We start from the raw sequence: 56667 nt of genomic DNA on the forward strand, positions 1-56667 counted from the left end.
CTTGCCCGAAACCGATCTGCTGCTCGCCGCCGACTATGCCGCGCATGAGGCAGGCATCGCCGCAGCAGCCGCGCACCTCGGGGCAGGCGCGCCGTCGCTCTATCATCTCGATGCGACACGGCCGGGCGAACCGCATGCGCGCACGCTGACGGAAGAGATATCGCGCGTCGTTCGCGCACGCGCGGCCAATCCGGACTGGATCGCCGGCATGATGCGCCACGGTTTCCGCGGCGCCGCCGAGATCACCGCGACGCTGGAGCACATGGCCGCCTTCGCACATCTCGCCGGCGCCGTGCCGCCGCATCTGTTCGACCTCTATTACGACGCGACACTCGGCAACGACGACGTCCGCGCCTTCATGGCGCGCGAAAATCCGTCCGCACTCGCCGCAATGGAAACCTGCTTCACGCGCCTGCACGAAGCCTCGCTCTGGCGAACCCGCCGCAATTCGATTGCAGCGGCGCTGCGGGAGGCGTCATGAGCACGGCCACGGTTAAGGGATGGTGTCCCGGCGCACTGCGCCCGATGCGATCGGGCGACGGGCTCGTGGTGCGCGTGCGTCCGTTCGGCGGGCGCCTTGAAGCGCCGCAAATCTCCGGGCTTGCGGAACTCGCCGAGCGCTTCGGCAATGGTCTGATCGACGTCACGAGCCGGGCTAACTTGCAGATCAGGGGCGTTCAGGAGGACGGCCATCGTCCGTTGCTCGATGGTCTTGCGCAGCTGGCGCTGCTCGATCCCGACGCCGACATCGAAGCCAGGCGCAACATCCTGGTGACGCCGTTCTGGAGCAATGGCGATGAAACGCAGTCGCTCGCCGCGGAGCTCGAGGAGGCGCTCGCCGATTCCGGCCTTGCCCTTCCCACCAAGTTCGGCTTCGCCATCGATGACGGGCGGTCGCGCGTTCTCGCCGGCGATTCCGCCGACATCCGCATCGAGCGCGACCGCTCGGGTGGTCTCCTGGTGCGGGCCGACGGCGCCAAGCTCGGTCGTTCAGTCGATCGCGGACAGGCCGTGAGCGCGGCGCTGGCGCTCGCAAGCTGGTTCGTCATCTCCGGCGGTGCAAAGGGCGGGCGAGGGCGCATGGCAGCCCACATCGGATCCGGCGCCGTGTTGCCTCAATCGTTGCGCGGCGAGACCGAGCCTGCGCCTGTGATGGCCGCGGTGCGTCCCGGGCACTATCCGCAAGGTGCGGTGGTCGGCATCGCGTTCGGGCAGATGCTGCACGCGACGCTGCATCAATTCTCTGCTTGCGGCCATGCGCTGCGCATGACGCCCTGGCGGATGGTGCTGAGCGAGGGCAAGCGCGAGATGCCGAGCGGGGCGGGGCTCATCACCAGGCCCCATGATCCGGCGCTGCGCGTCATCGCCTGCAGCGGCGCGCCGCGCTGCCGCGAGGCCCATGCCGATACGCGCGCGCTAGCCGCGGCGCTGGCGCCGCGCATCGCCGCCGACGCGCGGCTGCACGTCTCCGGCTGCGGCAAGGGCTGCGCCCATTCCGGCGCGGCTGCGGTCACGCTGATTGCGACGCGTGCCGGGTTCGATCTCGTCCGCGACGGCTCGACCCGCGACGCGCCGGTCCTGCGCGGGCTGAACGGCGCCGACATCGTCAGCGATCCCTCCATCCTGGTCGGAGGGAACTGATGCCGCACACCTACGAGACCGACGGCGCTGTGATCTACCGGCAATCCTTTGCCACCATCCGGGCCGAGGCCGATCTCGCCCGCTTCACGCCGGACGAGGAGCCGGTGGTGGTGCGGATGATCCATGCCGCCGGCATGGTCGGCCTCGAGGCGCATATCCGCTTCACCCCTGATATGGCGATTGCCGCGCGCGCGGCCTTGCAGAAGGGCGCGCCGATCCTGTGCGACGCGCGCATGGTCTCCGAAGGCATTACGCGGGCAAGACTTCCCGCGGCCAATGCCGTGATCTGCACGCTCGGCGATCCCGCCGTGCCCACGCTGGCGCAGTCTATGCGCAACACGCGCTCGGCCGCGGCCCTGGAGCTGTGGCGCCCGCATCTTAATGGCGCGATCGTCGCGATCGGCAATGCACCGACCGCGCTGTTTCATCTGCTCAACATGCTGGAGGATCGAGACTGCCCGCGGCCGGCTGCGATCATCGGCTGTCCCGTCGGCTTCGTCGGCGCGGCCGAATCCAAGGCCGCGCTGATGGCCGATCCGCCGGCACCTGCGCTCACCGTCGAAGGCCGCCTCGGCGGCTCCGCCATCACGGTTGCTGCCGTGAACGCGCTGGCAAGCCGGAGCGAATAGCCATGGGACGCATCATCTGCTGCGGTCTCGGCCCCGGTGATCCTGACCTGATGAGCGTACGTGCCGATCGTACGGTGCGGGGCGCTAGCCACGTCGCCTATTTTCGCAAGAAGGGCAGGCCAGGTCAGGCGCGCCGCATCGTCGAGGGCATGCTGGCTGCGGGCGTTACCGAATATCCAATGGAATATCCGGTTACGACCGAGATTGCTTTCGACAGCCCCGAATACGTGCAACTGCTCGCAGATTTCTATGACGAATGGGCCGAGCGCCTGGCGCGGCTTTCGCGCGTCGTCGACGTCGTCGTGCTCTGCGAGGGCGATCCCTATTTCTACGGCTCCTTCATGCATCTGCACACGCGCCTGCAAGGCCGCGTCGAGATCGAGGTGATCGCCGGCATTCCCGGCATGGTCGGCTGCTGGAACGGCGTCGGGCAACCGATCGCGCTCGGCGACGACGTGACAACGGTGCTGATGGGGACGCTCCCCGAGGCCGAGCTCGAACGTCGCATGCGCGATTCCGATGCGCTGGTCGTCATGAAGACCGGCCGCAATCTCGCAAAGGTGCGCCGCGCGCTTCGCTCCGCTGGGCGGCTGGACGATGCCTGGCTGGTCGAGCGCGGCACCATGCCGGGCGAGCGCGTGGTGCGGCTCGCCGAGATCGATGCGGCAGACTGTCCTTATTTCGCGATCGTGCTCGTGCACGGCAAGGGCCGGCATCTGGACGCCGCCGAATGACGGGCACCCTGACCATCGCGGGCCTCGGGCCAGGCAGCGACGCGCTGGTAACGCCCGAAGTCACCGCTGCGTTGGCCGCGGCGACCGACATTCTGGGCTATGCGCCCTATGTCGCGCGCGTGCCGCCGCGAGCAGGCCTCACCCTGCATCCCTCCGACAATCGCGAAGAGCTGCAACGCGCAAGCGAGGCGTTGCGTCTGGCGGCTGAAGGCGGGCAGGTCGTCGTCGTCTCCTCCGGCGATCCCGGCGTGTTCGCGATGGCGTCTGCCGTGTTCGAGGCGCTTGGACAGGCGCCGCAATGGCGGGAGCTGTCGATCCGCGTGCTGCCCGGCGTCACCGCGATGCTGGCGGCCGCGGCGCGTGCCGGCGCGCCGCTCGGACATGATTTCTGCGCGATCAACCTCTCCGACAATCTCAAGCCGTGGACCGTGATCGAGAAACGCCTGCGCCTCGCGGCGGAAGCCGATTTTGCCATCGCGATGTACAACCCGCGCTCGGCCAGCCGCCCGGAAGGATTCGGCCGTGCGCTGGCGCTGCTTCGCGAGGCCGGCTGCGGCGAGCGTCTCATGATCTTCGCGCGCGCGATCAGCGCGGCCGATGAAAAGATCGAGATCGTGACGCTGAACCAGGCGACGCCCGAGATGGCCGACATGCGCACGCTGGTCATCCTCGGCAATTCGCAGACACGCCGAGTCGGCCGCTGGGTCTATGCGCCGAGGCGGGCAGAATGACCGAGCCATTGCATCACGTCGGTGACGCGCTCGACCCGTCGGCGCTCGGGCAGCTCTGGTCGCGAGATCATCACCACGGGAAGGCGGAGCCTGCGGGCCGCCTCGATCTTGGCGCTTGCGCCGTCGCCGCCAGAATTGCGGGCGACGATCCAGGCGATGCCGCGCGTGCGCAGCATCTCGAGTTCGCCCTCGAGGGTGAACGGTCCGCGCGACACGATCACATCGGCCGCGAAGGGCAGGGTCGCGTCGGGCGGGTCGACAAAGCGCAGCGTGTAGGCGTGCTGCGGCTTTGTCGCGAATGGCGCGATGTGCTGGCGGCCGATGGCGAGGAACACGTCTGCCGGGGCGTGCGGCAGCGCGGCGACGGCAGCATTGACGTCCGCCACCTCGATCCAGGTGTCGTCGGACGCCTTGATCCAGGGCGCGCGCTCGAGCGCGAGCAACGGCGTGCCCGTCTGCGCGCACGCCTCGACCGCGTTGCGGCTCATTTCCGCGGCGAAGGGATGCGTGGCATCGATCACGTGGGTGATGCCTTCGCGGCGGATGTAGTCGGCCAGCCCGCTCACGCCGCCGAACCCGCCGATGCGGGTCGGCAGCGGCTGATCGGCCGGCGTGCGGGTGCGGCCGCCATAGGAATAGACGGCGTCGATGCCGGCGCGCGCGATCTCCGCGGCGAGCAGGTTCGCATCGGCCGTTCCGCCCAGAATGAGGGCGCGAATCATGTCTGATCCCTGGCTGACCATCATCGGTATCGGCGAAGATGGCCTTGCTGGGCTGTCGGAGGCAAGCCGAAAGGCGCTTGCCAGGGCCGAAACCGTGTTCGGCGGCGAGCGCCATCTTGCGCTTGCCGAAATTGGCAGCCGCGGCCGTCCGTGGCCGGTGCCGTTCGATGCGAATGTCGTGCTGAGCTGCCGCGGTCGGCCGACAGTGGTGCTCGCCTCCGGCGATCCGTTCTGGCATGGCGCAGGCGCGAGCCTTGCCGAGAAGCTCGGCAGCGGTGAGTGGATCGCGCACCCCGCGCCATCGACCTTCTCGCTTGCAGCCGCGCGCTTGGGGTGGCGCCTGGAGTCGACCATTTGCCTCGGCCTGCACGCTGCGCCGTTCGAACGTCTGGTTCCGTATCTTGCGCGCAGTGCGCGCATCATTTGCCTCGTGCGCGATGGCAAGACCGCCAGCGATCTTGCGAAATGGTTGACGGAACGCGGCTGGGGCTCCTCGACATTCTGGACTCTCGCCGCGCTCGGCGGGCCGCGCGAAAGTGTCCAGGAGTATCGCGCCAAGGATTTTTCTGGTGGTCTCACTGGAAACCCAGTGGCAGTAGCCGTGGAGGCGAGGGGCGCACATGGCATTGCTCGCAGCTCGGGCTTGCCGGACGACGTCTTCGTTCACGACGGCCAGATCACCAAGCGGCCGGTGCGCGCGCTTGCGCTCTCGGCGCTGGCGCCGCGTGCCGGCGAGCGGCTGTGGGATATCGGCGCTGGTTCAGGCTCGATCTCCGTGGAGTGGGCACTGGATGGTGGGACGGCGATTGCGGTCGATGCGCGCGAGGATCGCGTCGCGAACATTCGCAAGAATGCGGCCGCCTTCGGTCTGGCACATCGGATCACAGTCGTCACGGGCAGGGCACCGGAAGCTCTTGCCGGGTTGGAAGCGCCGGATGCCGTCTTCATTGGCGGTGGTCTCGATGAAGTGTTATTTGATGCGATCTGGACGCGGCTCTCGCCGGGTACGCGGCTCGTGGCGCATGCTGTGACGCTGGAGACGGAGGCTCTGCTCGGCGAGCTGCATCAGCGTCACGGCGGCGAACTGATGCGGGCCGAAATTTCGCATGCCGCCCCGCTCGGCCGCTATCGGTCGTGGGAGGCAGCACGCCCGGTGGTGCAGTGGAGTGTGGTGCGATGAAGGTCGCCGGTTTAGGCTTCAAGCGCGACGTTACGCTGACTTCGCTGCGCGAAGCGCTGCTGGCTGCCGGCGGTGCGGAAGGGCTTGCGGCGATGGCAACTGTCAGCGACAAGGCCGACACCGAGGCGCTGAAGCAACTCGCTCGTGAATGCGGCGTGCCGATCAGGGCTGTTCCGGTCGCGACACTGGCCGGCATCGACACGCCCACGCAATCGAAGCTCGTCGCGGAGAAATTCGGCACCGGATCTGTGGCCGAGGCTGCAGCGCTCGTGGTCGCCGGTCCGCACGCGCGGTTGATTGCAACACGGGTCGTCTCGCAGGATCGCACCGCGACCGCCGCGATCGCCGAAGGAGACGGCGCATGACGGTGCATTTCATCGGCGCCGGGCCGGGCGCGCCCGATCTGCTGACGTTGCGCGGCCGCGACCTGATCGCGGCCAGTCCGGTTTGTCTCTATGCCGGCTCGCTGGTGCCGGAGAGCGTGCTGGCGCATTGCCCGCCCGGCGCGCGCATCGTCAATACCGCGCCCATGTCGCTCGACGAGATCATCGCCGAGATCGCAGCCGCGCATGCGGCAGGCCTGGATGTCGCGCGGCTGCATTCCGGCGATCTCTCAATCTGGTCGGCGATGGGCGAGCAGCTCCGCCGTTTGCGTGCGCTCGGGATTCCCTACTCGGTGACACCCGGCGTTCCCTCGTTCTCGGCTGCCGCGGCCGCGCTCGAGGCTGAGCTGACGCTGCCCGGTCTTGCTCAGACGGTCGTGCTGACGCGCACGCCGGGCCGGGCCAGCGCGATGCCCGGGGGCGAGAAGCTCGCTGCGTTCGCTGCGACCGGCGCGGTGCTCGCGATCCACCTGTCGATCCATCTGCTCGACCAGGTCGTCGCCGAGCTGACGCCGTATTACGGCGCGAATTGCCCGGTCGCGATCGTCTGGCGCGCGAGCTGGCCGGAGCAGCGCATCGTGCGCGCGACGCTGGCAACGCTCGATGCGGCCGTGGGTGGCGAGATGGAGCGCACCGCGTTGATCCTGGTCGGCAAGACGCTTGGCGCTGCCGATTTCGACGAGAGCCGCCTCTACGCCGCCGATTACGACCGCCGCTACCGGCCCGTCGGTGCCGAGCCGCGCTTTCCGGAGGCGTCGTGATGGCGGCGAGCCTCGTCATCTCCGCGCCGGCCTCCGGTGTCGGCAAGACCACGCTGACGCTGGCGCTGGCCCGCGCCTGGCGCAATCGCGGCCTGAACGTGCAGTGCTTCAAGAGCGGGCCCGACTATATCGATCCCGCCTTCCACGCCGCCGCCACGGGACGCGCCTCGGTCAACGTTGACAGCTGGGCGATGGATCGCAGCGCCATCGCGCATCTCGTCAGCCGTGGCGGCAATGCAGATGTCGTGCTCGCCGAGGGATCGATGGGCCTGTTCGACGGTGTCGCTGCGCGCGGCGTCTCCGGCACCGGAGCGACAGCTGATATCGCGGAGATGCTGGGCTGGCCGGTGGTTTTGGTGATCGATCCCTCCGGCCAGGCGCAGACTGCGGCAGCGATCGCCGCCGGCCTTCGCGATTACCGCGCCGGCGTGCGCCTTGGCGGCGTCGTGCTCAATCGCGTCGCCAGCCCGCGCCATGAGGATCTGGTGCGGCGCGCGCTGAACGAGGCCGGCATCAAAGTGTTCGGCGCGCTGCCGCGCCATGCCGAGATCAGCCTGCCGAAGCGGCATCTCGGTCTCGTGCAGGCCGAGGAGCAGGCCGAGATCGGCAAGCTGATCGACGAAGCCGCGCGCTTTGTCGCCGAGCACGTCGATCTCGATGCGGTGCTCCACTCGGCAGGCAAATGGTCGCCGCAAGCTGTGGCGAACGGCTTGAACGTGAGGCCGCCCGGCCAGCGCATCGCGCTGGCGCGCGATGCGGCGTTCTCGTTCGTCTATCCGCATATGCTGGAAGCCTGGCGCGCGGCGGGCGCCGAGATCGTGCCGTTCTCGCCGCTGGCCGATGAAGTGCCCGACGCGAGCGCCGACGTGTGCTGGCTGCCCGGCGGCTATCCCGAGCTTCATGCAGGAAAGATCGCGGGCAATGCGCGCTTTCGCAGCGGACTGCGCGCTTTCGCCGAGACGCGGCCGGTGCATGGCGAATGCGGAGGCTATATGGTGCTGGGCGCAGGCCTGACCGACGCCGACGGTATCCGCCATGAGATGACAGGGCTGCTCGGCCTGGAGACCAGCTTTGCCAAGCGCCGCATGCATCTCGGCTATCGTCTTGCCGAACTGGCCGCGCCGATGCCGGGGCATAAGCCTGGCGCGCGCCTGCGCGGCCACGAGTTCCACTATTCGACCATCCTCGCCCAGCCCGATACGCCGCTCGCGGTCGTGCACGACGCCACCGGCGCGGTCATTGCCGAAACCGGCTCGCGCCGTGGCCATGCCACCGGCACGTTCTTCCATCTGATTGCGGAGGACCGGTGAGCGGGTTTGTCTCTTTCGTTTCCGCCGGTCCGGGCGATCCCGAGCTCCTCACGGTGAAAGGCGCCACGCGGCTGCGCGAGGCCGACGTCGTGCTTTATGACGATCTTGCCTCCGGCGCGATCCTCGATCTCGCCCGGCCCGGCGCCAATCTCGTCGCGGTGGGAAAGCGGGCCGGGCGTCCTTCGACCAAGCAGCACCACGTCAACCGTCTCCTGGTCGACTATGCCGCAACAGGCGCGCGCGTGGTGCGGCTTAAATCCGGCGATGCCGGCATTTTCGGCCGGCTCGAGGAGGAGATCGAGACGCTGCGCGAAGCCGGCATCGGCTACGAGATCATTCCCGGCGTCACCTCCGCCTGTGTCGCCGCCGCCCAGGCCGGCATTCCCCTGACCCGCCGGCATACCTCCCGCCGGGTGCAGTTCATCACCGGCGCTGACGTCACGGGCGAGCTGCCGCCCAATCTGAATTGGGCGGCGATGGCCGATCCAGAGGCCACGACCGTGGTCTATATGGGCCGGCGCACCTTTCCGGCGCTTGCCGCAAAATTGATCGCGCACGGCCTCGCTCCCAGCACCCCGGCGCTATTCGCCGAATCCCTCGGGCGATCTGACGAACGATTGGTCCGCACCACGATTGCCGAGCTCGCCGAGCAGCTTGGGCGCGGCGGCGCCGCTTCCACCGCCGCCGTCATCCTGTTCGGTGCGCTGGCGGGAGAATATCCGGCATGAGCGCTCCGGCAGCGGTTCGCCCCTTGACGCCCGCGATGCGAAAGGGGCACACAAGAGAGGCATGGTGCTCGACGCGGCGCAAAGCGCCGGAGCATAATCGGGAATGGGGATGGGCGGACCCAGTTGCGGCGCCCCAAACCCCAGCCGCCCCCGCGACTGTAAGCGGTGAGGGGCTCCGAACCGCCACTGGACCGCAAGGTCCGGGAAGGCCGGAGAACCCAGTGAACCGCGAGCCAGGAGACCGGCCGTGCACGTATTGAGGCCAAGGCCGTCGGGTGTGACGGCAGGAAGGAATTGAGCCATGCATATCGAACCCGGGATCGTGACGGGCGCCAAGCTCGTGTTGAGTTACGCGACCGGCATCGCCGCAGGCGGCGTTGCCTTGAAGCTCGCGGTCGAGACCGTGCGCGAGCAGGGCGCCGGCTCTTTCGCCGCGCGGACACTGGCCACCACCGCTCTCGTCTTCGTCTTCTTCGAGATCCTGCCGCACTTTCCGGTTGGGGTATCAGAGGTGCACTTCATCCTTGGCTCGACCTTGTTCCTGCTCTTTGGTGCTGCGCCCGCCGCCTTCGGCCTCGCAATTGGCCTGCTGCTTCAGGGCATGCTGCTGGAGCCAGTCGATCTGCCGCAATACGGCATGAACGTCACCACGCTGCTGGTGCCGCTGTTCGCGATCCAGGCGATCGCCACGCGGATCATTGCCCGCAACACCGCCTATGTCGATTTGAAATACGGTCAGGCGCTGGCGCTTTCGACGACCTACCAGGCCGGCGTGATCGCATGGGTGGCGTTCTGGGCGCTCTATGGCTCCGGCTTTGCGATCAGCAACCTCGCCAGCATTGCGACGTTCGCTGCCGCTTATGCGCTGGTCATCGTGATCGAGCCGCTGGCCGATCTCGCCGTGCTGGCGCTGGCGAAGTCGCTGCGTGGCGTCACCGCGCCCGGCCTCGTCACGCCGCGCCTTCACAACGCGGCCTGAGAGACAAGCGAAAGGGCGGCCGCCGTGGCCGCCCGTCGCGCTCGCGATGCTCACGCTCTCCCTGATAGGCATCGGTTGCGGCGATCCCGAGCAGCTCACGCGCGCCGCGACCCGCGCCATCAACGCGGCCGATCTCATCCTGATCCCGCGCAAGGGGACTGCGAAATCCGATCTCGCCGATCTCAGGCGAACGATCTGCGCCGGTGTGCTCACCAACAAAACGACACGCATCGCCGAATTCGACCTTCCCGTGCGCGATGCGACCGAGTCGGACTACCGCAAGGGCGTAGACGATTGGCACGATGCGGTGGCCGCGACCTGGTCGCAGACGATCGCTGGGCATCTCGAAGATGAGGGCAAGGTCGCGCTGCTGATCTGGGGCGATCCTTCGCTCTATGATTCTTCGCTGCGCATTGCGCGGCGGTTGAATCCGTTGCCGACAATCGAAGTCGTGCCTGGGATCACCTCGATCCAGGCGCTGTGCGCGGCGCATGCGCTGCCGCTCAACGACATCGGCGAGCCGTTCCTGGTCACGACGGGGCGGCGCTTGCGCGAAGGCGGCTGGCCGCAGGGCGTCGATACCGTCGTCGTGATGCTCGATGGCGGCACGGCGTTCCAGTCGCTCGATCCGGCCGGACTTCACATCTGGTGGGGAGCCTATCTTGGCATGCCCGATCAGATCGTCATGTCCGGCGCGCTGGCTGAACTGGGCGCGCGCATTGCCGCCGTGCGGCAGGAGGCACGCGAGCGGCACGGCTGGATCATGGACAGCTACATCATCAAACGCAGGCGTTGAGCAGCATGCTTCCCGAATGGGTTACCCAGAACTGCCCCGAGGTCTCCGCTGTTCATCGCGAGGCGGCCATTGCGCGGCAGGCGCAGCTGACGAAGCCGACCGGCGCGCTCGGGCGGCTCGAGCAGCTCGCAATCGAGCTTGCGGGCCTGCAGGCGACCGGGCAGCCGCGCGCCGCGCGGGTGCCGATCATCATCTTCGCCGGCGACCACGGTATCGTCGCGCAGGGCGTGTCGGCCTATCCGCAAGCCGTCACCATCGCGATGATGGCGAATTTTGCCGCCGGTGGCGCCGCGATCTCGGTGCTGGCGCGCGAGCTGGGTTCGAGCCTCGAGGTCGTCGACGCCGGCACGCTGTCCCAGGAGCAGATGGCGGGAATCGTCACCGACAAGCCGCGCAGCGGCACCCGCGATTTCAGTGTCGAGGCCGCGCTCACGCCGGCGGAATTGGCCTTCGCCTTCGAGGCCGGCCAGCGCGCGGTGGTGCGCGCCGAGGCCGGCCGGCCTGATCTCTTGATCTTCGGCGAGATGGGGATCGGCAACACCACGACATCGGCGGCGATCGCGGCGAGCCTACTTGGTGTGAGCGCCGGGGAGATCGCGGGCAGCGGCACGGGCATCGATGCGGCCGGCCGCGCGCACAAGGCGCGGGTGATCGATGCGGCGATCGCGCGCCACGGCGTCGCCGGAGCCGCGGTCGAGAAGATCCTGTGCGCGGTCGGCGGCCTCGAGATCGCGGCGATCTCGGGCGCGATCATCGCGGCCGCGCAACGCCGCATTCCCGTGTTGATCGACGGCTTCATCGTCTCGGTGGCGGCGCTGGCGGCGGCGCGCCTCAACCCGTCCTGCCAGCCGTTCCTGTTGCCCTCGCATCAATCGGCGGAGCAGGGACATCGGCTGGTGTTGCGCACGCTGAACGTGCAGCCGCTGATCAGCCTCGATCTCAGGCTCGGCGAGGGATCGGGTGCGGCGATCGCGCTGCCGCTGGTGCGCTCGGCCTGCGCACTTCACAACGGCATGGCGACCTTCGCGCAGGCCAATGTGCCGGATCGGCCTAGCTAATGCGTTGATTGACCGAGACGACACGCCAGCCGCCCGCGAGCCGGTCGATCCGGGTCAGCGACAGTGGATCGATCACGAAGCGCAGTGCGGCTTCCGGTGTGAGATCGAGCGCGATGCAGAGCGTGGCACGAATGGTGCCGGAATGAACGACCAGCGCCGCGGAGCCTGCGCCAATCTGCGCCAGGCCGAGGCGGACGCGGGCGACCTGATCCGCAAAGCTTTCGCCGTTCGGCGGCCGTCCGTGCGCGGGATCGCGCCAGACCTGCGCGTAGGCCTCGCCGCCGGTCGCGGCGAGCTCGTCATGCCGATGGCCGGTCCAATCGCCGAAATCCTGCTCGCGAAATTCGCTGACCAGTTCCGGTTCGAGCCCCAGCGCGCGCGCCGTCTCGACCGTGCGCCGCGACGGGCTGGCATAGCCGGCGACATCCGCGGGCAAGAGGCGCCTGAGAGCCGTCAATGCGGCGTGATCGCCGAGGTCGGCCCGCGCATCGGCCGCATGGATCGTCCCGGGCACGCCCACGACGGCCGCATGCCTGATCAACCAGAGGAAGGTCTCGCCTTCCATGCTCATCTCCAGGGAAGTTGGCTGCTGTGGCCATAACGCCGCAACTGGCACATTGACTCTGTCTTGGCGGTAATCCTAGATGCTCATGACGGTTTTCCCGAGAGGGAATGAAAAGGGAATGCGGTGCGGGGAAAATGTCCCCAATGCCGCGGCTGCCCCCGCAACTGTAAGCGGTGAATCCTTCGTCACGAGCCACTGGGTCCTCGGTCCCGGGAAGGCGACGAAGCGGTCACGACCCGCGAGCCAGGAGACCTGCCGTCAGCCGTGGTCACACGCGAAGATGTCGGTCGGGGAGTACAGACATTCGGCTTCATCGGACGGCTAAAGCCGAAGGTGAAACCTCGTTCGCTGTGACGTGCCACTGACGTCATACCGAGGTTTTGACCTGTGTCTTCCATCCGTATCGCACGATCGCGCCGCGTCCTGCTTGCCTCCGCCGCGTTCACGTCCTTTGCCGCTCTCGGTCCGCCTGCCGCTGTGGCGCAGCAGGCCCGGGAGTCCCTGCCGCCCATCGAGGTGTCGCCCGCCCAGGCGCGCAAGCCGGCCAAACAGGCAGCAGGAGCGGCGCAGAGCGCGCGTCGCGCGGCAGCGCGCAGGCCGGCGGCTGTATCCGCCGCGCCAAAACCCGTCATGCCGGATTCGACGGCACAGACGCCTCTCAACACCAATGCCGTTGCCGAAAGCGCCTCGCGCGCTCGGCCTGACGGTGCGGCAGACGCCCGCGACCGTCGAGGTGATCTCGGCCGAAACGATGCGCGAGCAGGGCTATCGCACCGTGTCCGAGGTGGCGCAGGGCGCCGTCGGCGTCACCTCGGGCGACAACCCGGCCGAACCTTCCGCCTTCTCCATGCGCGGCTTCACCAACAGCCAGATCAACACGCTCTACAACGGCATCAAGATCGGTCCGCAGAACATGACCTCGCGGATCGTGGATACCGCCAATCTGGAAGCGGTGGAATTCCTCAAGGGCCCGGCTTCGCTGATTTCGGGCGAGGGCGCCGCGGGCGGTGCTATCAACTTCGTCACCAAGCAGCCCCACACCGGACCTGCCCGTAACGATGCCAATTTCTCCTGGGACTCGCTGAATTCGTTCCGTGCCCATTACGGCTCCGGCGGCAGCACCAATGTGCAGGGACTGGACTATCGCTTCGACATCAGCCGCTCCACGCTCAACGGCTTTGCCGATGACACCAATGTCAGGACGTTCGGCACGTCCGGCCAGCTCAACTACCGTGTTTCCGACAGCCTCAGGATCTGGGGTGCGGTCGAATATCGTGAAGACCGCTCGAAGGCCTATTGGGGCGCGCCGCTGGTGCCGGTCGCCTTCAGCGGTTCGCACGCGACGACGGGGATCGTCTCCGGCAATTACGTCTCGAATTACAACGGAACGAATCTCGGTGCCGTCACCATCGACGATCGCACCTTCAACACCAATTACAACGTTCTCGATAACCGCAACGTGGCGCAGGAAGTGTGGCTGCGTGGCGGATTCGAGCTGAAGCTCGCGCCTGACCTCACGCTGAAAAGTCAGGCCTATGGCTATGGCGCGGAACGAATCTGGTTCAATAACGAGATCGAGGCGTTCAATTCCACCACGAACCTGGTCGATCGCGAGCGTTTCTATGTCGCCCACAGCCAGCGGCTGGTCGGCAACATCACCGACCTGATCTGGGATACAAATATTGCGGGCTTCGATAACCGGCTGGTCACGACGCTGTCGTCGAGCTATCTCGATTTCGTCAGGCCCGGCGCGGCAAACTTTCCCGGCGATTCCGTTTCGCTGGTCGACCCCAACCGCGGTTTCTACGGCCTGCTCACGACGCAGCAGCAGACCGCACGCATCGACAACGAGGCGCTGTCATTCGAGGACAGGCTCAAGCTGACGCGCAGCTTCGCGCTGATCGGCGGCCTCCGCGTCGAGCATATCGGGCTCGACCGTAATTCGACCGACAAGAACGGGATCGTGAAGGCGGGCTTCCCGTTCACGAAAGACTGGGCGCCGGTGACGGGCCGCATCGGCTACACCTGGGAGGCCGTTCCCGGCCTGACCTTCTTCAGCCAGTACGCCACCGGCGCCGACGTCGCAGCCAACAACATCTTCCTGCTCTCGCCCACCCAGCCGCTCGATCTGACCACCGCGCGCACCTATGAGACCGGTGTCAAGCACCTGTTCTGGGACAACCGGGCGGAATGGTCGTTCTCGGCCTACGACATCGTGCGCAAGAACGTCTATGCGGCCGCCGGCGGCATGCAGCTGAATATCGCCGGGCGGCAGGAGTCGAAGGGCATCGAGCTTGCCGCCTCGATACGCCCGATCGAGCCGCTGCGGCTGTGGGGCAACATCGCCTATGTCGATGCGCGCTATGCCGACTACAATTTTGCCGGCGGCTCGTTCTCGGGCAACACGCCGCCAAACGTGCCGCGTATCGTCGCAAACGCCGGCGCGTCGTATCGCTTCTTCACACCGTGGCCGGTGGAGCTTGGCATCACCGGTCGTCATGTCGGCGACCGCTACAACACCGACGCCAACGTCGTGACGATGAAGGCCTACACCGTGGCCGACGTCTACGCCTTCGTCGACATCCCCAAGACGGCGTTCAATGCGGTCGACCAGGCCCGCCTGACCTTCCGTGTCCGCAACATCACTGATAAGCGCTATGCGATCTGGGGCGATCCGTTCTATCCGGACCAGATCCTCCTGGGCGCGCCGCGCACCTATGAAATATCGGCCGCGTTCAAATGGTGAGGCCCTGAGCGCATGATGGGCGCGATCGTCCTCACGCATCGCTGGCTCGGCATCGCGTTCTGTCTGTTGTTCGCGATGTGGTTCGCGAGCGGGATCGTCATGCACTTCGTCCCGTTTCCGTCGCTGACGGAAGCGGAGCGATTTGCCGGACTTGTGCCGGTCGATCGCGACGGGACGAGGATCTCGGTCGCGGACGCCGTTGCGGCGAGCGGGATTGCCGATGCGACACGTGTTCGGCTGATCCAGCGGAGCGATGGACCGGTCTACGTCGTCTCGGGCTCCGCAGGTTCGCGAGCGGTTCGCGCCTCCGATGGAGGAGACGCGTCGGTGACATCAGCCGATGTCGCGCTCACCATCGTGCAAGCTTATTCACGTCAGCGCGGGCTTGAGGCGGTGCGCGCTGCAATCGTCGCGCGGTCGGACTACGATCAGTGGAGCGTGCCGAACGGTTTTGATCGGCATCGCCCCTTGTTTCGCGCCGCTCTCGGCGATGCCCCTGGAACGGAGGTCTACGTTTCGTCGCTGACCGGCGAAATCGTCCTGGATACGACGCGCAGCGAGCGCGCGTGGAACTGGGCCGGCAGCGTGCTGCACTGGATCTATCCGACAATTCTGCGCAGCAGCTGGGCGCTGTGGGATCGCGTGGTCTGGACGCTGTCGCTGCTGGCCCTGATCGCAGCACTGCTTGGCGCGGTGCTCGGAATCGTGCGTGTGAAGATACGGGGACGCCAGCTCTCGTCGCCCTATCGGGACTGGCACGCCCTGCATCACATCATCGGTCTTGTCGTGACCGTGTTCGTGCTGACCTGGATCTTCAGCGGCTGGCTGTCGATGGATCACGGCCGGCTGTTCTCGCGCGGGCAATTGACGCCGGCGGAGGCCGCCGTGGTCGATGCCGCCCCGGATTGGCGAGACGCTTCATCGCTGCAGCCAATATCGCCGTCGGCGCTCGAGGTCGAATGGTTCGCGTTCGGCGCCAAGGTCTATCGGCGCGACCGGGTTGGTCTCGGCCGTCAGGCTTTGATCAAGGCAGGGGACGTGCCACGCGGACAGTCGGCATACCTGGATAGGCCGGAGATCGGCGACCTGACAGCGCGCCTTGGCGCCGGCTGTGCCGCACCGTTCCTGCTCGCCGGCAACGACGGCTATCCAGCGCAATCCGCACTTCCGGGGGTCCCCGTCTACCGCACAACGTGCGGCGATCTCTGGTTCGATGTCGATGCTGCCGATGGCAAGGTGCTGCAAAGGCTGGACCCGTCGCGCCGCGCCTATCGCTGGCTTTACAGTGCGTTGCACACGCTTGACTTCCCGATTCTGCTGGCTCATGCGCGGCTGCGTGACGCTCTCATCGTCGGGCTCTGTACGCTCGGGCTGATGTTCTCCATCACCGGCATCGTCATCGGTTGGCGGCGCTTGCGGGCATGGCTGGCAGCCTGAGCAGCTTGAAACGGCACGCCGGGTGCTACGCCCGGTTATCCACCAGCGGCCGGTGATGTTCTCGCTTACTGACCGTACAATAAAGAGAGGCTGAGCCGACCTCCGTGCATAGCTCCTGGTCAGTCCTCTCTCCCGCACCGCCGTTCGATCGCCTGCAAATTAGACAAGCGACCTCGCGCGATCCGATTGCAGTGCAACGGGCGCTTCTATTTGCCTCGAAGAATCCAGGGGTGGGCTGCACATTTCTGCTTCGTGTGCTTCTGCTCTCTGCGCGAGCAGCGCTGCACTAAAACGTGCAGTCGATGGTGCGCCGCGCAATGCCGGTGGCTGTGCTGGCCCAGTGGTTTGCGACAACTCTGGCCCTATCCCGCGGCCATCGCTCTGTCGCACGCTCGCACGTGATGGCATGACAGGGAATGATGATGAACGTCATGCGTAGCTGACTGTGCAGATGAGCGATTCCGGCAATCACTGGGAGGTCGGCACCGATATCGGTGGCACCTTCACCGACATCATCGCGATCCGGCGCGATTCCGCGGAAGCGCGGATTGCCAAGGTGCCGTCGCGCCCCGACGCACCGGTGCAGGCGATGCTGGAGGCGATCGAGGCGGTCGGCCTGCGCAAGAGCGAGGTCAAGCGCTTCGTCCACGGCACCACGCGCGTGACCAACGCGATCGTCGAGAACCGGCTGCCGAAGGTGGCGTTGGTCGCGACCGAAGGCTTTGCCGACGTGCTCGAGATCGCCCGCTATCGCCGGCGCGATCTCTATCGGCTCGACATTCCGCCGAAATCGCCGCCTCTGGTGCCGCCCGAACGATGCTTTGGGCTCGCCGAGCGCCTCGATCATGAGGGCCGGGTGCTGAAGGCGCTCGAGGAAGCCGAGATCGAACGCCTGGTGGCGTGGCTGAAAGGCACCGGCGTTCAGAGCGTTGCGGTCGCGCTCCTTCACGCTTATGCCAATCCAGTCCACGAGAAGATGCTGGGCGAGCGGCTCAGGGGCGTCGTCGCCCATGTCTCGCTCTCGCACGAGGTCAATCCCGAGGCGCGCGAATATGAGCGAACCTCGGCAACCGTGTTCAACGCGGCCGCGATGCCGATCGCGGTTCAATATCTCAGCGAGCTGGAGCAGCGGCTGCCGATCGGGCCCGGTCTGCAGGTGTTTCACTCCGCCGGCGCCATGGTCCCGATTTCGGCGGTGAAGCGGCGTCCGCTGGTGATGGCGATGTCGGGCCCGGCGGCCGGCGTCTCGGCGTCGGTCAGCATCGCGCGCCAGCTCGGCTGCGCGCGGATGCTGACCTTCGACATGGGCGGCACCACGACGGACGTGTGCCTGATCATCGACGGCCAGGCCGAAATGACCGACGGCCGCATGCTCGGCGACAAGCCGCTGCGCCAGCCGATGCTCGCGGTGCATTCGATCGGCGCCGGCGGCGGATCGATCGTGCGCAACGGTCCCGGCGGCCTGACGGTCGGGCCGGAAAGCGCCGGCTCCGAGCCGGGCCCGGCCTGCTATGGCCGCGGCGGCACGGAGCCGACCATCACCGATGCCAATGCGGTGCTCGGCTATCTCAATCCCGAGACCAAGCTTGGTGATCGCATCGGGATCGACATCGCGGCCGCAAAGCGCGTCATCGCGCCGATTGCCCGCGCGCTCGGGCTGAGCCTGACGGAGACGGCGCTCGGCATCATCAAGGTCGCGAACGCGACCATGGCCCGCGCGCTCCGCCGTGTCACGGTCGAGCGCGGCATCGATGGCCGCGACTGTACGTTGCTCGCCTTCGGCGGCGGCGGTCCTATGCATGCCGCGGGCCTCGCCGATCTCTACGGCATTGCAGAGGTGGTCGTGCCCAGTGCCTCGAGCGCGTTCTCGGCGCTGGGTTGCCTCACTGCCGATTTCAGCTTCCTGCAGCAGCAGACCCTTCGCGCTGCCCTCGACGGCATCGATCTCGCGCGCGTCTCGGAACGGATCGAGGCCCTGATTGCCGATGCCTCGGCGCCGCTTCTCGCCAACAATGTTGCGAAGGCCGAGATCCAGGTCGAGCTGGTGGCCTTGATGCGCTACGCCGCGCAGAACGACGCCATTCCGGTATCCTTCACGCTGCCGCTCGACGTTGCCAGGCTGAAGCAGGACTTCCTGACGCGGCATCATGAGCTGTTCGGCTATGCGACCGGCGAACCCTGCGTTATCGAGTCGGTGCGGGTGCAGGCCCGTCGCCCGTCGACGACAATTGTCAGCCGGCCGGCGACCGCGGCGAGGGCAGTGTCTATGACCACGCGCACCTGCTCGTTCGACGGCTTCCACGACATCGCAACCGCGATCGTCGACCGCGCGTCGCTCACCGAGACCATCAATGGTCCCGCCATCATCGAAGACGCCTGGTCGACCGTGGTGGTGCCGCCGGGCTGGCAGGCGAGGCCCGATCCATCGGGCAATCTGTTCCTGACGCGGAGGGCGGCATGAAGCTCGATCCGTTCGTCGTCGAGGTCATCAGGCATGGGCTCTCCGCCGCGGCCGAGGAGATGAGCCTCGTGATGACGCGTTCGGCGCGCTCGCCGCTCCTGCGCGAGGCCGGCGACCTGTCATCGGCGATTACCGACGGCCATGGCGGCCTGGTCGGGCAGGGCCGCGACATTCCGATCCATCTCGGCGCGATGGCCTACACCATCCCCGAACTCCTGAAGGTGATGCCGCGCGATGGCCTGAACGACGGCGACGTCGTGATCTACAATGTCGGCGCGCTCGGCGGCAATCATCTCAACGACGTCAAGGTCGTGCGCCCCGTCTTCTTCGAGGGCGAGATCGTGGCTTTCGCAGTCAGCCTTGCGCATTGGCCTGACATCGGCGGCACCTGGCCCGGCAGTTATTTCGCCAAGGCCGTCGATACGTTCCAGGAGGCGATGCGGATTCCGCCGGTGCTGATCGCGACTGCCGCCGGCCTCAGTACGCCGATCGTGCAGCTGCTCAAGGCCAACGTTCGCGATGCCGAATCCTGCGAGGGCGATCTCCTTGCCCAGATCGCGGCGACCAAGGCCGGCGAGAAGCGCATCGTCGAGCTCTGCCGCGAGCATGGCAAGGCAGTCTTCATGGCGGCGCAGTCGCGCCTGCACGACCTCTCCGAAATCGAGATGCGGGCGGCACTGCGCGATCTTCCGGATGGCGTCTACGAGGGCGAGGATTATCTCGACGACGGCAGCGCAAACAATGCGCCGGCGCGCATCCATGTGAAGATCACCATTCGCGGGGATGAAGCGACCTTCGACCTCTCCGGAAGCTGCGACCGCGTCTCCAATTTCTGCAACACGACGCCGTTCATGGCGCGCTCGGCGGTCGCCTATGCCGCGCGCATCATGAGCGGACGCGACATGCAGCAGAACGCCGGCGCACTGCGGCCGCTGACCATCATCACGCGCCCGGGTTCGATCCTCGAGCCCGGCTGGACCGCCTCCGTTGCCGCCGGCAATCACGAGACCTCCATGCGCATCGTCGATGCGATCTTTCGCGCCATGCAGGACACCATTCCCGAGCGTCTGTCGGCGGGCGGGGCGACCACCGCGGGCGTGCTGTTCTTTGCCGAGCCGCGGCCGAACGGGTCGTGGAAGATGCTCTACGAGGTCCATGGCGGCGGTGAAGGCGCGCGGCACGATCGCGCCGGCACGTCCGCAACCCGCGTGCATCTGTCCAACACTTCGAACACACCGGTCGAGGTGATCGAGGCGAACTACGCGATCCGGCTCGAGCAGCAGGCGATTCGCCGGAATTCCGGCGGCGCGGGCGCACATCGCGGCGGTGACGGCTCCGTCCGCACCTACCGCATCCTGGCGCCCTCGATGCACCTGACCACTTGCATCGAGCGCATGGTGATGGCGCCGTGGGGCATGCAGGGCGGCTCTCCCGGCGAGGCCTGCCGCATCTCGCTGGTCCGGCAGGGCGCCAACGTCGCCATCGACGGCAAGTCGAACCTGGTGTTGCAGCAAGGCGATCTCGTCACGATCGAGATGTGCGGTGGCGGTGGCTACGGCGCCGTTCCGGCGGAGTGAGGCAGTGGCGATGAGCAGATTGTTGCGAACCGGGCTGAATGCGGGCGAGGCTGCGCCGATGGCCGTGGTCGGCGGCGAGGGCGTCTACTTTCACCTTGCGGATGGCCGCAAGCTGATCGACGGCAGCAACACCGGCGGCGGACTCGGCCACCGCCATCCCGCAATGGTGGAGGCGATCCGCCGCGCGGCGGATACGCCCGTCGTCAACGAGGGCTGGACCTGGGTCGGCCGCGAGCAGGCCGCCGACGATCTGATGGCTATCGCCTTCAAGGGCGAAGAGGACTGGGTCGGCGCGGTGCGCTTCTGCATCAGCGGCAGCGAGGCCAATGACATGGCGCTGTCGCTGTGCCAGGCGTTGACGCAGCGCTCGGCGCTGGCAACGCGCGAGCGCGCCTATCACGGCATCACCGGCCTGTCGCGCAGCATGACCGTGCAGCCGCAATGGCACGGCGGTCTCGCCGTGCACGCCGGCGGCTCCAAGATGCCGGCACCGATGGCGCCGGTGCGGATCCTGCCGGCGCCGCATGGCGCGATCTACGGCGCGCCGGCCAACAAAGCGCCGCCCAGTGAATATCTGGCGGATGCTCCGCGCCTGCTCTCGGATACGGCAGCGACGATCATCGACTACACCCAGGGCGGCATCTATTACGACGGCGCCTATCAGGATGAAATGGCAAAGCGCGCGCGAGAGGCCGGCTCGTACTGGATCGCGGACGAGGTCGTCACCGGCGCGGGCCGTGCTGGGCGCTGGTTCGCGTTCCAGGGCGCGCAGAGCCGCCCCGATATCGTCACGCTCGGCAAGTCGCTCGGCGGCGGTGCGGCTGCTGTGGCTGCCGTCGTGGTGTCGAAAGACATCGTCGAGCGGCTGAAGGGAACGAGCTGGCAGAATTACGGCACGCTGCGCGGTCATCCGATCAGCATGGCTGCGGTGAGCGCTTATCTGAAGGTCGTCAGCGACGATAAGATTCTGGAGCACGTCGCGAGCCTCGAGAAGCTGTTCGCCCGCCGCCTGCTCGCGATCGCACAAAAGCATCCGAGCGTGCAGCGCGTAGCGGGGCAGGGGCTGCATTGGACGGTTGAGCTGCACGGCCCGGACTGGCGCACCTGGCACGCCGACACCACCGAGGTGCCGATTGCTTCGCGCGTCGCGGAACGCGCGCTGGAAGCAGGCGCGGTGATCGGTACCAGCGGCGAGCAGACCTCGCTGTTCCTGGCGCCGGCGCTGGTGATCTCCGAGCGCGAGGCGACGCTGCTGCTCGATGCGCTCGACCACGGCCTCGATATTGCCGACAAGGAGCACGGGTGAACGCGGACCACGCAGCACCTCGTCGCTCGCCGGCCTGGCCGGCGGACGAGCCCTGGCATCTCGCGATGCCTGATGGGACGCTCTACGACGCCCTGGTGCGTGCGGCACGTGAACGACCATCGCATCCGGCGACAATGTTCTACGGGGCGAGCCTGAGCTACGCCGAGCTGCGTGACCGGGTCGATGCCATGGCCGGCTTTCTGCAAGGCGTTTGCGGAGTGAAGCGCGGCGACCGCGTCATGATCGCGCTGCAGAATTCGCCGCAGTACGTCATCGCTTACTATGCGACGATGCGGGCGAACGGCGTGATCGTGCCGGTCAATCCCATGAACAAGACCGCCGAGATCGCGTATCTCGCCGCGGACAGCGGCGCCAGGGTTGCAATCATCGGCAGCGAGCTAAGCGATGTGTTTGCACCGCTGGTAGGCGAGGCGATTACGCATGGGATTGTCGCGCGGTACCGCGACGAAGTTCCAGCCGCGACGCCCTACACGCTGCCATCATGCGTGACCGAAGCGCCGTTGGAGCCGCCGTCATCGCCGGGCTGGTATTCGTGGTCGCCCGCGATAATGCAGGACCTGCAGCCGGGTGCGATGGAGGCGGGGCCGGCGGATCTGATGATCCTGCCCTATACCTCAGGGACAACAGGCAAGCCCAAGGCGTGCATGCACACCCATCGCAGCGCGCTGTTCACCGCCGTCTTGCAGGCGCGCTGGTATGGGCTCGATGGCAGCGACGTGATGACCGGCTTCATGCCGCTGTTCCATGTCGCGGGCATGCAGGGCTCGATGAATGCCGCCATCGTCTCCGGCGCCACGCTGCTGCTGATGGCGCGCTGGGACAAGGATCTGCTGCCGGATTTGTTCGAGACCTATGGCGTCACATTCTGGAACGCCGCGCCGACCATGATCGTGGATGTGCTCGCCAGCGCCAGCTTCCGCGACAAATGTTTTGCGAAGCTCAAGGTGCTGACTGGTGGCGGCGCGGCGATGCCGACAGCCGTCGCGGAACGGCTGAAGGGGCGGTTTGGGCTCGATTTCGTCGAGGGCTACGGCATGACCGAGACGATGTCTCCAACGCACCTCAATCCAATGGCGGCGCCGAAGCGGCAGTGCCTCGGCATCGCCGTGCACGAGACCGATGCCAGGGTGATCGACCCCGACAGCCTGGTCGAGCTCGACGACAACGTGGTCGGCGAGATCGTCGTGCACGGGCCGCAGGTGCTGCAGGGTTACTGGAACAGGCCGGAGGCGGATGCCGAAGCCTTCATCGAGCGGGACGGCAAGCGGTTCCTGCGCACGGGCGAGCTCGGCTACCGCGATGCCGGCGGCTATTTCTTCGCCGTCGACCGCCTGAAGCGGATGATCAATGTCAGCGGCTTCAAGGTGTGGCCGGCCGAGGTCGAGGCGGCGATGTACCAGAACCGGGCTATCCGGGAATGCTGCATCATTTCAGCGCCGGACGGCTATCGCGGTGAGACCGTCAAGGCGCTGGTGGTGCTCGATGACGCCGCGCGCGCGACGACGTCGGAGGGCGACATCGTCGGCTGGGCGCGGAGCGCGATGGCGAGCTACAAGGCGCCGCGCGCCGTCGTCTTCGTCGAGTCCCTGCCGCGGACCGCTAGCAACAAGGTCAACTGGCGGCTGTTGCAGGATGCCGAATGGGGGCGGACGGCATGAAAGCTGCTCGGCTGGAAAAACAGCGCGAGGCTGCGATATGCTGCGCGCGCCAACACGCCCCTGAAGGTGCGATCCCAAGCCTCGCCAAGAAACTCAAGAAATCAGGAATTCGCTGATGCGCATCGTCAATGTCGCCGCCGCCCAGATGGGCCCGATCCAGAAAGCCGACAGCCGCGAGGCCGTGGTCAAACGCATGATAGCGCTGATGGACGAAGCCAAGAGCAAGGGTGCCGACCTGATCGTCTATCCCGAGCTGGCGCTGACGACGTTCTTCCCGCGCTGGTACGTCGAGGACCGCGCCGAGTTCGACATCTGGTTCGAACGCGAGATGCCGAACGCGGCGACCAGGCCGCTGTTCGAGCGCGCGGCGCAGCACGGAATCGCGATGAACTTCGGCTATGCGGAGCTGACGCCGGACGGTCATCATTTCAACACCGCGATCCTGACCGACAAAACCGGCAAGATCGTCGGCAAATACCGCAAGGTGCATTTGCCGGGCCATGTGGAATACGACAGCAAGCGCTCGCACCAGCACCTGGAGAAGCGCTATTTCGAGCCGGGCGATCTCGGCTTCAAGGTCTGGCGCGAGCTCGGCGGCATCATCGGCATGGCGATCTGCAACGACCGCCGCTGGCCCGAGACCTATCGCGTCATGGGCCTGCAGGGCGTCGAAATGGTGCTGATCGGCTACAACACGCCGTCGGTGAATGCCGAGAAGAGCGAGGAGGGCGTCGAGAAGCGCCTGTTCCACAACCGCCTCTCGGTGCAGGCCGGCGCCTATCAGAACGCGACCTGGGTGGTCGCAGTCGCCAAGGCCGGCGTCGAGGACGGTCATCCGCTGTTCGGCGGCAGCCTGATCGTCGATCCCAATGGCGAGATCGTCGCCGAGGCCAAGACGGATGACGACGAGGTGCTGGTCCATGCCTGCGACCTCGATGCGACGGCGTTCGGCAAGACCACCATCTTCGATTTCGCTCGGCATCGCCGCATCGAGCATTACGGTCTGATCACCAGCCAGACCGGCGCGGTGCCGCCGCCGGAGAAGTGACGCCGATGGCTGACAAAGGCATCTCCTTGCGTGAGCTCGATCCGCGCGATCGCTACAAGCTGCTCTGCGGCGTGGTGGTGCCGCGGCCGATCGCGCTGGTGACGACGCTGGATGAGAACGGGGCGGTGAATGCCGCGCCGTTCAGCTTCTTCAACGTGTTCTCCGAAAGTCCCGCGTTGATCGTGCTCGGGCTCCAGCACAAGCCGGATTACTCGCCCAAGGACACCACCCGCAACATCCATCGCGACGGCGAGTTCGTGGTGCACATGGTCGACGAGGCGCTGTCGGGCGCGATGAACGACTGCGCGGTCGATTTCCCCTCCGGCGACAGCGAGGTAGCCGCAACGGGTCTTGCGACGCTTCCCTCGGTCGACGTGAAGGTGCCGCGTCTCGCTGCAGCGCCCTTCGCGCTGGAATGCCGGCGCCATGTCGTGATGACCTTCTCGCCCGATCGCGAGCTCCTGGTCGGCGAGGTCTTGCGGGTTCACGCCCGCGAGGGGCTGGTCGACACCGCCAACATGTATGTCGATCTCGACGCCTATCGGCCGATCGGCCGCATGTTCGGCAATCTCTACACCACTCAGCGGGATACGTTTGCCCTTGTCCGCGAGAGCCATGCGCAATGGCTCTCGCGCCAGGGTGCCAAAGAGCTGAAGGACGCCTAGTGAGCCGAGAACTGCACCGTACCCAGCGCCATGGTAACGGCCGCCTGCGTCGGGTCGATCACGGGAATGCGCAGCGCGTCTTCCAACGCGCGGCGGTGGCGCGCCATGCCGGCGCAGCCCATCACGACGGCGCGGGCACCGTCCTCGTCGCGCAGCGCGCGGCCGACCTCGATCATCTTGGCGAGCGTGCCTTCGCCCGAAGCGGTTTCGGCGACGCTCATGTTCAGCGGCCGCTCGCCGGAGAAGCGGTCGGTCAGGCCCATCTGCCTGAGATAGCGCGTGTGACGCGGGATCGAGCGCTGGGCGATCGCGATGACGCCGAAGGTCTCCGCGCGGGAAAGCGCCGTCAGCACGCCGCACTCGGCGATGCCGAACACGGGGCGGTCGGTGCCTTCCCGGCAAACCTGCAGCCCGGGATCGCTGTAGCAGGCGATGACGAAGGCGGCCGAGCTGTTGTCGCATTCGACCAGCTTCCGCAGCGGGATCGCAACGCTATCGGCGTCCGCCTGACTTTCGATGCCGAACGGACCCTCGGCCAGCGTCTGGCAGACCACTTCCGGCCCGCCCTCGAAATCGAGCGGCTTCAACGCATCCTCCAGCCCCTGCGTGACCTTGTGGTTGGAATTCGGGTTGATGACGAGAATGCGCGGCCGGGACATGATGGACTTCCTGCGAGATTTAGCGAACGTGCCTCTAGCCTATCACGGAGTGCCTCATGACTGAACCCGCTTACGACCTGATCATCCGCGGCGGCCGCGTCGCCACCACGACCGACGTCTTCGAGGCTGACGTCGCCATCTCCGGCGAGACCATTGCGGCCATCGGCCGCGGGCTTCCGCCCGGAAAGCGCGAGATCGACGCGCGCGGCAAGCTGGTGCTGCCCGGCGGGGTCGACAGCCACGCCCATATCGAGCAGCTGTCGGCCGCCGGCATCATGAATGCCGACACGTTCGAGAGCGCCACCGTCTCTGCCGCTTTCGGTGGCACCACCACGGTGATTCCGTTCGCGGCTCAACATGTCGGCATGAAGCTGCCACAGGTGGTCGAGGATTATCACGCCCTGGCGAAGAAAGGTGCTGTGATCGACTACGCCTTTCACATGATCATTGCGGACGCGACCAAGGAGACGGTCGAGGAGCACATCCCCGCGCTGGTGAAGCAGGGCCATGCCTCGATCAAGATCTTCATGACCTACGACCGCCTCAAGGTCGACGACGAGCCGCTGCTCGACATTCTGCTCGCGTCTCGCCAGTCCGGTGCGATGCTGTGCGCCCATGCCGAGAACCACGGCATCATCGCCTGGATGGTGAAGCGGCTGCTTTCGCGCGGCTACACGATGCCGAAATACCACGCCGTCAGCCACGCCCGCATCTCGGAGGCGGAAGCCTTCACCCGGCTGATCGGCATGGCGGCGCTGATCGACCAGCCGATCATGATCTTCCATGTCTCGACGGCCGAAGGCGCCAAGGTGATCCGCGACTCGCGCGGGCAGGGGCTCAAGGTCTTCGCCGAGACCTGCCCGCAATACCTGTTCCTCACGGCAAACGATCTCGACAAGCCCGGCGCCGAGGGGGCGAAGTGGATGTGCAGCCCGCCGCCGCGCACGCATGCCGACCAGGAGGCGCTGTGGCAGGCGCTCTCGCTCGGCGATCTCCAGACCATCTCGTCGGACCACGCGCCGTATCGCTACGACGAGACCGGCAAGCTGCGCGCTGGCCCCAATCCCAACTTCAAGCAGGTCGCCAACGGCCTGCCGGGCCTTGAGCTGCGGCTGCCGCTGCTGTTCGATGCGATGGTGTCGAAGGGACGGCTGGGCCTCGAAAAGTTCGTCGAACTGACCGCGACCGCCCCGGCAAAGATCTACAACCTGCATCCGCGCAAGGGCTCGATCGCGGTCGGCGCCGACGCCGATATCGCGATCTGGGATCCCAACCGCGAGGTCACCATCGCGGACCAGATGATGCACGACCTCGCCGGCTACACGCCGTTTGCGGGTCGCAGGCTCAAGGGTTGGCCGGTGTCGGTGCTCTCGCGCGGCCGCGTGATCATCGAGGGCGACAAGTGCCTCGCGAGCGCCGGCAGCGGAAAATTCCTCGCACGCAGCGGCGGCGAGGCGGCCAGGCCGACCGGCCGGCTCGTCGCCGACATGGATCCCGAACGGAATTTTGGAGCCAGGCTGCTGTGATGGCGGATTGCGCGCGATGAGGATCGTCATCTTCGGCGGCACCGGCTTTGTCGGCCTGAATCTCGCCGAGGTGCTGCTCGCGCGTGGGCACGAGGTGACGCTGTATGATCGTAAGCAACTTCCGGCTGAAGCGGAGCGATCCTTTGCCGACCACCGGGAGCGGCTCACGACTATTCAGGGCGAGATCTCGGACGTCGAGCGGATCGACGCACTTGTGAAGCAGGGCTTTGATGCGATGGTCCTTGGCGCTGCCATAACCGCCGGGGAGCAGCTCGAGCGGTCCATGACCTCGACCATCCTCGAGATCAATGTGATGGCTCAGTTCCCGATTCTGAGCGCTGCGATCCGCCGCGGTGTTCGGCGCGTGATCAATCTGTCCTCGGCATCCGCCTATGGCGCGGCGGGGCAACGCTATCCGATATTGGACGAGGAGACGCCGTGCGATCCCGTCTCCTTCTACGCGATCAGCAAATTCACGTCAGAGAGATGCGTTGCGCGGCTTGCCGAGTTGTGGGGAGGCGATTTTCTGAGTGTGCGCTTAAGCGCAGTGTTCGGCCCGTGGGAACGGATCGGGAAGGTGCGCGACACGCCAAGCCTCCAGTTTCAGATTCTGGCGGAGTTTGCGCGCGGCGAACCGGCGCTGCTGCCGGCGCGGGGCATTAAGGACTGGACCTACGCGCCGGACGCTGCCGAGGCTGTGGCTGTGCTGATCGAAGCCGAGCGGCCGCGCCACCGGCTCTACAACATCTCCAGCGGCACGGCCTGGTCGGCGCTGCAATGGGGCGAGGCGTTTGCGGCCCTGCATCCCGGGCTGGAGTGTCGGCTGGCGGAGCCGGGCGAGAAGACCTTCATCAAGCTTCATGGGGGCGATCGCGCGCCGCTCTCAGTGACGCGAATGGCCGACGAATTCGGCTGGCGCGCCCGCTTCGGCTGCGCGGAGTCGGCTGCTGCGATGAGCGCCTGGTGGATGCAGCACAAGGAGGGGATCTGACATGCGGCTGCAGGGGCGCACGGCCATCATCACCGGCGCGGGCTCGGGCATCGGCCGCGCCAGCGCAAAACTGTTCGCGGGGGAGGGCGCGCGCCTTGCTCTGGTCGATCGCGACGCCGCCGGTCTTGAGGAAACAATGAGCCTAGTCGGCGAAGCGACGACGCATGTCGGCGACGTCGGCGATGGCGCATTCGCCGAAACCGTCGTCGGCGACGTCGTGGCCCGGCATGGCCGGCTCGATATCCTCATGACGGCGGCTGGCTTCTCCTGTGGTGGCACGGTGCTGACGACGAGCCTGGAAGACTGGGATGCGGTGTTCCGCGCCAATGTCGGCGGCACCTGGCTGTGGGCGCGGGCCGCGGTGCCGCAGATGCAGCGGCAGAACAGCGGCTCGATCATCACGCTGGCATCGCAGCTCGCCATTGCCGGCGGCAAGGGCAACAGCGCCTATATCGCCGCCAAGGGCGCGATCATCAGCCTGACGCGCACCATGGCCGTGGATTTCGCCGCCGACGGCATCCGCGTCAACGCAATCGCTCCCGGCGCGATCGACACGCCGATGCTTCGCCGCAGCTTTGCGCGTCACGCTAATTCCGAGGAAGTGCGCGAGGCTTCGCGCAACCGCCACGCCATGAAACGGTTCGGCCGGGCGGAGGAGATCGCGCAGACCGCGCTGCATCTCGCCAGCGATGCCTCGTCGTTCACGACCGGCACCGTGATGGTGGTCGACGGAGGCTGGCTCGCGGCATGAGTGAGGCGCTCATCCAGCTCGAAGCGGACGTGCACGCCGATCTCGCTCGGATCGCGCATCCCGGCGCGGCGTGGCTCGAACCGAAAGCGGGGCCAGACGGCAAGCCGGCGCTGGATGTTCTCATCATCGGCGCCGGCCAGTCCGGCATCGCCATCGGCTTCGGCCTGCTGCGCTCGCGCGTCAGCAACATCCTACTGATCGACAAGGTCGAAGAGGGCAAGGAGGGCCCGTGGCTCACCTACGCCCGGATGCCGACGCTGCGCAGCCCGAAGGACTACACCGGTCCCGACCTCGACATCCCCAGCCTGACCTATCAGTCCTGGCACGAGGCCCGCTTCGGCAAGGCGAGCTGGCAGGAGCTCGGCCTGATCGCGCGCGAGCATTGGGCGGAGTATCTGCTCTGGCTGCGGCGCATGGTCGGCTTGCCGGTGCGCAACGCTTGCGAGCTCAAGGAGATCGCGCCGGCGGCTGAGGGCCTGCTCGCTGCGCGCGTGAAACGGGCAGGAGAGGTCGAAACTCTCTATGCCCGCAAGATCGTGCTGGCGACAGGGCAGGAGGGCATGGGCGGATGGATGATTCCGGAGCAGCTGGCGCATCTGCCGGCGAGCTCTGTTGCGACCGTCGTCGACGACATCGCTTTCGAAAGCCTGCGCGGCAAGCGCGTCGCCGTGATCGGTGCCGGCGCCTCCGCCTTCGACAATGCGGCGACCGCGCTGGAGGCCGGTGCGGCTGAAGTGCACCTGCTGTGCCGCCGTGCGCAGATCCAGGTGATCCAACCCTATCGTTGGCTCACCTTTCGCGGCTTCCTGCGTCATCTCAGCGATCTCGACGATGCCTGGCGCTGGCGCTTCATGCGCAAGATCCTCGAGATGCGGGAAGGATTTCCGCAGCCGACCTATGACCGCTGCGCGCGTCACGCCAACTTCACACTGCACGAGGGCGCGCCGGTTGAAGCCGCGCGCAAGACCGATAACGGCGTTGAACTCCAGACGCCGCGCGGCGCCATCACCGCCGATTTCGTCATCTGCGGCACCGGCATCGACATGGACTTTGCCGGCCGCAGCGAGCTCGCCCGATGTGCCGCCAACATCGCGACCTGGGCTGACCGCTACCAGCCGCCGGAAGACGAACGCAACGAACGGCTCGGCCGCTTTCCCTATCTCGCCGACGACTATGCCTTCATCGAGCGTGTGCCCGGAAAGACGCCGTGGATCGCCGACATCCATCTGTTCGCCATCGCCTCGACCATGAGCTTCGGTCCGTCGGGCTCGTCGATCAATGCGATGACGACCGCCGTTCCAAAGCTGGTCCACGGCCTGACGCGCGGCCTATTTCGCGCCGATGTCGAACGGCACTGGGATTCGCTCAGCGCCTATGACGTGCCGCAGGCCGTGGTGACGCGTCAGGCGCGAGAAATGGGGGAAACGCTGTGATCACCCATGCGCCGTCGCGACCTCGCGTCCCTCGAAATGTCCGATCGGACTGGCGCGCAACTTGCTTCTTTCTGAACCTGCCTTGCTGGCGTTCTCGTTCGAAATTCAGGGAAAAACCAATGCGTTTTGTGTCTTTCAGACTGGCGACCTCAGTTCTCGCGACCACTGCGGTGCTGCTCATCGCCGCCGCGCCGTCACAAGCGCAAACCCGGGCAGAGACCTTGCGCTACGTCACCGGCGCGTCCGTCAACACGCTCGATCCCAACATTCCCGGCTCGACCCGCGAATCCTTCGCGCTGAGTATGAGCACCTACGACCGGCTGGTGGCATTCGGCCGCAAGCAGCTCAACGGCAAATGGGTGTTCGACCTCGATACGATCACCGGCGAGCTCGCCGAATCCTACGAGGTTAGTCCCGACGGCCTGAAGATCACCTTCCGCCTGCGCAAGGATGCAAAGTTCCAGGACGGCTCGCCGGTCACGGCCGAAGACGTCAAGTGGTCGCTCGACCGCTGCGTCACCGCGCCGATTCTCGGCAAGGCGCAGCTGCTGACGGGCTCGCTGACGTCGGCCGATCAGTTCAAGGTGATCGATCCCCTCACCATCGAGGTGACGCTGCCTAAGCCCGACAAGCTTGCGCTGCCTAATCTTGCCACCGTCTACCCGATGATCATCAACTCGAAAGTGGCGAAAGAGCACGCGACGGCTGACGATCCCTGGGCCACGGCCTGGCTGAAGGAGCACACCGCCGGCAGCGGCGCCTATGCGGTCGAGAGCTTCAAGCCGGGCGAGCAGGTGATCATCAAGCGCAACGAGATCTGGAATCGCGGATCGCCGGGCAAGCCGGCGTACTTCAAGCGCGTCATCGTGCAATCGGTGCCGGAGCCGGCGACCCGTGCCAACCTCGTCGAGCGCGGCGATGCCGATCTCGTGCTCGACCTGCAGGCCAGCGACGTGCAGTCGCTGGAGGCCAAGGGCAAGCTCAAGGTGATCTCGACGCCGCAATACAACGCGGTCACCTACGTCTCGATGAACAACCAGATCCCGCCCTTCGACAACGTCAATGTCCGCCGCGCCATCGCTTCCGCGCTGCCCTATGAGGACATGTTCAAGGCGGCCCTGTTCGGCCGCGGCGCGCCGCTGTTCGGTGCGACCTGGCCGGACGGCAAGCCGCTGAACGGCATCTATCCGTTCCAGCAGCCGGTGAAGCTCGATCTCGACAAGGCCAGGGAGTACCTCAAGGCTGCAGGTCTGCCCGAAGGCTTCTCGACCACTTTCAGCTTCAATGTCGGCCAGGCCGCGACGGCCGAGCCGATGGCCGCCCTCGTCAAGGAGTCTCTTGGCAAGATCGGCATCAAGGTCGACATCCAGAAGCTGCCGGACGCGCAGATGTCGACGCAGATCAACGAGAAGAAGCTGCCGTTCTTCACCGAAGGTATCGTCGCCTGGCTGCCGTCGACCGACTATTTCTACCGCAACTTCTACACCGGCACTCAGCGCTGGAATTACTCTTCGATCAACAATCCGGACCTTGCCGCGATTGCGCAGGAGGCGCGCTTCGAGCCGGATAAGGCCAAATACGAGGCAGCCGGCCGCAAGCTCAACGCAATGCATTTCGACCTGATGCCGCAGATCATGCTGTGGCAGCCCAATCAGGACGCGGTGATGGCGCCGTCGATCGAAGGCTACACCTATGAGTTCCACCGTCAGGTGGATTATCGCGATGTCAGCCGCAAGTGACACTTGCGGCCAGCAGGGACGTTGAATGGTGACGACCGGTCTTGGTGCAACGATGGTGCGGGCGGGCAGGCGGCTCTTGTCGTCGCTGCCGGCACTGTTCGGTGTGCTGGTCTTCACCTTCCTGTTGATGCGCGTCCTGCCCGGCGACCCCGCGGTGTTCTTCGCCTCGGGCCCCAATGCCGGCAAGGAGGAGATCGAGCAGATCCGCAAGCAGATGGGGCTCGACAAATCCGTGCCGGAGCAACTCGTGTTCTATCTTTCCGACATCGGTCACGGCAATCTCGGCCGCTCGATGATGACCGGCCAGCCGGTGCTGAAGGACCTGCGCGAGCGATTGCCGGCCTCGCTCGAGCTCACCTTCACCGCACTGCTGATCGCGCTGATCGCGGCAGTGCCGCTTGGGGTGCTGGCGGCGCTGCGGCCGGGATCGATCATCGATCACGGCGTGCGGCTGTTCTGCGCACTTGGGGTCTGCGTGCCGACTTTCGTCTCGGGCCTGCTCTTGATCTACGTCTTCTATTATCTGCTCGGGCTGGCCCCTGATCCGACGGGGCGCATCGACGTCTTCACCTCGCTGCCGCCGCAGCGCACCGGCTTTCTCTCGATCGACTTCCTGCTCGCCGGCGACGTCGAGGGCTGGTGGGCGGCCTGCAGGCAGTTGATCCTGCCGGCAGTGAGCATGGCGCTGTTCGTGATCGCGCCGCTGGCGCGGATCACCCGCGCCTCGATGCTGGTCTCGCTCGGCAGCGATTTCGTGCGCACCGCGCGCTCGGTCGGATTGTCCTGGCGCAAGGTGGTCGTCACCTATGCGCTCCGCAACGCGATCCTGCCGGTCATCACCATCGCCGGCATCGTGTTCTCGACCATGCTGGGAGCCAACGTGTTGGTGGAGAAGGTGTTCTCCTGGCCGGGCGTTGCCTCCTATGCGCTCGATGCGCTGCTGTCGTCCGACTATGCGCCGGTGCAGGGTTTCGTGCTGCTGATGGCCAGCCTGTTCGTGCTGGTCAATCTCGTCGTGGACATCTGCTACGGCATCGCCGATCCCAGGGTGTCGATCGAATGACCAGCGCCACACTTCGCCATTCGGTTTGGATCCTGCGCGGCAATCCGCTCACGGCGGTGGCCGCGGCCGGGGTGACGCTGTTCGTCCTGGTCGCGATCTTCGGACCGTGGATCGTGCCCTACGATCCCGTGGCCTCGAACGTCTCGGAGGCGCTGCTGCCGCCGAGCGCGGCGCATATTGCCGGCACGGACCAGCTCGGCCGCGACGTGTTCAGCCGCCTCATCATCGCTGCACGGCTCGACCTTGCCATCGCAGTCTCCGCGGTCGGAATTTCATTCGTGATCGGGGCCGTCGTCGGCGCGTTCTGCGGCTATGCCGGCGGACGGCTCGATCGCGCCGTCGGCCGCTTCGTCGACGTGATGATGGCCTTTCCGCTGTTCGTGCTGGCAATGGCGATGGTCGCCGCGCTCGGCAACCGGATCGAGAACATCGTGATCGCGACCGCGATCATCAATCTTCCGTTCTACATCCGCTTCGCGCGCGCCGAGGTCAACGTCCGCCGCAATGTCGGCTGGGTCGAAGCCGCGCGCGCCTGCGGCGAGAGCCATTTCTCGGTGGTGCTGCGCTTCCTGCTGCCGAACATCCTGCCCGCAATGGCTGTGCAGATCTCGCTCAATCTCGGCTGGGCCATTCTCAATGCCGCCGGCCTGTCCTTCATCGGCCTCGGCGTCAAGCCGCCGACGCCGGAATGGGGCATCATGGTCGCTGAAGGGGCGCGCTTCATCTCCACTGGACGCTGGTGGCTGGTGGCCTTTCCAGGCCTTGCGCTGATGCTGGCGGTGCTGTGCTTCAACCTCCTCGGCGACGGCATGCGGGACATTCTCGATCCCCGGATGCGCACATGAGCGAGGATCTGCTCAGGATCGACGACCTCCACGTCGCGTTCTCGACGCGGCGGGGAATGGTCGAGGCCGTGCGCGGCGTCACGCTCACCGTCAAGGCCGGCGAGATGCTCGGTCTCGTCGGCGAGAGCGGCTCGGGCAAGTCGGTTACCGGCTTTGCGACGACGCGGCTGCTCGATGCAGCCGGCCGCGTCACCGGCGGCAAGATCCTGTTCCGCGGGCAGGACGTCACAAAGCTCCGCGGCGATGATCTGCGCCAGCTGCAGGGAGCCGCGATGTCGATGATCTTCCAGAATCCGCGGGCGGCGCTCAATCCGATCCGCGCGATCGGCCTGCAGATCGCGGACGCGATCCTCACCCACAAGCGTATCTCGAAAGAGGCCGCGCGTGCCGAGGCGCTGGACCTGCTGCGCGCCGTTCAGATCCGCGATCCCGAGGCGCGGATGAACGCCTATCCGCACGAGCTCTCCGGCGGCATGTGCCAGCGCGTCATGATCGCGATCGCGATTTCCTGCAATCCTGCACTGCTCATCGCGGACGAGCCGACCACCGGCCTCGACGTCACCACGCAGAAGGTGGTGTTGGATCTGCTGGCAGACATTGCCGCCGCGCGAGGCATGGCCACGATCCTGATCACGCACGACCTCGGCCTTGCGGCGCGCTACTGCCGCCGCATCGCCGTGATGGAGCGCGGCCGCATCGTCGAGGAGGCGAGCCCCGGCATTCTCTTCAGCGCGCCGCAGCACGCCTATACGAGGCGCCTGGTTGCGGCCTCGCCCACGGCAACGTCGCGGATCGAGGATCTCGTGACGGAGGAGGAGAGAGAGCGTTACTCCGCTGTTGTCAGGAAGCCCAGGCGGGAACCCGCACACGGGACGCCCCCGCTGCTGGAAGTGCGCAAATTGGCAAAACGTTTCGACCAGGGATCCGCTGCGGTTGCCGACTTCTCGATGACGATGGCGGGCGGCGAGAGTGTCGGGCTGGTCGGCGAGTCCGGCTCGGGCAAGAGCACGACCTCGCGCATGATCTGCCGCCTGATCGATCCGAGTGAGGGCGACATCGTGTTCGACGGGCAGTCGATCGGGCACGTGGCGGCGCGCGATTTCCACCGCTCGCCATTGCGCAGGGACATCCAGATGGTCTTTCAGGACCCGAACGAAAGCCTCAACCCGCGTTTCACGGCGTTCGATTGCATTGCCCATCCTTTGATGCGGCTCGACGGCATGCGCTCGGGCGAAGGCTTGCGCAAACGGGTGGAAGAATGCGCCGAGCGGGTCGGACTGCCGCTCGATCTGTTGCCACGGTTTCCACATCAGCTCTCCGGCGGGCAGAAGGCCCGCGTCGGCATTGCCCGCGCCATCGCTTGCCGGCCGCGGCTGCTGGTGCTGGACGAGCCGACCGCCGCACTCGACGTCTCGGTGCAGGCGGTTGTGCTGCAACTGCTCGATCGCCTCAGGCGCGAGAACGACATTGCGCTGCTGTTCGTCAGCCACGATCTCAACGTCGTGCGCATGCTGTGCGACCGCACCATCGTGCTGCGCAACGGCGGCATCGTGGAGCAGGGCGAGAGCCGGGCGTTATTTGATAATCCAAAGACCGACTACACGCGCAAACTGGTCGAGGCGATCCCGCATATCGAGACCGGGCCGACGCTGGCGGCCGCTCTGTGAGCCCCGAACTCGCATTCCTGGACCGCCAAATGGCGAGATCCCGCTGGCGAAGCCGCATTTAGTGGCATACCATTTGCTTGCAAATGGGCTCGGTTTCACTTGCCCTTTGCCAATGAACAGCTGGCATCACGGCATTTCTGGGAGGACTTCATGGATCGCAGGACGGTATTGAAGGGACTGGCTGGCGCGGGCAGCCTGGCGTTGACGGGTGGCCTGTCGGCCCCGGCGATCGCTCAGGGTGCGGCGGCGCGCACCCTGCGATTCGTGCCCCAGGCCAATCTCGCCAATTTCGACCCGATCTGGGGCACGCAATATGTCGTGCGCAATGCCGCCGCGATGGTTTGGGACACGCTCTACGGCATCGATTCCTCGTTCCGGCCGCAGCGGCAGATGGTCGAGTCCGAGGAAGTGACCGACGACGGCACCACCTGGACGTTCAAGCTGCGGCCCGGCCTCAAGTTCCACGATGGCGAGCCGGTGCTCAGCAAGGACGTCGTGGCAAGTCTGACGCGCTGGTCGGCGCGCGATCCGATGGGCCTGATGATCAAGGCGCTCCAGCAGGAGCTCACGGCCGTCGACGACCGCACCTTCAAATGGGTATTGAAGCAGCCCTTCCCGAAATTGCTCTACGCGCTCGGCAAGAACAATTCGCCTTGCAGCTTCATCATGCCGGAGCGCATCGCGCAGACCGATCCGTTCAAGCAGATTTCTGAATATATCGGCTCCGGTCCGCTGAAGTTCGCCAAGAGCGAGTGGGTCCCCGGTGCGAAGGCCGTGTTCGAGAAATTCGCCGACTATTCACCGCGCCAGGAGAAGGCGTCATGGCTGGCCGGTGGCAAGCAGGTGATGGTCGACCGCGTCGAGTGGGTGATCATGCCGGATCCGGCAACCGCGGCGGCCGCGTTGCAGAACGGTGAGATCGACTGGTGGGAGAATCCGATCGCGGATCTCGTTCCGGTTCTGAAGAAGAACAAGAATATCAGCGTCGATATCGGCGATCCCCTCGGCAATATCGGCTCGTTCCGCATGAACTTCCTCTATCCGCCGTTCAACGACGTCAAGGCGCGGCGTGCGGTGCTGATGGCGCTCAGCCAGGAAGACTACATGCGCGCGATCGTCGGCGACGACAATTCGCTGTGGAAGCCGCTGCCCGGCTACTTCACGCCGGATACGCCGCTCTACACCGAAGTGGGCGGCGAGATCCTGAAGGGCAAGCGCGATCTGGACGCCGCCAAGAAGCTGCTCGCCGAGAGCGGCTACTCCGGCCAGCCGGTGACGTGCCTCGTCGCGCAGGACCAGCCGATCACCAAGGCGATGGGCGACGTCACCGCCGACCTTCTCAAGAAGCTCGGCATGAATGTCGACTTCGTCGCAACTGATTGGGGCACGGTCGGCTCCCGCCGCGCGCAGAAGACGCCTCCGGGACAGGGCGGCTGGAACATGTTCCACACCTGGCACGCAGGCGCGGATTGCGTCAATCCGGCTCCCTACACCGCCATTCGTGCTAACGGCGACAAAGCCTGGTTCGGCTGGCCCACCAGCGCGGCCACCGAAAAGGAGGTCACCTCCTGGTTCGAGGCCAAGAACGTCGACGAGGAGAAGGCCGCCATCGGTCGCCTCAACAAGGCGGCGCTCGATGACGTCGTTTACGCGCCGACTGGTTTCTTCCTGAGCTACACCGCGTGGCGTAAGAACGTCTCCGGCGTTGCCAAGGGACCGCTGCCGTTCTTCTGGGGCGTGTCGAAGTCCGCATGATCGTGCGTTGAGGCCAGATGCTCTCCTACATCCTCCGTCGCATCGTTGCGACCTTGCCGGTCATGGCGATCGTCGCGCTGTTCGTGTTCAGCCTGCTTTATATCGCGCCCGGCGATCCGGCCGTGGTGATCGCGGGCGATCAGGCAAGCCCGGAGGATGTGGAGCGCATCCGCCAGAGCCTGGGGCTGGACCGGCCCTTCCTGGTCCAGTTCGGAAGCTGGGTCTGGCGCATCCTTCACGGCGATCTCGGCACCTCGATCTTCACCAACCTGCCGGTCTCGGCGATGATCGGGCAGCGTCTCGGACCGACGCTGTCGCTGATGATCGTCACGCTGCTGCTCACGATCGTGGTGGCGGTGCCGCTCGGCGTGGTGGCGGCATGGAAGGCCGGCAGCCTGATCGATCGCGTCATCATGGGCTTTGCCGTGTTTGGATTCTCGCTGCCCGTCTTCGTGGTCGGCTACATGCTCGCCTACATCTTCGCGCTGGAGCTGGAATGGCTGCCGGTGCAGGGCTACACGCCCCTCAACCAGGGCTTCTGGCCCTGGCTCGAGAACCTGATCCTGCCGGCGATCGCGCTCGGCTGCGTCTATATCGCGCTGGTCGCCCGCATCACGCGGGCAGCCATGCTCGAAGTGCTGCAGCAGGACTATATCCGCACCGCCAAGGCCAAGGGCCTCGGGCAGGGCGGCATCCTGTTCATTCACGCGCTGAAGAACGCGGCGGTGCCGATCGTCACCGTGATCGGGATCGGCATCGCGCTCCTGATCGGCGGCGCGGTCGTCACCGAGAGCGTGTTCGCGATCCCCGGCCTCGGCCGCCTCACCATCGATGCCATCCTGCGCCGTGACTATCCGGTGATTCAGGGCATCGTGCTGCTGTTCAGCTTCGTCTACGTCCTCGTCAATCTGATGATCGACGTCGTCTACACGCTCGTTGACCCGAGGATCCGCTATTGACCGACACCACCGTTAATCCGCATTCGCTTCCGGCCGGCCTCGTCCTTGCGCCGCAACTGCCCGAGATCCTGCGGCCGGTCAGGATACGGCGCGGCTTCGTCGGCCTCCTGCGCGGCCACCCGACGGTCGCGATCGGCGGCGCGCTGCTGCTGATGCTGGTGCTGATCGCGGTCTTTGCGCCGTACCTCGGCACGGTCGACCCGACCGCGCTTGCGCCCGCCAAGCGCACCCGCGCGCCGTCAGCCGATTTCTGGTTCGGCACCGACGTGCTCGGCCGCGACATCTATTCGCGCGTGCTGTTCGGCGCGCGGGTCTCGCTCACGGTCGGCCTGTCGGTCGCGATCTGCGCTTCGGCGATCGGCCTTGCCATCGGCATGGTCTCCGGCTTCATCCGCTGGGCCGACGGCATCCTGATGCGGTTCATGGACGGCCTGATGTCGATCCCGCCGATCCTGCTGGCGATCGCGCTGATGGCCCTGACGCGCGGCAGCGTCGGCAACGTCATCCTGGCGATCACCATCGCCGAGATCCCGCGCGTCTCGCGCCTCGTCCGCAGCGTCGTTCTGTCCTTGCGCGAGCAGCCCTATGTGGACGCGGCCGTGGCCTGCGGCACGCGCACGCCGATGATCATCCTGCGCCACATCCTGCCCAACACGGTTGCGCCGATGCTGGTCCAGGCGACCTATATCTGCGCCAGCGCCATGATCACGGAGGCGATCCTGTCCTTCATCGGCGCCGGCACGCCGCCGACCATCCCGTCCTGGGGCAACATCATGGCCGAGGGCCGCGCGCTCTGGCAGGTGAAGCCCTACATCGTGTTCTTCCCGGCGGCGTTCCTGTCCGTCACCGTGCTCGCCGTGAATCTGCTCGGCGACGGCCTGCGCGATGCGCTCGACCCGCGCATGGCCAAAAGCCTGTGATGTTGTCTGTGATGGATCGAGGCTGATTGCGATGGCTTTGCTCGAAGTCGAGAACCTCCAGACCCATTTCCGCACGCCCGGCGGCATCAACCGCGCGGTCGACGGGGTGTCCTTCCATGTCAACGAGGGTGAGACGCTCGCCATCGTCGGCGAGTCCGGTTGCGGCAAGTCGGTGACATCGATGTCCTTGATGCGGCTGATTCCGGAGCCGCCGGGCCGGATCGCAGGCAGCATCCGCTTCGCGGGCAGGGATCTCCTGAAACTGTCCGACCGCGAGATGCGCGCGATCCGCGGCAACGACATCTCGATGATCTTTCAGGAACCGATGACGAGCCTGAACCCGGTGCTCACCGTCGGCCGCCAGATCCGCGAGACCTTGATGATCCATCAGGGCCTCGACAAGCAGGCGGCGGAGGCGCATGCGGTCGAGATGCTGACGCTGGTCGGCATTCCCGAGCCGAAGCGGCGTGTTGGCGAATATCCGCACCAGCTGTCCGGCGGCATGCGCCAGCGCGTGATGATCGCGGTTGCGCTGGCCTGCAATCCCAAGCTTCTCATTGCGGACGAGCCGACCACCGCGCTCGACGTGACGATCCAAGCGCAGATCCTCAAGCTGATGCTGGACCTGAAGCGCCGGGTCGGAGCGGCCATCATCCTGATCACCCACGATCTCGGCGTCGTCGCCGAGATCGCCGAGCGTGTCATGGTGATGTATGCCGGCCGCAAGGTCGAGGAGGCGCCGGTGGCCGAGCTGTTCCGCTCCCCGCGCCATCCCTATACGCAGGGCCTGTTAGGCGCGGTGCCGAAGCTCGGCTCTTCGCTTGCGGGCACCGCGACCCGTCTTGCCGAGATCCCTGGGCAGGTCCCTGATCTCCGCAAGCCCATTATCGGCTGCGTCTTCGCCGGCCGCTGTGCGCTTGCCACCGATGTCTGCCGGCAATATGCGCCGGGACTGGAAGAGAAGGGGCCGCGCCACATCGCGGCCTGTCACTACGCTGCCAAGGGAGCCGTCGCGGCATGAGTCCTCCGCTGCTCCAGGTCAACGACCTCAAGAAGCATTTTCCGGTCAAGAGCGGCCTGTTCGGCCGCAAGTCCGAATTCGTTTACGCGGTGGACGGCGTCTCCTTCGAGATCGCGCGCGGCGAGACACTGTCGCTGGTCGGCGAGTCCGGCTGCGGCAAATCGACGGTCGGCCGCGCCATTCTGCGGCTGTTCGAGATCACCTCGGGCCAGGTCATCCTCGACGGCCAGAGGATCGACGATGCCGCACCAGGCACGATGCGCCAGATGCGTCGCCGCGTGCAGGTGGTGTTCCAGGATCCGTTCTCGAGCCTCAATCCGCGCATGCGCGTGCGCGACATTCTCGCCGAGCCGATCCGCAATTTCGGCCTCGCCAAATCTGCCGAGGATCTCGAGGTCCGTGTCACATCGCTGATGGACACGGTGCGCCTGCCGCGCGAAGCCTTGAACCGCAGGCCGCACGAATTCTCCGGTGGTCAGCGTCAGCGCATCGGCATCGCGCGGGCGCTGGCTGCCGAGCCCGAGCTGATCGTCTGCGACGAGGCGGTCTCCGCGCTCGATGTCTCGGTCAAGGCGCAGATCGTCAATCTCTTGCAGGATCTCCAGCGCGAGTTCGGTCTCGCGCTGCTCTTCATCAGCCACGATCTTGCCATCGTCGAGCACATGACCCATCGCGTGGCGGTGATGTATCTCGGCAAGATCGTCGAGGTGGCCCCGCGCCGTGAGATCTTTGCCGCGCCAAGGCATCCCTACACCAAGGCGCTGCTTTCGGCCGTGCCACTGCCGGAGCCCGGAGCCCAGCGCAATCCCATCATCCTCAAGGGCGACGTGCCGAGCCCGATCAATCCGCCGAAGGGGTGTCGCTTTCACACCCGTTGCCCGTTCGTGTTCGACCGCTGCCGGACGGAGGAGCCGACGCTGCGCGCGGTGGGTCCTGAGCAGTGGGTCGCCTGCCATCTCGAAGAGACTGCGCCGGCAATGAGCAGCTGAGGGGACCTGACGCCAGTCCGCGTCGCGCACTCACGCCGACGCTTGGACGGGTGCCTGGGCAAGGGCGGACTGACATCAGGTGATGATGGCATTATGCCCCTGTTTTGCCCGACGAGTCAAAATCCACCGCCAATTTAGGGCGGCATTGGCCTCGGAAGCGAGGCCGCACGGCGCATCGGAAATTCGTAAGCAAAAACAAGCCCGTTCTACTGTGCATGGGGTTGTTTTCGCACTTTCGATGAGGCCGGTCTCATCCCTGCCGGCGCAGGAAACCGGTGATCGTGACCTTTTCCCAGATGCCGGCTGCGGCAAAGGGATCTGCACGGTTGAAAGCTTCGACCTCGGCGCGGCCGGGGGCCTCGATGAGGAACAGGCTGCCGATCATGGTCTGGCCGTCGTCGGAGACGAGCGGACCGGACATCACGATCTTGACGCCGAAGCGCGAGGTGTCGCTGAGGAAAGCCTTGTGGGCGTCGTAATTGGCGAGCCGCGTCGGCAACGCGCCGGTGCGGTCGAGGGCGTGAATGGCGAACAGCATGCTGTCTCCGTTTCTTGGCGTCATTCTTGGGACGGCCGCGGGCTGCGGCCGTCCGGGCTTGGTGCGATCGGGTCGTCTACTTCGCGCTGAGCTTGCCGGCGTCTTCGAAGGTCGGGCAGGTCCGCTGCTCCAGCGGCACGTCGAACGGCCCGTAATTGTCCTTGGTGATCACCGTCGGCTTCAGCACGATCTCGCTGATAACAGGCTGGCCCCGCAAGGAGCGGATTGCCATCATGGTGCCGAGGCAGCCTTGCGCAAAGCCGTTGTAGTCGCCGCTCGCCAGCAGCTTGCCGGACTTGATTGCGTCGATCGCCTCCTTGGTGCCGTTGATGCCGATCACCTGCGCCTTGCGGTTGGCGCCGTCGAGCGCCTCGATCGCGCCGACCGCCATGGCGTCGTTGGCCGCCAGCACGCCGTCGATCTGCGAATTCGACTGCATCAAGTTCTCCATCACCTGGAGCGCTTGGAGCCGCTGGTAGTTGCCGGGCTGCGAGGCCAAGAGCTTGGCGCCGGGCGCTTCCTTTAGCGCGTCGTTGAAGCCGCGGACGCGGTCGACATTGGTCAGCGAGCCCTTGACGCCCTCGATGATGACGATGTTGCCCTTGCCGCCGAGCGTCTTCAGCAGAAAGCGCGCGGTCTCCAGCCCGAGGCTGTAATCGTCGGCGCCGACGAAGGACAGGAACTTGCCTCCGGCAGAACGGTCGGTGATGTTGACGACCGGGATCTTGGCTTCGTTGATCTTCTCGACGCCCGGCACCATTGCCTTGTAATCGACCGGCGTGAACACGATCGCGCTCGGCTTCTTCACCACGACGTCCTCGATCTGGCTGAGCTGCTCGGGAATCGAGTCCGGCTTGGTCGGGATGTATTGCAGCGTCTTCGCGTTCAGCACCTTCGCCATGTTGTCGGCGCCGACCCGCACCGTCTGGAAGAACGGGTTGGTCTGGTTCTTGGTGAAGACCGCGATGGTCTCGCCGTCCGCATGTGCCGCATTCGTGAACGCGGCCACCATCAGCAGCGGCAGCGCCACACAGCCAATTGTCTTTCTCATATTGCCTCCATCCCTCATTTTGCTTGTTGGATTGCCAGAACTCATTGCGCGCGGCGGCGGGTCTTCATGTCGAGCCAAACCGCGAGAATGACGATGACGCCGGTGACGAGCGGCTGCCAATTGGCGCTGACCGCGAGCAGGTTCATGCCGTTCAGCACCAGGGTCAGGATCAGCGCGCCGATGAAGGTGCCGAACACGGTGCCAACGCCACCGAACAGCGAGGTGCCCCCGATCAGAACGGCCGCGATCGCCGGCAGCGTCAGGCTCTCGCCGATGTCGGCCTCGGCCGAATTGAGCCGCGACAGGAAGATGATCGAGGCCAGTCCCGCCATGGTGCCTGAGACCGCGTAGACCAGCAGCAGGCGCCGTGCGACCGGAATGCCGGAGAGCCTTGCTGCGACCGGATTGGCGCCGATCGCATAGATCTCCTGGCCCCAGACCGTGCGCTGCGCGAAAAATGTCCCGATCCCAAGGAACACCAGGAGCAGGTAGACCGGAATGGGCAGGCCGAACAGATAGCCGCTGCCGATCTGGCGGAAGCCGGCCGGGAAGCCGTGCAGGGTCTCGCCCGCCATGTACCAATAGGTGAGGCCGTTCAGCACCCAGAGCATGCCATAGGTGGCGATGAACGAGGGGATGCGCAGCGCCGTGACCATGACGCCGTTGATCAGGCCGACGATGCCGCCGCAGGCAAGTCCGGTGAGGATGCCGAGCGCGGGCGAACCGGTCGTGTGGATCACGGTGCCGGCGAGGCAGGCGGACAGCGCGACATTGGCGCCAACGGAGAGATCGAGGCCGGCCGTGAGCACCACCAGCGTCAGGCCGGAGGCGATGAAGAAGGTCAGGCTCGCTTGCCTCAGCACATTGAGGATGTTGCCGAGGCTCAGGAAGGAATCGCTGAGCACGGCGAGCACGGCGCAGATCAGGAAAGCGGCGAGCAGGCGATAGAACAGCTGGACCGCGTCCTGCGACAGGAAAGAGCGGGGCGGCGCCATGGCGCCCTTGGTGATGTCGGTCATGTGCGGCTCCTGAGGCCGTCGAGGAACAGGGCAACGATCACGAGCACGCCGACGCTGGCGACCTGCACCGAGGAGGGCAGCGAGATCAGGTTCAGCCCGTTGCGCAACACGCCGACGGAGAGAACCCCGAGCAGCGTACCGAGCAGCCAGCCATTGCCGCGCTCGAACGAGGTGCCGCCGACGGCGACGGCCGCGATGGCATCGAATTCCAGACCGAGGCCCGCGGTGGGGTGACCGGAGTTCATGCGTGCGGTCATCAACAGGCCGGCGATGCCGGCCATGGCGCCGCCGATCGCATAGACCGCGATCAGCAGCCTGTTGGGCGAGAGGCCGGCATAGCGCAGTGCCTCGCGGTTGCCGCCCAGGGCAAAGATGTAGGTGCCGAACCGGGTGTGATAGAGCAGGCCGTGAAAGGCCGCATAGGTCACCAGCGCCATCACGATCGGCACGGGGATGCCTGCTAGCGTCGCCGAGTAGATGTCGCGCACGCTGTGGGGAATGCCGACCACGCTCTGGCCGTCGCTGACGATCAGCGACAGGCCCTGCGCCATGCCGAGCGTGCCCAGCGTCGCGACGAACGGCGGTATGCCGAGAATGGCGACCAGCCAGCCGTTGGCAACGCCAAAGGCCGTGCCGACCAGAAGGCCGGCGCCGAGGCCCAGTAGCATCGACTTGGTCGCGAGCGACACGATCGCCACGCAGAGCGAAGTCAGCGTCAGCACCGCGCCCATCGACAGGTCCAGCCCCTCCGTCATGATGATCAGCGTCATCGGCAGCGCGAGCATGGTCAGGATGGTCGACTGCACCAGCACGTTGGAGAGGTTGGCGACCGACAGGAAGCCGGGCGCGATCACGCTGAACAGCGCGATCAGCAGCACCAGCACCATGGCAACGCCGGGAATGCGCTGCAGCGGATTGGGTTGAGCGACGACCGCGACCTCACGCATGATGCATCCCCAATCGCACGATGTTCTCCTCGGTCAATTCGTTGCGTGACAAATGTCCCGCGATGCGCCCCTCGCGCATCACATAGGCGCGGTCGCAGACATGGCAGATCTCGACCTGCTCGGACGAGATCATCAGCGCCGCCGCGCCGTCCGCCACGAGGCGGTCGATCAGCGCGAAGATCTCCGACTTGGCGCCGATGTCGATGCCCCGCGTCGGCTCGTCGAAGATGAAGAGCTTCGAGCCGGCGGCGAGCCATTTGCCGATCACGACCTTCTGCTGGTTGCCGCCGGAGAGCAGGCCGACGGTCTGGCGTGCGCTCGGCGTCGCGATGCGGAGCTGCCGGATCAGGCCGTCGGCGGTACGCTGGGCCGAGCGTTGGTCGAACAGCCCGCTCGGGAACAGTTTTTTCAGCGCCGACACCACCAGATTGTCGCTGACGGATCGCAGCAGCGCGAGGCCTTCGCTCTTGCGGCTCTCCGGGATCAGCGCGATGCCGCGGCGGGCGGCGAGATCCGGCTCGCCGGACATGCTCTTGCCGTCGAAGATGATCTCGCCCGAGGCCACGGGATCGGCGCCGAAGATGGCGCGGGCGACCTCGCTGCGGCCGGAGCCGACCAGGCCGCACAGCCCGACGATCTCGCCGCGGCGCACCTCGATGTTGATGTCGGAGATGCCGGTGGGCGCGGAGAGGCCCTTGACCTCGAGCAGCACCTCGCCGGGCTTGTCGGCGAAATGGCGCGGATAGGTCATGTCGACGTTGCGGCCGACCATCATGCGGACCAGCTGGTCCGGCGTGACGTCGGCGGGCCGGACTCCGTCGATGCGGCGGCCGTCGCGCAGCACGGTGATGCGATCGCCGAGCGCGAACACCTCGGCCATGCGGTGCGAGATATAGACGATCGAGACGCCGTCGGCCTTCAGCCGCGCAATCAGCGCGAACAAAAGCTCGGTCTCGCGGTCGGACAGTGCCGCTGTCGGCTCGTCCATGACGAGGATGCGGGCGTTCTGGCTGATCGCCTTGGCGATCTCGACCATCTGCTGCTGCGCGACGCCGAGCTTGTCGACAGTGGTGGCGGGATCGATGTCGAAGCCGATGGTGTCGAGCACGCGCCTTGCGTCAGCCAATATCCTGCGACGGTCGATGGTGCCGGGAATGCGGCCCTTCGGCTCGCGGCCAAGAAAGATGTTCTGGGCGATGTCGAGATGGGGGACCAGCGAGAATTCCTGGAAGATCACGGCGATGCCGAGCTTCTGCGCATCGGCGGTCGAAGAGATCGCGACCCTCTCGCCGTTGTAATAGAACTCGCCCGCGTCGGCGCGATAGGCGCCGCACAGCACCTTCATCAGGCTCGATTTGCCGGCGCCGTTCTCGCCCAGCAGCATATGGACTTCGCCGGGGTAGACGGCAAAGGACACGTCGTCGAGCGCCTTGACGCCTGGAAACTCCTTGCTGACGCCGCGCAGCTCCAGCAGCGGCGTGGGCGAGGTGACCTCGATCGGGAGCGCGTCGCTCATGGCTTATTGCTCATGTTTTGGCTCTGCCAGCAAAGATCTTTCCGGGGTTCATCAATCCGTCGGGATCGAGAGCCGCCTTGATCGATCGCATCACGTCCACGGCATCGCCGAGCTCGTCGGTGAGATAGTCGATCTTGCCGAGCCCGATGCCGTGCTCGCCGGTGCAGGTGCCGTCCATGGTGATGGCACGCGCGACCATGCGGGCCTGCAGCGCCTTGGCGCCTTCGGCCTCCTCCGGTTTTGTCGCGTCGATCAGGATCAGCATGTGGAAATTGCCGTCGCCGACATGGCCGACGATCGGCGCGGTGAAGCCATGCTCGTCAGCGTCACGACGCGTCTCGGTCAGGCATTCGGCGAGACGCGAGATCGGCACGCAGACGTCGGTGATGACGGCGCGTGCGCCGGGGCGCAGGCCGAGGCCCGCATAGAGCGTGTTGTCGCGGGCATGCCAGAGCCGGCTGCGGTCTTCCTGCGCCTTGGCCCAGGCAAAGCCATGGCCGCCATGATCGGCTGCGATCGCCTGCGCGGCTTCGGCCTGCTCGGCGACGGAGGTTTCGGAGCCGTGGAATTCGAAGAACAGCGTGGGGGCCTCGCGATAGCCGAGCTTGGCGTAGGCATTGATGCCGCGCATCATGACATCGTCGAGCAGCTCGATGCGGGCCACGGGGATCGCGGACTGGATCACGGAGATCGCGGTGTCGACGGCCTCGTGCAGGGTGTCGAAGCTGCAGACCGCGGCCGAGATCGCCTGCGGCACCGGGTGCACCTTCAGCGTGATCTCCGTGATGATTCCGAGCGTGCCTTCCGCGCCGACGAACATGCGCGTCAGGTCGTAGCCCGCCGCCGATTTCCGCGCGCGCCGGGCGGTGCGGATGATGCGCCCGTCGGCCAGCACGACCTCGAGCGCCATGACGTTGTCTTTCATGGTGCCGTAGCGCACCGCCATCGTGCCGGAGGCGCGCGTCGAGGTCATGCCGCCGATCGAGGCGTCGGCGCCGGGATCGATCGGGAAGAACAGGCCGGTATTGCGCAGCTCAGCATTCAGTTGCTTGCGTGTGATGCCGGGCTGCACCACGACGTCCATGTCGCTGTCGTGCACTGCGAGCACCTTGTTCATGCGCGCGAAGTCGAAGCAGACGCCGCCGGCGATCGCCGCCGCATTGCCTTCGAGCGAGGTGCCGGCGCCGAACGGGACGATCGGCATGCCCGCACCGGCGCAGAGCTTGACGATTTCCGCGACCTCCTGCGTGGTCTCAGGGAAGACCACGATGTCGGGCGGCAGGCTCCGATAATGCGACTCGCTCTGCCCATGCTGATCGAGCACGCCGCGCGCGACGCTTGCGCGCGGACCGATCATGCCGGCAAGGCGCTCGGCCACAATGCCCGTGCTGATCCGCGGTCCCATCCTCAGCTCCCGTCCCTGTTTTACGGACTCTTGTTGGTCCGTTGTTGAGCTTAAGCGGCTCTTGCGTTGCTTGCGACCTGCTTCAGGCCGAAATCATAGTTGAGATGAAAATAGTCGCGCTCCACCATGCGACCATCCGGCGCACGGCCGGCCGGATGACGGACGAAGTTGCGGATCAGGCTGTCCTTGACGCCGAACACGACGTCGCTGTCGAGATATTGGTCGCCGGCAACGAACACGTGCGTCACCAGCTGCTCGAAACCTGGCGCTGAGATCATGAAGTGCACGTGCGCCGGGCGCCAGGGATGGCGTCCCTGCACCTCCAGCATCTCGCCGACCGGTCCGTCATGAGGAATCGGGTAGGCGGCCGGCTTGATCGACCAGAAATGGAAGCGGCCGTTGGCATCGGTGTGGAAGCGGGCGCGCATCGCGAGATCGCCGATCTTGTCGAGCTGCTGCACGTCGTAATAGCCGTCGTCGTCGGAGTGCCAGACGTCCACGATGGCGCCGGCGAGCGGCTTTCCGTCCACGGTCGAGACCGAGCCGGTGACCAGCATGGGATCGCCATCCATCGGCCCGGAGATGTCAGCGCCGCTGTCCTTCTCGGGCGCAGCCTGGACGAAGAATGGCCCGAGCACCGTGGTCTCGGTCGCGCCTTCGGGCACCGGATGGTTGATGGCATCGACCAGCATGGAGACGCCGAGCGTGTCCGACAGCAGGATGAACTCCTGGCGCTTGTCGGTGCACATATGCCCGGTGCGGGTCAGGAAGTCGATGCCGTATTCCCACTCCTTCTGGGTCGGCCGCACCTCGCGGACGAAGGCGTGAAGATGCCGCACCAGCGCTTCGCTCACCTGCTTGATGCGCGGATCGGTCGCGCCCGCGATCCGCTCCAGCACCGCATCCGTGATCGTGTTTTCGTTGAAGTTACGCATGTGTATCTCCGCGATCAGAGTTTTGGTTCGCCGAGGCCGGACAGTCGTTCGAGATGCTTGACGGTCGCAATGAAGTCGGTGTCGCCGTCGCCTTGCGCGACCAGCGCGCCATAGGTCTCGCGCACTTGCGCGGCAAGCTGCAGCGGCACGCCGACGGCGTGGCCGGCGCCCAGGATCAGGTCGAGATCCTTGGCCATCTGCTTGCAGGAGAAGGTGGACTCGAAATCGCGCGTCCGCAGCGGCGCGGTCTTGTACTTCACCATGGGGGAGGCAACCGCGCTATCGTCGAGCACCTTCAAGATGTCCTGCCAGGCGATGCCGCCCTTGCGCGCCAGCGCCAGGCTCTCGGCCATCATCGCGGCCGACACCGCGATCATCAGATTGACCGAGAGTTTTGCGTAGCGCGCTTCCTCGGCAGGGCCGAGATAGGTCTGAGCGCGGGTGAAAGCTGTGAACAGCTGCTTTACGCCGTCGAAGGCGTCTTTCGGCCCCGAGACGAAGCAGGTCAGCGCGCCCGTGTGCACGATGCTGGCATTGCCGGAGACCGGCGAGCGCAGATAGGAAATGCCGCGTGCCTGCGCGGCGGCCGCAACCTCAGCCGAGGCTTCGACACTCACGGTGCTGGTTTCGATCAAGACGGCACCGGGCGCCATCGCGGCGATCAGGCCGGCGGAGCCGAGCAATGCGCCGCGCAAAGCGGCGTCGTCGGGCAGGGACGTGATCACTGCAGCCTTGCCGCTCACGGCCTCTGCCGGCGAGGCGGCACTCCCAATGCCCTGCGCGCGAGCCTCGCTGATCCTCGCCGCGCTCTGATCGAACGCGGTGACGGTGTAGCCGGCTTTCGCGACGAGCACCGACATCGGCAAGCCCATCTTGCCGATCCCGATGAAAGCAACTTGTTTCAGAGCGTCAGCCATTGTTCTGGTCCATTGGCGCCTTCAGGCGGCGCGTCCCTGTCGTTCGATATCCTGCACCAGCCGCCGGCCGGATTGCGCCAGCAGCTCCTTCTTCGTCTCCAGTCCCTCGACCTGCAGCCGGCCGTTCCTCTTCTGCCAAACGCCGCCGATCATGACGGCCCCGATGTTGGCGAGGCTCGTCTGCATTACGACGGTCGCGACGGGATCGTGCACCGGATGGAGATTGAGGTCGGAGGCGTTGATAATGACGAGGTCGGCGAGCTTGCCCGGCGTCAGCGAGCCGATCTGGTGCTCGCGTCCGAGCATGCGGGCGCCTTCCACCGTGATCCAACGCAGCGCTTCCCGCACCGGAATCGTGGTCGTCGCCGGAATCGTGCCGCCGGTCTTGCGCGATTCCGCATTGTCGAGCGCCCGCTGCATCGACAGCGCAACGCGCGCCGCGGAGAGGAGATCGCCGGCCAGCACGGATTCGAGATCAATGCCGATCGTCGGCCGCACGCCGCGCTTCAGCAGGCGGCCGGTGATCGGAAAGCCGTGGCCCTGGATCATCTCGTTCTCGGGCGTGACGGAGAAGGAAACACCGAGATCGACGAGACGATCGAGCAGGCCATCAGGCAGATCATTGCCGTGGACGATGTTGATGCCGGGTCCGACCAAGCCGGCCTCGATCAGCCTGTCCCAGCCGCCCGGCGTTTTGGCCGGACCGCCGCCCTGATGCATCGATGCGATCAGGTTCAGCTCCCGCGCCAGGCGGAAATCGTGCATGGCGACGTCGAGCGTCGAATAATGCGGACCGAGAATGGCGAGGCCCAGCGTGACGAGTCCGTCGCGGTCGCCGAGAGGGCCCGCCAGCAGCCGCTCGACCTCGCGGCGAGGATGCGGCACTTCCGAGAAATGCGGCTCGCCCGGCTTCGGTTCGGGCTTCGGTGAGCCGTGGAAGAACGCGGCGCGGATGCCGCTTTCGATCAGGCCGCGCAGGGCGGCGTCGGTATGGTCCGGCGTCGGGTTGTTGTGGCACCAGTCGACCAGCGTGGTGACGCCGTGATTGATCTGGTTCAGCGCGCCGACAAGGGTTGCGATGTAGATGTCGTCGGGCCGGAACACGGTGGCGAGGCCCGCATGCATGCGGCGGAAATATTCCAGCAGCGTCCAGTTCGCTGCAAAGCCGCGCAAGCCGGTCTGCCAAGTGTGCATATGTGCGTTGATCAGGCCGGGAATGACGAGGCGGCCCGTGCCGTCGACGATCTCGGTGTCGGCCGTAGCGTCGATCGACGGACGCACGTCGGCGATCCGGCTGCCCTCGACCAGCACATCGCCGGTCGAGAGATCGCCGATCGCGTCATCCATGCTGATGACGGTGGCGGATCTGATCAGGGTGCGCCGCATCGCCTCACGCCGCTGCTTTGATGGCGCTTGGCGGCTCGCCGGCGAAGGCGCGTGCAATCAAGTCGCGAATGGCGCCACGCTCGAGCGGGCGCGGGTTCCAATAGGCGTTGGTGACGGCGAGATCGGCCGCCTTGTCGATGCCGCTCTCGGGCATGCCGACATCACGCAGCGCGACCTTCGCACCCAGTCGCTTCGCAAGATCGAAAAGTCCCTGCGATGCGTCGGTCGCGCCGATCGCGCGCGCGATCCGCGCCATCGCGTCGGGCACGGCCGGCGCGTTGTAGGCCAGCGCATGCGGCAGCACGATGGTGTGGGTTTCGGCGTGCGGCAGGTCGAAGGTGCCGCCGAGCGTATGGCAGAGCTTGTGATGCAGCGCCATGCCGACAGTGCCCAGGCAGACACCGCACAGCCAGGCGCCATAGAGCGCCTCGGTGCGGGCCTCGCGATCGTCGCTCTTGGCGGCAATGGCGGGCAAAGCGCGCGCCAGCGCGCGGATGCCTTCTTCGGCCATCAGCGAGGTGACAGGGTTGGCGTCGCGCGCGTACAGCGCCTCGACCGCATGCGCGATCGCGTTGATGCCGGAGGTCGCGGCGAGCCTCGCTGGCAGCGTCAGCGTCAGGTCGACGTCGTAGATCACGGTCTCCGGCAGCACGGCCGCATCGCGCACCGTGGTCTTCAGCCCGTTTTCGGTCTGGCCGACGATCGGCGTCATCTCCGAGCCGGCATAGGTGGTGGGAATGCAGAGCTGGTTGACGCCGGTGCGCAAGGCCAAAGCCTTGCCGAGCCCGGTGGTCGAGCCGCCGCCGAGCGAGACGACGCAATCGGCCTCGCATGCCTTCATCGCCGCGAGCGCGCGGTCCGTGACCTCTACCGGCGTGTGCATGGTGGCGCCGGAAAAGATGCCGGCATAGAGCGGGCCGAGCGCGGCTCCCAAGCTCTTGCCTTGTGCCTGCTGCTGCGGCGTCGTCAGCACCAGCGCGCGCTTGCCGCCAAGCCGCTCGACTTCGGCCCTGGCGCTCGCCAACGTTCCGCTGCCGAACACGACGCGGCAGGGCAGGTTTTCGAAGGTGAACGAACCGATCATGCGCCGGTCTCTTTGATGGGATAATCGACCTGGAAGCGCCCGATCCGCAAGTCGCCCAGCGCCTCGCGCACACGCAGATGCTCGGGGTGGTTGGCATAGGCGGCGAGCGCCGCCTGGTCAGTGAATTCGGAGAACAGCACCACGTCGCAGGCGTAATCGACCGCGCTGACGTCCATGCCGACTTCGATATGGGTGAGGCCCTCGATCCGGCCCTTGAGGTCCTCGAACAGGGTCTTGACCTTGAGCCGGGCGGCCGAGCGCTCCGCGGGCGTCTCCCCGCGCAGCCGCCACATCACGATGTGCCTGATCGGGCCCGACATTTCCTGATTTCCTCGCCTGCAACGGTGCTTTGTTGGCGCCATTTTGCCTTGCAGAAAACGGAAATAAAGGTCAAAATTTGTAAGTCTCTTTTCCTCGTTTCGCAAAAATGGACCGGCTGCTTCAACTCGAGGTCTTCTCCAAAACCGCTGAGCTCGGCAGCCTTTCCAAGGCCGCCGAAATCCTGCGGATGTCGAACGCCGCTGCGAGCCGCCATCTCAGTGCGCTGGAGGAGCGGCTGGCGGTCCGGCTAATCGAGCGCAACACGCGCCGGCAATGGCTGACCGAAGCGGGACAGGAACTGCTGCAGCGGTGCAGCACGCTTCTGAACGAGCTCGCCGAGGCCGAGGACGCCGTTTCCGACCGCGCGCTGTCGCCGAAGGGCATGCTGCGCGTGACAAGCTCGCTGTCCTTCGCGATGATCTACCTCGCGCCGATGCTGCCCGCCTTCCGCGCGCTCTACCCTGATCTCAGCGTGCAGATCATCAGCGCAAATCGCTATCTCGACTTCATCGAGGCCGGCATCGACGTCGCGATCCGCACGCGCGAGCACGAGCCGGATTCAAACATCGTCGTTCGCCGCATCGGGCAAATGCACCGCGTGCTCGCGGCCGCTCCCTCCTACCTCGAGAAGCATGGCCGGCCCGAGCATCCGGCCGATCTCGCCCGTCACAACATGCTGATCTACAACCTCGCCAATGATCCTTATTCGCTGCGGCTGAGCCAGGGCAGCACGACACAGACGATCCGGATCGCGCCGACGCTCGACAGCAATGACGGCCAGATCATCTGTGGCGCGGCGCGCGCGGGGCTCGGCATTCTGATCCAGCCCCTCTATATCGTGCAGGGCGATATCGCGGCTGGGCGGCTGGTGCCTGTCCTGAGGGATTGGCAGCTGCCGTTGCTCACCATGAACATCGCCTATCAGAACCGCGTCAGGCTGCCCGCGAAGATCAGGGTGTTCTCCGACTTCCTCGTCAGCTACATCCGGGAGCATTCGGAGCCGGGGATCTGGATCGACGCGGCGAAGTGAGCGGAAGCAGCATGTATCTCGGCATCGATCTCGGCACGTCGGCGGTCAAGACGGTTCTCGTCGATGATGCCCAGCGCGTGATCGCAAGCGAGAGCCGGTCGCTCGCGACCGTCTCGCCGCAATCGGGCTATTCCGAGCAGGATCCTGCGCAGTGGATCGATGCGACCTTCGCCACGCTGGATGCTCTTAAGGCATCGCACGCCGATGCGTTGGCAGCGGTCGAGGGCATCGGGCTGTCCGGCCAGATGCATGGCGCAACGCTGCTCGATGCGAGCTTGAGGCCGCTGCGTCCCTGCATCCTCTGGAACGACGGACGCTCCGCCGCCGAGTGTCGTGTTCTGGAGCAGCGCTGGCCCGCCTTGCGCGAGGTGACGGGCAACAAGGCGATGCCGGGCTTCACCGCGCCAAAACTGCTCTGGATCGCCGCGCACGAGCCCGAGATCTTCGCGGCGACGAAACTCGTCCTTCTGCCAAAGGCCTATCTGCGACTGGTGCTGTCGGGCGAGGCCGTCGAGGACGTCTCGGATGCCTCGGGATCCCTGTGGCTCGACGTCGCGCGCCGCGACTGGTCGGACGCAGCGCTGGCAGCGAGCGGCTTGTCGCGCGAGCACATGCCGCGTCTGGTCGAGGGATGCGCGCCCGCAACCACGCTGCGCAGCGAGCTCGCGCGGCGCTGGGGCATGGTCAGGCGGCCGGTGATCGCGGGTGGGGCCGGCGACAATCCCGCGGGCGCCGTCGGCATCGGCGCAATCCGGCCGGGGGCCTCCTTCGTGTCGCTGGGAACCTCGGGTGCCCTCATGGCCCCGACTGACCGGATCGCCGCCAATCCCGACCGCGTCGTGCACACGTTCTGCCACGCCATTCCGGGCATGTGGATTCAGGCCGGCGCGATCCTCTCGGCCGCTTCCTGCCTCGCCTGGCTCGCGCGCCTGTTCGTCGCCACCGAGGCCGAGCTGCTGGCGCCGCTTGGAGCACGACCGCAGGCGCCGTCGCCGGTGAGCTTCCTGCCTTATCTCGCCGGCGAGCGGACGCCGCACGACGACCCCGTCGTGCGCGGCATGCTGGATGGCCTGAGCCATGGCACCGATCGCGCGGCGATCGTGCAGGCTGTGCTCGAAGGCGTTGCCTTCGCGCTTGCCGATTGCCGCGATGCGCTCGCGGATGCCGGCACCTGGATTGCGGAAGCCGACGTGATTGGCGGCGGTTCACGCTCTGCCTTCTGGCTCTCGGTGCTGGCGAACGTGCTGAACATTCCGATCCATCGCTTTGCTGGAGGTGAAACCGGCGCTGCGTTCGGTGCGGCGAGATTGGGGCGGCTTGCTGTCAGCGGTGAGGCAATCGAAGCGGTGTGCACACGTCCACAACGCATCGAAGCATTCGAGCCCGACGTTGCACTGGTTGATGCCTACGCCGAGCGGCTTCCCGCCTGGCGTGAACTGTATCGGCCGCGCCACTAGCTGGCCCAATCTGGTTTGCATACTTCGGTATACGCGCCTTCGGTATTGCCCTGCGTCACCCGCTTTTGTTTAATGACCAAACCGCGTTGCCGAGAAACGAGACGCGGGTGGGGAAACGCATTGTGCGCCGGGAGGCACGATGAACGATCCGATCCTCGAGATGCGCGGGGTGTCGAAGACCTTCTTCGGCATCAAGGCGCTGCGGGCCGTCGATCTCACCGTCTATCCCGGCGAAATTCACGCCCTGATGGGTGAGAACGGCGCCGGCAAGTCGACGCTGATGAAGATCCTGTCCGGCGCCTACCGGCCTGATCCGGGCGGCGAGATCCGCATCGAGGGCAGGACGGTGCGGATCGAAGGTCCGCTCGGCGGCCGCGCGGCGGGTATCTCCATCATCTACCAGGAACTGTCGCTCGCTCCCAATCTCAGCGTTGCCGAGAACATCTATCTGGGACGGGAGATATCGCAATCGGGCTTGCTGGCGCGCGGCGCCATGCGCGAGGGCGTCCGCCCGATCCTGAAGCGCCTGGGCGCGGACTTCCTGCCCTCGACGCTGGTGGCGCATCTGTCCATGGGGCAGCGGCAGCTGGTCGAGATCGCCCGTGCGCTGCACGTCAGATCGAAAATCCTCATCATGGACGAGCCGACGACCTCGCTGTCGGCCGCCGAAAGCGAGCGGCTGTTCGCGCTGATCCGCCAGCTTCGCGCTGAAGGGCTTGCCATCATCTACATCTCGCATCGCATGGACGAGGTCTATGCGCTCGGCGATCGCGTCACCGTGCTACGCGACGGCCGCCTGGTGGGTTCGCTCGACAAGCCCGAGATCCGCGCCGACACAATCGTTCGGCTGATGGTCGGCCGCGACGTCTCCTCGTTCTACAAGAAGGACCATGATCCGGAGGCGGGGCGGGGGCATCCCGTGCTCGCGGCGATCGACATGGCCGATGGCGGGCGCGTCAAGGGCTGCTCGCTCACCGTGCATGCGGGCGAGGTAGTCGGCCTTGCCGGCCTGATCGGCGCCGGTCGCACCGAGCTTGCGCATCTCATCATCGGTGCGTCGCCGAAAACCTCCGGCCGGCTCGAGCTGGAGGGACGTCCGGTCGAGATCCGCACGCCGGGCGAGGCGCTCGAGGCCGGCATCGCCTATCTGACGGAAGACAGGAAGGCGCTCGGCCTGTTTCTCGACATGTCGTGCCTGGACAACATCAACTTGGCCGTGCTCGGCCGCGATGCGAAGCTTGGCTGGTTTCTGGACCGCGACAAGGCACGCGAGCGCGCCGACCGCGCCTTTGCAGGCCTCAGCATCCGCGCCGCCAATGCCGGCGTTCCCGCCGGCGGCCTGTCAGGCGGCAACCAGCAGAAGGTGCTGCTGTCGCGGCTGCTCGCCATCGCGCCGAAGGTCCTGATTCTCGACGAGCCGACGCGCGGCGTCGATGTCGGTGCCAAGTCGGAAATCTATTCGATCATCGACAACCTCGCCAAGGCCGGCACCGCGATCCTCGTCATCTCGTCCGATCTGCCCGAGATCATCGGCATCTGCGACCGCGTCATCGTGATGCGTGCCGGGCACATTGCCGGCGAGGTCAGCCGCGGTCCGCATTCGCCGC

At 66.2% G+C, this 56667-nt stretch carries 50 protein-coding genes, 1 pseudogene and 2 riboswitches (2 of these 53 running past the window's edge); of the genes and pseudogenes, 37 read left to right on the top strand and 14 right to left on the bottom strand.

Features of this window, described 5'->3' with window-relative positions; translation table 11 throughout:
- The 5 genes in view from cobN to cobJ are tightly spaced (at most 2 nt apart) and all read left to right on the top strand, a layout consistent with a single transcriptional unit that may run on beyond the window.
- Positions 1-481: the end of a cobaltochelatase subunit CobN gene (gene cobN / locus ACVWYQ_RS38375; RefSeq protein ID WP_456727096.1), read on the top strand. The gene continues 2768 nt to the left of window position 1, outside the view; 481 of the gene's 3249 nt are visible here — the last part of the coding sequence; the start codon falls outside the window, past its left edge; the stop codon is at positions 479-481.
- Entirely contained in the window at positions 478-1641 is a 1164-nt protein-coding gene (gene cobG / locus ACVWYQ_RS38380) for a precorrin-3B synthase (RefSeq protein WP_404542164.1), read from the top strand. The genes cobN and cobG overlap by 4 nt, the downstream gene beginning before the upstream one ends.
- Positions 1641-2270, top strand: coding sequence for a precorrin-8X methylmutase (locus tag ACVWYQ_RS38385; protein WP_456727097.1), 630 nt, complete (start codon positions 1641-1643; stop codon positions 2268-2270). The genes cobG and ACVWYQ_RS38385 overlap by 1 nt, the downstream gene beginning before the upstream one ends.
- 2 nt (positions 2271-2272) lie before the next feature.
- Positions 2273-3004, top strand: coding sequence for a precorrin-2 C(20)-methyltransferase (locus tag ACVWYQ_RS38390; RefSeq protein ID WP_456727098.1), 732 nt, complete (start codon positions 2273-2275; stop codon positions 3002-3004).
- Positions 3001-3735, top strand: coding sequence for a precorrin-3B C(17)-methyltransferase (gene cobJ, locus ACVWYQ_RS38395; protein WP_456727099.1), 735 nt, complete (start codon positions 3001-3003; stop codon positions 3733-3735). Before ACVWYQ_RS38390 ends, cobJ begins: the two co-directional genes overlap by 4 nt.
- On the opposite strand, the gene ACVWYQ_RS38400 is transcribed toward cobJ, so the two are convergent.
- Positions 3711-4457, bottom strand: coding sequence for a cobalt-precorrin-6A reductase (locus tag ACVWYQ_RS38400; RefSeq protein WP_456727237.1), 747 nt, complete (start codon positions 4455-4457; stop codon positions 3711-3713). The two genes, cobJ and ACVWYQ_RS38400, sit on opposite strands and share 25 nt — an antisense overlap.
- Between ACVWYQ_RS38400 and cbiE the strand changes: the two genes are divergently transcribed.
- The 8 genes from cbiE (at position 4456) to cobT (ending at position 11652) form a co-directional block, all read left to right on the top strand.
- The gene (gene cbiE, locus ACVWYQ_RS38405; protein ID WP_456727100.1) at positions 4456-5637 is read left to right on the top strand and encodes a precorrin-6y C5,15-methyltransferase (decarboxylating) subunit CbiE; all 1182 of its coding nucleotides are present in this window, start codon (positions 4456-4458) and stop codon (positions 5635-5637) included. The genes ACVWYQ_RS38400 and cbiE overlap by 2 nt on opposite strands.
- Positions 5634-6002, top strand: coding sequence for a cobalamin biosynthesis protein (locus tag ACVWYQ_RS38410; protein ID WP_456727101.1), 369 nt, complete (start codon positions 5634-5636; stop codon positions 6000-6002). Before cbiE ends, ACVWYQ_RS38410 begins: the two co-directional genes overlap by 4 nt.
- Positions 5999-6781: a precorrin-4 C(11)-methyltransferase gene (gene cobM / locus ACVWYQ_RS38415; protein ID WP_456727102.1), complete on the top strand. Its 783-nt coding sequence runs from the start codon at positions 5999-6001 to the stop codon at positions 6779-6781. Before ACVWYQ_RS38410 ends, cobM begins: the two co-directional genes overlap by 4 nt.
- A complete protein-coding gene (locus ACVWYQ_RS38420; RefSeq protein WP_404542148.1) occupies positions 6781-8091 on the top strand; it encodes a cobyrinate a,c-diamide synthase in 1311 nt (436 codons plus the stop codon). Before cobM ends, ACVWYQ_RS38420 begins: the two co-directional genes overlap by 1 nt.
- Positions 8088-8819 (top strand): uroporphyrinogen-III C-methyltransferase, encoded by a 732-nt coding sequence (cobA, locus tag ACVWYQ_RS38425; protein ID WP_338122609.1) that lies wholly within the window; start codon positions 8088-8090, stop codon positions 8817-8819. The genes ACVWYQ_RS38420 and cobA overlap by 4 nt, the downstream gene beginning before the upstream one ends.
- Before the next feature lie 45 nt (positions 8820-8864).
- Positions 8865-9083, top strand: a riboswitch (cobalamin riboswitch).
- Positions 9084-9120: 37 nt separating this feature from the next.
- Positions 9121-9798, top strand: a complete 678-nt coding sequence (locus tag ACVWYQ_RS38430) for an energy-coupling factor ABC transporter permease (protein ID WP_404542144.1) — start codon at positions 9121-9123, stop codon at positions 9796-9798.
- Between the two features lie 46 nt (positions 9799-9844).
- The gene (cobF, locus tag ACVWYQ_RS38435) at positions 9845-10594 is read left to right on the top strand and encodes a precorrin-6A synthase (deacetylating) (protein WP_275509282.1); all 750 of its coding nucleotides are present in this window, start codon (positions 9845-9847) and stop codon (positions 10592-10594) included.
- A 5-nt stretch (positions 10595-10599) separates the two neighbouring features.
- A complete protein-coding gene (cobT, locus tag ACVWYQ_RS38440) occupies positions 10600-11652 on the top strand; it encodes a nicotinate-nucleotide--dimethylbenzimidazole phosphoribosyltransferase (RefSeq protein WP_404652396.1) in 1053 nt (350 codons plus the stop codon).
- Here cobT and ACVWYQ_RS38445 read toward each other — a convergent pair.
- Positions 11645-12217, bottom strand: a complete 573-nt coding sequence (locus ACVWYQ_RS38445) for a histidine phosphatase family protein (protein WP_404652394.1) — start codon at positions 12215-12217, stop codon at positions 11645-11647. The two genes, cobT and ACVWYQ_RS38445, sit on opposite strands and share 8 nt — an antisense overlap.
- 72 nt (positions 12218-12289) lie before the next feature.
- Positions 12290-12491: riboswitch (cobalamin riboswitch) on the top strand.
- A 113-nt stretch (positions 12492-12604) separates the two neighbouring features.
- On the opposite strand from ACVWYQ_RS38445, the pseudogene ACVWYQ_RS38450 reads away from it, so the two are divergent.
- The 8 genes and pseudogenes from ACVWYQ_RS38450 (at position 12605) to ACVWYQ_RS38485 (ending at position 25136) form a co-directional block, all read left to right on the top strand.
- Positions 12605-14963, top strand: a pseudogene (locus tag ACVWYQ_RS38450) (TonB-dependent receptor).
- A gap of 12 nt (positions 14964-14975) precedes the next feature.
- Entirely contained in the window at positions 14976-16400 is a 1425-nt protein-coding gene (locus tag ACVWYQ_RS38455) for a PepSY domain-containing protein (RefSeq protein WP_271541175.1), read from the top strand.
- Positions 16401-16851: 451 nt separating this feature from the next.
- Positions 16852-18861, top strand: coding sequence for a hydantoinase/oxoprolinase family protein (locus ACVWYQ_RS38460; RefSeq protein WP_271541174.1), 2010 nt, complete (start codon positions 16852-16854; stop codon positions 18859-18861).
- Entirely contained in the window at positions 18858-20438 is a 1581-nt protein-coding gene (locus ACVWYQ_RS38465) for a hydantoinase B/oxoprolinase family protein (protein WP_271541172.1), read from the top strand. Before ACVWYQ_RS38460 ends, ACVWYQ_RS38465 begins: the two co-directional genes overlap by 4 nt.
- A gap of 10 nt (positions 20439-20448) precedes the next feature.
- The gene (locus tag ACVWYQ_RS38470; protein WP_404652391.1) at positions 20449-21744 is read left to right on the top strand and encodes an aminotransferase class III-fold pyridoxal phosphate-dependent enzyme; all 1296 of its coding nucleotides are present in this window, start codon (positions 20449-20451) and stop codon (positions 21742-21744) included.
- The gene (locus tag ACVWYQ_RS38475) at positions 21741-23423 is read left to right on the top strand and encodes a long-chain-fatty-acid--CoA ligase (RefSeq protein ID WP_456727103.1); all 1683 of its coding nucleotides are present in this window, start codon (positions 21741-21743) and stop codon (positions 23421-23423) included. The genes ACVWYQ_RS38470 and ACVWYQ_RS38475 overlap by 4 nt, the downstream gene beginning before the upstream one ends.
- A gap of 115 nt (positions 23424-23538) precedes the next feature.
- The gene (locus ACVWYQ_RS38480; protein ID WP_456727104.1) at positions 23539-24471 is read left to right on the top strand and encodes an N-carbamoyl-D-amino-acid hydrolase; all 933 of its coding nucleotides are present in this window, start codon (positions 23539-23541) and stop codon (positions 24469-24471) included.
- 5 nt (positions 24472-24476) lie between these two features.
- Positions 24477-25136 (top strand): flavin reductase family protein, encoded by a 660-nt coding sequence (locus tag ACVWYQ_RS38485; RefSeq protein WP_456727105.1) that lies wholly within the window; start codon positions 24477-24479, stop codon positions 25134-25136.
- Here the strand turns inward: ACVWYQ_RS38485 and ACVWYQ_RS38490 are convergent.
- Entirely contained in the window at positions 25133-25795 is a 663-nt protein-coding gene (locus ACVWYQ_RS38490; RefSeq protein ID WP_404542114.1) for an aspartate/glutamate racemase family protein, read from the bottom strand. The genes ACVWYQ_RS38485 and ACVWYQ_RS38490 overlap by 4 nt on opposite strands.
- Before the next feature lie 56 nt (positions 25796-25851).
- Between ACVWYQ_RS38490 and hydA the strand changes: the two genes are divergently transcribed.
- The 13 genes from hydA to ACVWYQ_RS38555 all read left to right on the top strand — a co-directional run bounded on the left by hydA (position 25852) and on the right by ACVWYQ_RS38555 (position 41454).
- Positions 25852-27321, top strand: coding sequence for a dihydropyrimidinase (gene hydA / locus ACVWYQ_RS38495; RefSeq protein WP_404542111.1), 1470 nt, complete (start codon positions 25852-25854; stop codon positions 27319-27321).
- A 16-nt stretch (positions 27322-27337) separates the two neighbouring features.
- Positions 27338-28312, top strand: coding sequence for an NAD-dependent epimerase/dehydratase family protein (locus ACVWYQ_RS38500; protein ID WP_404542108.1), 975 nt, complete (start codon positions 27338-27340; stop codon positions 28310-28312).
- 1 nt (position 28313) lies between these two features.
- Positions 28314-29063, top strand: a complete 750-nt coding sequence (locus ACVWYQ_RS38505; RefSeq protein ID WP_404542105.1) for an SDR family oxidoreductase — start codon at positions 28314-28316, stop codon at positions 29061-29063.
- Positions 29060-30496, top strand: a complete 1437-nt coding sequence (locus tag ACVWYQ_RS38510) for an NAD(P)-binding domain-containing protein (RefSeq protein ID WP_404542103.1) — start codon at positions 29060-29062, stop codon at positions 30494-30496. The genes ACVWYQ_RS38505 and ACVWYQ_RS38510 overlap by 4 nt, the downstream gene beginning before the upstream one ends.
- Positions 30497-30615: 119 nt before the next feature.
- Complete coding sequence (locus ACVWYQ_RS38515) at positions 30616-32235, top strand: ABC transporter substrate-binding protein (RefSeq protein WP_404542101.1); 1620 nt, start codon at positions 30616-30618, stop codon at positions 32233-32235.
- A 28-nt stretch (positions 32236-32263) separates the two neighbouring features.
- Positions 32264-33298 (top strand): ABC transporter permease, encoded by a 1035-nt coding sequence (locus ACVWYQ_RS38520; protein ID WP_275510197.1) that lies wholly within the window; start codon positions 32264-32266, stop codon positions 33296-33298.
- Positions 33295-34143: an ABC transporter permease gene (locus ACVWYQ_RS38525; protein ID WP_036005271.1), complete on the top strand. Its 849-nt coding sequence runs from the start codon at positions 33295-33297 to the stop codon at positions 34141-34143. Before ACVWYQ_RS38520 ends, ACVWYQ_RS38525 begins: the two co-directional genes overlap by 4 nt.
- Complete coding sequence (gene nikE / locus ACVWYQ_RS38530) at positions 34140-35810, top strand: nickel ABC transporter ATP-binding protein NikE (protein WP_404652381.1); 1671 nt, start codon at positions 34140-34142, stop codon at positions 35808-35810. The genes ACVWYQ_RS38525 and nikE overlap by 4 nt, the downstream gene beginning before the upstream one ends.
- A 150-nt stretch (positions 35811-35960) precedes the next feature.
- Entirely contained in the window at positions 35961-37565 is a 1605-nt protein-coding gene (locus ACVWYQ_RS38535; protein WP_157282610.1) for an ABC transporter substrate-binding protein, read from the top strand.
- A 17-nt stretch (positions 37566-37582) separates the two neighbouring features.
- Positions 37583-38524, top strand: a complete 942-nt coding sequence (locus tag ACVWYQ_RS38540; protein ID WP_157282612.1) for an ABC transporter permease — start codon at positions 37583-37585, stop codon at positions 38522-38524.
- Positions 38521-39444, top strand: coding sequence for an ABC transporter permease (locus ACVWYQ_RS38545; protein WP_036005259.1), 924 nt, complete (start codon positions 38521-38523; stop codon positions 39442-39444). The genes ACVWYQ_RS38540 and ACVWYQ_RS38545 overlap by 4 nt, the downstream gene beginning before the upstream one ends.
- Before the next feature lie 31 nt (positions 39445-39475).
- On the top strand, positions 39476-40465 hold the full coding sequence (locus ACVWYQ_RS38550; RefSeq protein WP_198399679.1) for an ABC transporter ATP-binding protein: 990 nt from the start codon (positions 39476-39478) through the stop codon (positions 40463-40465).
- A complete protein-coding gene (locus ACVWYQ_RS38555; RefSeq protein WP_456727106.1) occupies positions 40462-41454 on the top strand; it encodes an ABC transporter ATP-binding protein in 993 nt (330 codons plus the stop codon). The genes ACVWYQ_RS38550 and ACVWYQ_RS38555 overlap by 4 nt, the downstream gene beginning before the upstream one ends.
- Before the next feature lie 250 nt (positions 41455-41704).
- Here ACVWYQ_RS38555 and ACVWYQ_RS38560 read toward each other — a convergent pair whose 3' ends face one another.
- The 11 genes from ACVWYQ_RS38560 to ACVWYQ_RS38610 form a co-directional block, all read right to left on the bottom strand.
- On the bottom strand, positions 41705-41992 hold the full coding sequence (locus ACVWYQ_RS38560; RefSeq protein ID WP_212370153.1) for a YciI family protein: 288 nt from the start codon (positions 41990-41992) through the stop codon (positions 41705-41707).
- A 76-nt stretch (positions 41993-42068) separates the two neighbouring features.
- Positions 42069-43043 (bottom strand): sugar ABC transporter substrate-binding protein, encoded by a 975-nt coding sequence (locus tag ACVWYQ_RS38565; RefSeq protein WP_271541142.1) that lies wholly within the window; start codon positions 43041-43043, stop codon positions 42069-42071.
- 41 nt (positions 43044-43084) lie between these two features.
- Positions 43085-44062, bottom strand: coding sequence for an ABC transporter permease (locus tag ACVWYQ_RS38570; RefSeq protein ID WP_157282622.1), 978 nt, complete (start codon positions 44060-44062; stop codon positions 43085-43087).
- A complete protein-coding gene (locus tag ACVWYQ_RS38575; RefSeq protein ID WP_404652372.1) occupies positions 44059-45009 on the bottom strand; it encodes an ABC transporter permease in 951 nt (316 codons plus the stop codon). The genes ACVWYQ_RS38570 and ACVWYQ_RS38575 overlap by 4 nt, the downstream gene beginning before the upstream one ends.
- Positions 45002-46525 carry a sugar ABC transporter ATP-binding protein gene (locus ACVWYQ_RS38580; RefSeq protein WP_456727107.1) on the bottom strand — a complete coding sequence of 508 codons (1524 nt, stop codon included), beginning with the start codon at positions 46523-46525 and terminating at the stop codon, positions 45002-45004. The genes ACVWYQ_RS38575 and ACVWYQ_RS38580 overlap by 8 nt, the downstream gene beginning before the upstream one ends.
- Positions 46526-46535: 10 nt before the next feature.
- Positions 46536-47930 carry an FAD-linked oxidase C-terminal domain-containing protein gene (locus ACVWYQ_RS38585; protein ID WP_456727108.1) on the bottom strand — a complete coding sequence of 465 codons (1395 nt, stop codon included), beginning with the start codon at positions 47928-47930 and terminating at the stop codon, positions 46536-46538.
- 50 nt (positions 47931-47980) lie between these two features.
- Positions 47981-48865 carry an intradiol ring-cleavage dioxygenase gene (locus tag ACVWYQ_RS38590; protein WP_271541131.1) on the bottom strand — a complete coding sequence of 295 codons (885 nt, stop codon included), beginning with the start codon at positions 48863-48865 and terminating at the stop codon, positions 47981-47983.
- Between the two features lie 14 nt (positions 48866-48879).
- Positions 48880-49782 (bottom strand): NAD(P)-dependent oxidoreductase, encoded by a 903-nt coding sequence (locus tag ACVWYQ_RS38595; RefSeq protein ID WP_456727109.1) that lies wholly within the window; start codon positions 49780-49782, stop codon positions 48880-48882.
- Positions 49783-49803: 21 nt separating this feature from the next.
- Positions 49804-51168: an amidohydrolase family protein gene (locus ACVWYQ_RS38600; RefSeq protein ID WP_456727110.1), complete on the bottom strand. Its 1365-nt coding sequence runs from the start codon at positions 51166-51168 to the stop codon at positions 49804-49806.
- A 4-nt stretch (positions 51169-51172) separates the two neighbouring features.
- The gene (locus tag ACVWYQ_RS38605) at positions 51173-52252 is read right to left on the bottom strand and encodes a maleylacetate reductase (protein ID WP_456727111.1); all 1080 of its coding nucleotides are present in this window, start codon (positions 52250-52252) and stop codon (positions 51173-51175) included.
- A complete protein-coding gene (locus ACVWYQ_RS38610) occupies positions 52249-52572 on the bottom strand; it encodes a Dabb family protein (protein ID WP_456727112.1) in 324 nt (107 codons plus the stop codon). The genes ACVWYQ_RS38605 and ACVWYQ_RS38610 overlap by 4 nt, the downstream gene beginning before the upstream one ends.
- A gap of 107 nt (positions 52573-52679) precedes the next feature.
- Here ACVWYQ_RS38610 and ACVWYQ_RS38615 point away from each other — a divergent pair, with 107 nt between their 5' ends.
- The 3 genes from ACVWYQ_RS38615 to ACVWYQ_RS38625 form a co-directional block, all read left to right on the top strand.
- A complete protein-coding gene (locus ACVWYQ_RS38615) occupies positions 52680-53603 on the top strand; it encodes a LysR family transcriptional regulator (RefSeq protein ID WP_157282638.1) in 924 nt (307 codons plus the stop codon).
- Between the two features lie 11 nt (positions 53604-53614).
- Positions 53615-55060, top strand: a complete 1446-nt coding sequence (gene xylB, locus ACVWYQ_RS38620) for a xylulokinase (protein WP_456727113.1) — start codon at positions 53615-53617, stop codon at positions 55058-55060.
- 139 nt (positions 55061-55199) lie between these two features.
- Positions 55200-56667, top strand: partial view of a sugar ABC transporter ATP-binding protein gene (locus ACVWYQ_RS38625; protein ID WP_456727114.1) — the 5' portion only. The gene runs 56 nt beyond the window's last position; the window shows 1468 of its 1524 coding nt (coding positions 1-1468); it begins with the start codon at positions 55200-55202; its stop codon lies beyond the right edge, outside the window.

It is taken from the genome of Bradyrhizobium sp. USDA 3397, from assembly GCF_054060965.1.

Coding starts and splice junctions, on each gene's coding strand:
- cobG (WP_404542164.1), top strand. CDS start 478: ATGAGCACGGCCACGGTTAAGGGATGGTGTCCCGGCGCACTGCGCCCG.
- ACVWYQ_RS38385 (WP_456727097.1), top strand. CDS start 1,641: ATGCCGCACACCTACGAGACCGACGGCGCTGTGATCTACCGGCAATCC.
- ACVWYQ_RS38390 (WP_456727098.1), top strand. CDS start 2,273: ATGGGACGCATCATCTGCTGCGGTCTCGGCCCCGGTGATCCTGACCTG.
- cobJ (WP_456727099.1), top strand. CDS start 3,001: ATGACGGGCACCCTGACCATCGCGGGCCTCGGGCCAGGCAGCGACGCG.
- cbiE (WP_456727100.1), top strand. CDS start 4,456: ATGTCTGATCCCTGGCTGACCATCATCGGTATCGGCGAAGATGGCCTT.
- ACVWYQ_RS38400 (WP_456727237.1), bottom strand. CDS start 4,457: ATGATTCGCGCCCTCATTCTGGGCGGAACGGCCGATGCGAACCTGCTC.
- ACVWYQ_RS38410 (WP_456727101.1), top strand. CDS start 5,634: ATGAAGGTCGCCGGTTTAGGCTTCAAGCGCGACGTTACGCTGACTTCG.
- cobM (WP_456727102.1), top strand. CDS start 5,999: ATGACGGTGCATTTCATCGGCGCCGGGCCGGGCGCGCCCGATCTGCTG.
- ACVWYQ_RS38420 (WP_404542148.1), top strand. CDS start 6,781: ATGGCGGCGAGCCTCGTCATCTCCGCGCCGGCCTCCGGTGTCGGCAAG.
- ACVWYQ_RS38430 (WP_404542144.1), top strand. CDS start 9,121: ATGCATATCGAACCCGGGATCGTGACGGGCGCCAAGCTCGTGTTGAGT.
- cobF (WP_275509282.1), top strand. CDS start 9,845: ATGCTCACGCTCTCCCTGATAGGCATCGGTTGCGGCGATCCCGAGCAG.
- cobT (WP_404652396.1), top strand. CDS start 10,600: ATGCTTCCCGAATGGGTTACCCAGAACTGCCCCGAGGTCTCCGCTGTT.
- ACVWYQ_RS38445 (WP_404652394.1), bottom strand. CDS start 12,217: ATGGAAGGCGAGACCTTCCTCTGGTTGATCAGGCATGCGGCCGTCGTG.
- ACVWYQ_RS38455 (WP_271541175.1), top strand. CDS start 14,976: ATGATGGGCGCGATCGTCCTCACGCATCGCTGGCTCGGCATCGCGTTC.
- ACVWYQ_RS38460 (WP_271541174.1), top strand. CDS start 16,852: ATGAGCGATTCCGGCAATCACTGGGAGGTCGGCACCGATATCGGTGGC.
- ACVWYQ_RS38465 (WP_271541172.1), top strand. CDS start 18,858: ATGAAGCTCGATCCGTTCGTCGTCGAGGTCATCAGGCATGGGCTCTCC.
- ACVWYQ_RS38470 (WP_404652391.1), top strand. CDS start 20,449: ATGAGCAGATTGTTGCGAACCGGGCTGAATGCGGGCGAGGCTGCGCCG.
- ACVWYQ_RS38480 (WP_456727104.1), top strand. CDS start 23,539: ATGCGCATCGTCAATGTCGCCGCCGCCCAGATGGGCCCGATCCAGAAA.
- ACVWYQ_RS38485 (WP_456727105.1), top strand. CDS start 24,477: ATGGCTGACAAAGGCATCTCCTTGCGTGAGCTCGATCCGCGCGATCGC.
- ACVWYQ_RS38490 (WP_404542114.1), bottom strand. CDS start 25,795: ATGTCCCGGCCGCGCATTCTCGTCATCAACCCGAATTCCAACCACAAG.
- hydA (WP_404542111.1), top strand. CDS start 25,852: ATGACTGAACCCGCTTACGACCTGATCATCCGCGGCGGCCGCGTCGCC.
- ACVWYQ_RS38500 (WP_404542108.1), top strand. CDS start 27,338: ATGAGGATCGTCATCTTCGGCGGCACCGGCTTTGTCGGCCTGAATCTC.
- ACVWYQ_RS38505 (WP_404542105.1), top strand. CDS start 28,314: ATGCGGCTGCAGGGGCGCACGGCCATCATCACCGGCGCGGGCTCGGGC.
- ACVWYQ_RS38510 (WP_404542103.1), top strand. CDS start 29,060: ATGAGTGAGGCGCTCATCCAGCTCGAAGCGGACGTGCACGCCGATCTC.
- ACVWYQ_RS38515 (WP_404542101.1), top strand. CDS start 30,616: ATGCGTTTTGTGTCTTTCAGACTGGCGACCTCAGTTCTCGCGACCACT.
- ACVWYQ_RS38525 (WP_036005271.1), top strand. CDS start 33,295: ATGACCAGCGCCACACTTCGCCATTCGGTTTGGATCCTGCGCGGCAAT.
- nikE (WP_404652381.1), top strand. CDS start 34,140: ATGAGCGAGGATCTGCTCAGGATCGACGACCTCCACGTCGCGTTCTCG.
- ACVWYQ_RS38535 (WP_157282610.1), top strand. CDS start 35,961: ATGGATCGCAGGACGGTATTGAAGGGACTGGCTGGCGCGGGCAGCCTG.
- ACVWYQ_RS38540 (WP_157282612.1), top strand. CDS start 37,583: ATGCTCTCCTACATCCTCCGTCGCATCGTTGCGACCTTGCCGGTCATG.
- ACVWYQ_RS38550 (WP_198399679.1), top strand. CDS start 39,476: ATGGCTTTGCTCGAAGTCGAGAACCTCCAGACCCATTTCCGCACGCCC.
- ACVWYQ_RS38555 (WP_456727106.1), top strand. CDS start 40,462: ATGAGTCCTCCGCTGCTCCAGGTCAACGACCTCAAGAAGCATTTTCCG.
- ACVWYQ_RS38560 (WP_212370153.1), bottom strand. CDS start 41,992: ATGCTGTTCGCCATTCACGCCCTCGACCGCACCGGCGCGTTGCCGACG.
- ACVWYQ_RS38565 (WP_271541142.1), bottom strand. CDS start 43,043: ATGAGAAAGACAATTGGCTGTGTGGCGCTGCCGCTGCTGATGGTGGCC.
- ACVWYQ_RS38570 (WP_157282622.1), bottom strand. CDS start 44,062: ATGACCGACATCACCAAGGGCGCCATGGCGCCGCCCCGCTCTTTCCTG.
- ACVWYQ_RS38575 (WP_404652372.1), bottom strand. CDS start 45,009: ATGCGTGAGGTCGCGGTCGTCGCTCAACCCAATCCGCTGCAGCGCATT.
- ACVWYQ_RS38580 (WP_456727107.1), bottom strand. CDS start 46,525: ATGAGCGACGCGCTCCCGATCGAGGTCACCTCGCCCACGCCGCTGCTG.
- ACVWYQ_RS38585 (WP_456727108.1), bottom strand. CDS start 47,930: ATGGGACCGCGGATCAGCACGGGCATTGTGGCCGAGCGCCTTGCCGGC.
- ACVWYQ_RS38590 (WP_271541131.1), bottom strand. CDS start 48,865: ATGCGTAACTTCAACGAAAACACGATCACGGATGCGGTGCTGGAGCGG.
- ACVWYQ_RS38595 (WP_456727109.1), bottom strand. CDS start 49,782: ATGGCTGACGCTCTGAAACAAGTTGCTTTCATCGGGATCGGCAAGATG.
- ACVWYQ_RS38600 (WP_456727110.1), bottom strand. CDS start 51,168: ATGCGGCGCACCCTGATCAGATCCGCCACCGTCATCAGCATGGATGAC.
- ACVWYQ_RS38605 (WP_456727111.1), bottom strand. CDS start 52,252: ATGATCGGTTCGTTCACCTTCGAAAACCTGCCCTGCCGCGTCGTGTTC.
- ACVWYQ_RS38610 (WP_456727112.1), bottom strand. CDS start 52,572: ATGTCGGGCCCGATCAGGCACATCGTGATGTGGCGGCTGCGCGGGGAG.
- ACVWYQ_RS38615 (WP_157282638.1), top strand. CDS start 52,680: ATGGACCGGCTGCTTCAACTCGAGGTCTTCTCCAAAACCGCTGAGCTC.
- xylB (WP_456727113.1), top strand. CDS start 53,615: ATGTATCTCGGCATCGATCTCGGCACGTCGGCGGTCAAGACGGTTCTC.